The sequence below is a fragment of the Chromobacterium haemolyticum DSM 19808 genome (assembly GCF_000711885.1).
GTDB classification, from domain to species: Bacteria; Pseudomonadota; Gammaproteobacteria; order Burkholderiales; family Chromobacteriaceae; genus Chromobacterium; species Chromobacterium haemolyticum.
In genome coordinates this window covers 1-43,536 of sequence record NZ_KL543996.1, presented here as the reverse complement: position 1 = coordinate 43,536, position 43,536 = coordinate 1, and the positions used below count along the sequence as shown (strand labels likewise).

Annotated in this window: 42 protein-coding genes and 1 CRISPR repeat array; of the genes, 11 read left to right on the top strand and 31 right to left on the bottom strand. The window is 58.0% G+C overall.

From position 1 onward, the window contains the following. On the top strand, positions 1–189 hold a 189-nt coding region (locus BR71_RS24535), incomplete at its 5' end, for a hypothetical protein (protein WP_043642119.1). Positions 190–278: 89 nt separating this feature from the next. Beyond that, entirely contained in the window at positions 279–1,085 is an 807-nt protein-coding gene (locus BR71_RS21670; RefSeq protein ID WP_043642117.1) for a trypsin-like serine peptidase, read from the top strand. Positions 1,086–1,129: 44 nt separating this feature from the next. Here the strand turns inward: BR71_RS21670 and rph are convergent, their stop codons facing one another. The 3 genes from rph to BR71_RS21655 form a co-directional block, all read right to left on the bottom strand. Next, a complete protein-coding gene (rph, locus tag BR71_RS21665) occupies positions 1,130–1,846 on the bottom strand; it encodes a ribonuclease PH (RefSeq protein ID WP_043642296.1) in 717 nt (238 codons plus the stop codon). A gap of 64 nt (positions 1,847–1,910) precedes the next feature. Further along, positions 1,911–2,792 carry a PP2C family protein-serine/threonine phosphatase gene (locus BR71_RS21660; RefSeq protein ID WP_043642115.1) on the bottom strand — a complete coding sequence of 294 codons (882 nt, stop codon included), beginning with the start codon at positions 2,790–2,792 and terminating at the stop codon, positions 1,911–1,913. Positions 2,793–2,805: 13 nt separating this feature from the next. Beyond that, positions 2,806–3,756, bottom strand: a complete 951-nt coding sequence (locus BR71_RS21655; protein WP_043642113.1) for a serine/threonine protein kinase — start codon at positions 3,754–3,756, stop codon at positions 2,806–2,808. Between the two features lie 107 nt (positions 3,757–3,863). Here BR71_RS21655 and BR71_RS21650 point away from each other — a divergent pair, with 107 nt between their 5' ends. Then, positions 3,864–4,730: a YicC/YloC family endoribonuclease gene (locus BR71_RS21650; protein WP_039756321.1), complete on the top strand. Its 867-nt coding sequence runs from the start codon at positions 3,864–3,866 to the stop codon at positions 4,728–4,730. Positions 4,731–4,794: 64 nt separating this feature from the next. After that, positions 4,795–5,064, top strand: a complete 270-nt coding sequence (locus BR71_RS21645) for an HU family DNA-binding protein (protein ID WP_019103810.1) — start codon at positions 4,795–4,797, stop codon at positions 5,062–5,064. Positions 5,065–5,274: 210 nt separating this feature from the next. Here BR71_RS21645 and BR71_RS21640 read toward each other — a convergent pair whose 3' ends face one another. The 24 genes from BR71_RS21640 to BR71_RS21520 form a co-directional block, all read right to left on the bottom strand. Next, positions 5,275–6,141 carry an NAD(P)-dependent oxidoreductase gene (locus BR71_RS21640; protein WP_043642111.1) on the bottom strand — a complete coding sequence of 289 codons (867 nt, stop codon included), beginning with the start codon at positions 6,139–6,141 and terminating at the stop codon, positions 5,275–5,277. An 82-nt stretch (positions 6,142–6,223) separates the two neighbouring features. Continuing rightward, entirely contained in the window at positions 6,224–6,565 is a 342-nt protein-coding gene (locus tag BR71_RS21635; protein WP_019103813.1) for an EscU/YscU/HrcU family type III secretion system export apparatus switch protein, read from the bottom strand. Next, positions 6,546–7,559, bottom strand: a complete 1,014-nt coding sequence (gene fliK, locus BR71_RS21630; RefSeq protein ID WP_043642108.1) for a flagellar hook-length control protein FliK — start codon at positions 7,557–7,559, stop codon at positions 6,546–6,548. The genes BR71_RS21635 and fliK overlap by 20 nt, the downstream gene beginning before the upstream one ends. After that, a complete protein-coding gene (locus BR71_RS21625) occupies positions 7,556–7,909 on the bottom strand; it encodes a DUF2802 domain-containing protein (RefSeq protein WP_039756323.1) in 354 nt (117 codons plus the stop codon). The genes fliK and BR71_RS21625 overlap by 4 nt, the downstream gene beginning before the upstream one ends. A 125-nt stretch (positions 7,910–8,034) precedes the next feature. Next, complete coding sequence (gene fliT / locus BR71_RS21620) at positions 8,035–8,364, bottom strand: flagellar protein FliT (protein WP_043642106.1); 330 nt, start codon at positions 8,362–8,364, stop codon at positions 8,035–8,037. Next, positions 8,361–8,771 (bottom strand): flagellar export chaperone FliS, encoded by a 411-nt coding sequence (gene fliS, locus BR71_RS21615; protein WP_043642104.1) that lies wholly within the window; start codon positions 8,769–8,771, stop codon positions 8,361–8,363. The genes fliT and fliS overlap by 4 nt, the downstream gene beginning before the upstream one ends. A 97-nt stretch (positions 8,772–8,868) precedes the next feature. Beyond that, the gene (fliD, locus tag BR71_RS21610; RefSeq protein WP_043642294.1) at positions 8,869–10,242 is read right to left on the bottom strand and encodes a flagellar filament capping protein FliD; all 1,374 of its coding nucleotides are present in this window, start codon (positions 10,240–10,242) and stop codon (positions 8,869–8,871) included. Between the two features lie 43 nt (positions 10,243–10,285). Continuing rightward, on the bottom strand, positions 10,286–10,714 hold the full coding sequence (locus tag BR71_RS21605) for a flagellar protein FlaG (protein WP_043642102.1): 429 nt from the start codon (positions 10,712–10,714) through the stop codon (positions 10,286–10,288). Between the two features lie 77 nt (positions 10,715–10,791). Continuing rightward, the gene (locus BR71_RS21600) at positions 10,792–11,640 is read right to left on the bottom strand and encodes a flagellin N-terminal helical domain-containing protein (RefSeq protein ID WP_043591108.1); all 849 of its coding nucleotides are present in this window, start codon (positions 11,638–11,640) and stop codon (positions 10,792–10,794) included. 185 nt (positions 11,641–11,825) lie between these two features. Then, positions 11,826–12,674: a flagellin N-terminal helical domain-containing protein gene (locus BR71_RS21595; protein ID WP_043642098.1), complete on the bottom strand. Its 849-nt coding sequence runs from the start codon at positions 12,672–12,674 to the stop codon at positions 11,826–11,828. Positions 12,675–12,920: 246 nt separating this feature from the next. Further along, positions 12,921–16,769, bottom strand: coding sequence for a glycosyltransferase (locus BR71_RS21590; RefSeq protein WP_244269682.1), 3,849 nt, complete (start codon positions 16,767–16,769; stop codon positions 12,921–12,923). A gap of 84 nt (positions 16,770–16,853) precedes the next feature. Then, positions 16,854–18,857 carry a methyltransferase domain-containing protein gene (locus tag BR71_RS23215; RefSeq protein ID WP_052371004.1) on the bottom strand — a complete coding sequence of 668 codons (2,004 nt, stop codon included), beginning with the start codon at positions 18,855–18,857 and terminating at the stop codon, positions 16,854–16,856. Beyond that, positions 18,854–20,110, bottom strand: coding sequence for a class I SAM-dependent methyltransferase (locus BR71_RS23210; RefSeq protein ID WP_081554794.1), 1,257 nt, complete (start codon positions 20,108–20,110; stop codon positions 18,854–18,856). The genes BR71_RS23215 and BR71_RS23210 overlap by 4 nt, the downstream gene beginning before the upstream one ends. Positions 20,111–20,129: 19 nt before the next feature. Then, positions 20,130–20,798 (bottom strand): PIG-L deacetylase family protein, encoded by a 669-nt coding sequence (locus BR71_RS21575; RefSeq protein WP_043642096.1) that lies wholly within the window; start codon positions 20,796–20,798, stop codon positions 20,130–20,132. Then, a complete protein-coding gene (locus BR71_RS23205; protein WP_162179247.1) occupies positions 20,795–21,457 on the bottom strand; it encodes a class I SAM-dependent methyltransferase in 663 nt (220 codons plus the stop codon). Before BR71_RS23205 ends, BR71_RS21575 begins: the two co-directional genes overlap by 4 nt. Next, the gene (locus BR71_RS21560; RefSeq protein ID WP_052370999.1) at positions 21,441–22,151 is read right to left on the bottom strand and encodes a WbqC family protein; all 711 of its coding nucleotides are present in this window, start codon (positions 22,149–22,151) and stop codon (positions 21,441–21,443) included. Before BR71_RS21560 ends, BR71_RS23205 begins: the two co-directional genes overlap by 17 nt. After that, a complete protein-coding gene (locus BR71_RS21555; RefSeq protein WP_043642094.1) occupies positions 22,148–22,639 on the bottom strand; it encodes an acyltransferase in 492 nt (163 codons plus the stop codon). Before BR71_RS21555 ends, BR71_RS21560 begins: the two co-directional genes overlap by 4 nt. Beyond that, on the bottom strand, positions 22,636–23,730 hold the full coding sequence (locus BR71_RS21550; RefSeq protein ID WP_081554792.1) for an N-acetylneuraminate synthase family protein: 1,095 nt from the start codon (positions 23,728–23,730) through the stop codon (positions 22,636–22,638). The genes BR71_RS21555 and BR71_RS21550 overlap by 4 nt, the downstream gene beginning before the upstream one ends. Then, positions 23,700–24,737, bottom strand: a complete 1,038-nt coding sequence (gene pseG / locus BR71_RS21545) for a UDP-2,4-diacetamido-2,4,6-trideoxy-beta-L-altropyranose hydrolase (protein ID WP_052370996.1) — start codon at positions 24,735–24,737, stop codon at positions 23,700–23,702. Before pseG ends, BR71_RS21550 begins: the two co-directional genes overlap by 31 nt. Continuing rightward, a complete protein-coding gene (locus BR71_RS21540) occupies positions 24,734–25,423 on the bottom strand; it encodes an acylneuraminate cytidylyltransferase family protein (RefSeq protein ID WP_043642092.1) in 690 nt (229 codons plus the stop codon). The genes pseG and BR71_RS21540 overlap by 4 nt, the downstream gene beginning before the upstream one ends. Then, entirely contained in the window at positions 25,416–26,486 is a 1,071-nt protein-coding gene (locus tag BR71_RS21535; protein ID WP_043642089.1) for an N-acetylneuraminate synthase family protein, read from the bottom strand. Before BR71_RS21535 ends, BR71_RS21540 begins: the two co-directional genes overlap by 8 nt. Beyond that, the gene (gene pseC / locus BR71_RS21530) at positions 26,483–27,649 is read right to left on the bottom strand and encodes a UDP-4-amino-4,6-dideoxy-N-acetyl-beta-L-altrosamine transaminase (RefSeq protein WP_043642087.1); all 1,167 of its coding nucleotides are present in this window, start codon (positions 27,647–27,649) and stop codon (positions 26,483–26,485) included. The genes BR71_RS21535 and pseC overlap by 4 nt, the downstream gene beginning before the upstream one ends. Then, positions 27,642–28,640 (bottom strand): UDP-N-acetylglucosamine 4,6-dehydratase (inverting), encoded by a 999-nt coding sequence (pseB, locus tag BR71_RS21525; RefSeq protein ID WP_043642085.1) that lies wholly within the window; start codon positions 28,638–28,640, stop codon positions 27,642–27,644. The genes pseC and pseB overlap by 8 nt, the downstream gene beginning before the upstream one ends. Before the next feature lie 160 nt (positions 28,641–28,800). Further along, the gene (locus tag BR71_RS21520) at positions 28,801–29,535 is read right to left on the bottom strand and encodes an S-methyl-5'-thioinosine phosphorylase (RefSeq protein ID WP_043642083.1); all 735 of its coding nucleotides are present in this window, start codon (positions 29,533–29,535) and stop codon (positions 28,801–28,803) included. Positions 29,536–29,829: 294 nt separating this feature from the next. Between BR71_RS21520 and BR71_RS24415 the strand changes: the two genes are divergently transcribed. Both BR71_RS24415 and BR71_RS21515 read left to right on the top strand, forming a co-directional pair. Beyond that, complete coding sequence (locus BR71_RS24415; RefSeq protein ID WP_156039083.1) at positions 29,830–29,997, top strand: hypothetical protein; 168 nt, start codon at positions 29,830–29,832, stop codon at positions 29,995–29,997. Between the two features lie 87 nt (positions 29,998–30,084). Then, a complete protein-coding gene (locus tag BR71_RS21515) occupies positions 30,085–31,365 on the top strand; it encodes a ferredoxin reductase family protein (RefSeq protein ID WP_043642080.1) in 1,281 nt (426 codons plus the stop codon). 83 nt (positions 31,366–31,448) lie between these two features. On the opposite strand, the gene BR71_RS21510 is transcribed toward BR71_RS21515, so the two are convergent. Further along, complete coding sequence (locus BR71_RS21510) at positions 31,449–31,883, bottom strand: DUF411 domain-containing protein (protein WP_052370994.1); 435 nt, start codon at positions 31,881–31,883, stop codon at positions 31,449–31,451. Positions 31,884–31,961: 78 nt separating this feature from the next. Further along, on the bottom strand, positions 31,962–32,273 hold the full coding sequence (locus BR71_RS21505) for a hypothetical protein (protein WP_043642077.1): 312 nt from the start codon (positions 32,271–32,273) through the stop codon (positions 31,962–31,964). A gap of 325 nt (positions 32,274–32,598) precedes the next feature. Here BR71_RS21505 and BR71_RS21500 point away from each other — a divergent pair, with 325 nt between their 5' ends. The 5 genes from BR71_RS21500 to BR71_RS21480 all read left to right on the top strand — a co-directional run bounded on the left by BR71_RS21500 (position 32,599) and on the right by BR71_RS21480 (position 38,248). Beyond that, positions 32,599–34,722: a TonB-dependent receptor domain-containing protein gene (locus BR71_RS21500; RefSeq protein WP_052370992.1), complete on the top strand. Its 2,124-nt coding sequence runs from the start codon at positions 32,599–32,601 to the stop codon at positions 34,720–34,722. A 139-nt stretch (positions 34,723–34,861) separates the two neighbouring features. Then, positions 34,862–35,152, top strand: a complete 291-nt coding sequence (locus BR71_RS21495; RefSeq protein WP_227104831.1) for a DUF2218 domain-containing protein — start codon at positions 34,862–34,864, stop codon at positions 35,150–35,152. Between the two features lie 155 nt (positions 35,153–35,307). Continuing rightward, on the top strand, positions 35,308–36,417 hold the full coding sequence (locus BR71_RS21490) for an ABC transporter substrate-binding protein (RefSeq protein ID WP_043642071.1): 1,110 nt from the start codon (positions 35,308–35,310) through the stop codon (positions 36,415–36,417). After that, the gene (locus tag BR71_RS21485) at positions 36,414–37,478 is read left to right on the top strand and encodes a FecCD family ABC transporter permease (RefSeq protein ID WP_043642069.1); all 1,065 of its coding nucleotides are present in this window, start codon (positions 36,414–36,416) and stop codon (positions 37,476–37,478) included. Before BR71_RS21490 ends, BR71_RS21485 begins: the two co-directional genes overlap by 4 nt. Next, positions 37,475–38,248, top strand: a complete 774-nt coding sequence (locus tag BR71_RS21480; protein WP_043642067.1) for an ABC transporter ATP-binding protein — start codon at positions 37,475–37,477, stop codon at positions 38,246–38,248. The genes BR71_RS21485 and BR71_RS21480 overlap by 4 nt, the downstream gene beginning before the upstream one ends. A 229-nt stretch (positions 38,249–38,477) precedes the next feature. On the opposite strand, the gene cas3f is transcribed toward BR71_RS21480, so the two are convergent. Then, entirely contained in the window at positions 38,478–41,822 is a 3,345-nt protein-coding gene (gene cas3f, locus BR71_RS21475) for a type I-F CRISPR-associated helicase Cas3f (RefSeq protein WP_043642064.1), read from the bottom strand. Beyond that, positions 41,819–42,793: a type I-F CRISPR-associated endonuclease Cas1f gene (gene cas1f, locus BR71_RS21470; RefSeq protein ID WP_043642268.1), complete on the bottom strand. Its 975-nt coding sequence runs from the start codon at positions 42,791–42,793 to the stop codon at positions 41,819–41,821. The genes cas3f and cas1f overlap by 4 nt, the downstream gene beginning before the upstream one ends. A 207-nt stretch (positions 42,794–43,000) precedes the next feature. Then, positions 43,001–43,388: direct repeats of the CRISPR family, unit length 28 nt; unit sequence GTTCACTGCCGGATAGGCAGCTTAGAAA. Positions 43,389–43,536 lie beyond the last annotated feature (148 nt).

Here is a 43,536-nt window from a genome sequence, read left to right as displayed (position 1 = left end):
AAAGAAGCTTCCGCTGCTCAGAAAGCCCAAGCTGCTAAGAAAGAAGCTTCCGCCCCGGCCAAGAAAGCCGAGAAGAAAGATTCCAAAAAAGCCGCTCAGAAAGCCCAAGCCGCTAAGAAAGAAGCTTCCGCTCCGGCCAAGAAAGCCGAGAAGAAAGCTTCCAAAAAAGCTGCTTCCGCTGCCAAGTAATCAGGCGGCAAGCATTGCCGGCACCTCCGGCAATCGCACATAATTCGGGGCGCTTCGGCGCCCCGTTTTCATTTGCAAGGCCACACTCGATGAAACTCCCCCTGCTTGTCCTCAGCCTGCTGCTGGCTCCGCTGGCTTCCGCCGCCCCCAAGATCTCCGCGGAACACAAAATCCTGTTCTTCGGCCAGGACGACCGCGTTCGCACCCGCCCCGACCATCAACCCTGGCTTGCAGTAGGGCAATTGCAAACTCGTTCACGCACCATTTGCACCGGCGCGCTGGTGGCCCGCGACGTGGTGCTGACCGCAGGGCATTGCTTTGTTGACGAGAAAGGCCGGTTCGACCCAGCCGTCAGCTTCACCGTCGGCCTGTGGGGCGACGAATACACCGCCCGCAGCAAAATCCTGGAAGTTCAGGTGGACAAGAGCTTCCTCAAAGGCCTGGACCGCCGGGCGGACGGGCTCTACATCCCCCCGCGCATCGCGCCGCGCGACTTCGCCTTCGTGCGCCTGGCCACCCCGCTGGGCGATACCCAGGGCGTATTGCCGGTCTTCAGCGGCAACGCCAAACAGTTGCGCGAACTGCTGAATCAGCAAAGTTGGACGCTGACCCAAGGCGGCTACCCCATCGACGATCAAAAGCACCTGCTGGTGCATAACGCCTGCAAAGCCACCAAACTGCGCCCCGACGGCCGGCTGACGCACCGCTGCGACACCCTGGAGGGCAATAGCGGCTCGCCTGTGTTCGTGATGGGGCCGGGACAGCCCGTGATCGTCGCGGTGCAAAGCTCCGCCCCCGTCGCCGCGCGACGCAAACAAGAAGACAATATGAGCGTCAGCGCGCCGATGTTCTACGATGCGCTGCAGCAGTTCATTCGCAAGAGCGCCAAGCCATGAAAAAAGCCCCGTTTCCGGGGCTTTTTTATTGAACTGGGCTCGACTCACTCCGCCAGCGCCTGGCGCTGCAGCGCCACCAGCTCGCGGATACCGGAACGGGCCAGGCCCAACATCGCCTGCAGCTCTTGATCGCCAAACGGCTCGCCTTCAGCCGTGCCCTGCACTTCAACAAAACGGCCGTCGCCAGTCATCACCACATTCATATCGGTGTCGCAGTTGGAGTCTTCCGCGTAATCCAGATCCAAGACCGGCACGCCCTGATACAAGCCGACCGAAATCGCGGCCACCTGGTCGCGCAGCGGATTCTCGCTCAACTTGCCCTCGCGCAGCAGCAGGCCGATCGCATCGGCCAAAGCCACATAAGCGCCGGTAATGCTGGCGGTGCGGGTGCCGCCGTCGGCCTGGATCACATCGCAATCAATCTGGATCTGGCGCTCGCCCAGCTTCTCCAGATCCACCACCGCGCGCAGCGAACGGCCGATCAGGCGCTGGATCTCCTGAGTGCGGCCGGACTGCTTGCCGGCGGAAGACTCTCGCCGCATGCGGGAGCCCGTGGAACGCGGCAGCATGCCGTACTCGGCCGTTACCCAGCCGCGGCCCTTGCCCTTCAGGAAGCCCGGCACGCCGTCGTCCACGCTGGCGGTGCAAATCACCTTGGTATCGCCAAACTCAATCAACACCGAGCCTTCGGCATGCTTGAGGTAATGGCGGCTGATCCGCACCGTGCGCAAAGCATCGGCGGAGCGTTGGGAAGGTCGCATCATGTCATCGTCCAGAACGGGAAATGCCGACGATTATAACAGTCGTCGCAGCCGGCGCAGGCGCTCAGTCGTGCTTGCCCGCTACCCGGCTGGCCAGAATCTCCTGATGCATGGTTTCCAGGTTGGAATCCAGAATCATCCGTCCCAGCTGACGCGGCGTCGCCTTCTCGGTGTCCAGCACGTCCTCGCGCTCGCCGTAGTCCTGCGCCTCGTCCAGCAAGGTCACCGCCGCCGCGGACAAATTGTCTCCTCCCGCGCCGGCGCGGCGTTCCGCCACGTTCATCAACGCCGGCAACACTTGGCTGACGTTGCGGCGGACAAACACCTTTTCCAGTTCGGGGTCCATGACTTGCGACCACAGGCCATCTGAACACAGCAGGATGGAGCACCCCGCGCCCACGCTCTGTTTCTCGCCGACATCGATGTCCGGATCGCTGGCCGCCCCCAGACAGTTGTAGATCTTGTGGCGTTCCGGATGCACCTTGGCGGCATCCTCGCTCAACTGGCCCTGATCGATCAGGCGTTGCACCTGAGAATGGTCGCGTGAACGCAGCCGCAGCCCCTTGTCATCCAGCAGATAGAGCCGGGAATCGCCTACATGACACCAATACAACTGACCCTGCTGGATGATGGCGGCCACCACCGTGGTACTTGGCACCTCAGGCAGCCTATGATCTGCGGCATAGTCGAGGATGACCTGGTGCGCGGTGCTCACCGCGTTGACCAGAAAACGGTTGGGATGCGTCAAAAGCGGCGTGGCTTGCTGATAGAACAACTCGCTGAGCAGGTCCACCGTGATCTGCGCCGCCACCTCTCCACGCAAATGCCCGCCCATGCCGTCCGCCACCACCAGCATCACGGCGTCGCGAGAATGCGCAATCACCAACCGGTCCTGGTTATACGCCCTCCCGCCGATTCGGCTTTCCTGATAAATGGATAGTTTCATGCCGATCCCCTCATCATGAGCGTCCGCCAGTCAGATTTTTTATCCATCCCACCCACTTGCTGCCCGCCAACTCTTCCGGCTGACTGTACTCCTCAGCCATCAGACGCTTTTGCAGCTCCGGCACCGTGGCCGGCCTCTCTTCCGGAGACAGCGCCAGGCACTGGTCGGTCAACTCCAGCAACTCGCGGGAATACAAATGACGAAACGCCTTGCTCGCCGGCGTCAGCCTGTCGCTTTCCTTGCGTTCCTTGGAAATCTGCGGCGTACCGCCGCCCATGCAGGCGTAAAGACAGGCCCCCAAGGCGTAGATGTCGGTCCAGGGCCCAAGCGGCGCGTCTTTCTCATACTGCTCGGGCGCGGCGAAACCGGGGGTGTACATCGAGGCGAAATGTTTGTCGCGGCGAGACAGCGTCTGCCTGGCCGCGCCGAAATCCAGCAATAGCGGCGCGCCGTTGCGGCGCACATAGATATTGGCCGGCTTGATGTCCAGGTGCAGCAAACGCTGCAGATGAACTTCGCGCAGCCCGGACAACAGCGCGGCGAACCATTTGCGCAAGCGTCGTTCCTCCAGCCGGCCACCAGCGAGTTCCAGCTCGCGCACCAGCGAACGGCCGTCCGCGTATTCCATCACCATATAAACCGTCTGATTAGCGCGGAAGAAATTAATCACGCGCACCACGGTGGGGTGGGAAATGCCGGAGAGAATCCGCCCTTCCTCAAAGAAACACTTCAAGCCCAGGTTGAAAGCCTCCCGATCCAGTTCGTGCGGCACCGTCACGTGGCCATCCTCGTCCCGCAGCGCCAAATTGCGCGGCAGGTACTCTTTGATCGCGAACTTATTGTCCTGATCGTCCAAGGCCAGATAGACCACGCTGAAGCCGCCCACTGAGAGTTGGCGAACAATCGTGTACTCCCCCAGCCGGGAGCCGGCCGGCAGGGCTGTCTGCTGGTTCGATTGAGTCATGGGATGTCAGTTGTTATAGTGTCCACAGGCCTTGGATTGAGCTTAGCAAAGCAATTCGGGCCCAGCCTTGAGAATGTAAACAATCCGCTCATCTAAGGGGGTGTCTGATGATTTTAAGTATGACAGGCTTTGCCGCAACCAGCAGGGAATTTCCCGGCGGCTTGCTTAGCCTAGAAATTCGCTCGGTCAACCACCGCTACCTTGATCTGCAAATGCGTTTGCCGGAAGAGCTGCGCGTGATCGAACCGCAACTGCGCGAACTGATTTCCGCCAAAGTCAGCCGCGGCAAGCTGGAATGCCGCGTCGGCATCAATCAGGTGGACAGCGCCGTGCCGACGCTGGAACTGAATCAGAGCGTTCTGCAGCGCCTGATCGAAGTCTCCCAGCAGGTGCGTGAGCAGGCAGGGGAAAACCGCGGCCTGTCCGTGGGCGAACTGATGCGCTGGCCCGGCGTGATGAAAACCAACGAACTGGCGCCGGAAGTGCTGCAACAACTGTGCACGGAAAGCCTGACCGTGGCCTTGAAGGACTTCAACGCCTCGCGTAGCCGCGAAGGCGAAAAGCTCAAGGTGGTGCTGGAGGAGCGCATCGCCGGCATGGAAGCCATCGTCGTCGCCATCAAACCCAAGCTGCCGGCCATTCTGGACGCCCATATGTCCAAACTGTCCAGCCGCCTGCAAGAAGCGCTGGGCAATATCGACGAAGACCGGCTGAAGCAGGAATTCGCGCTGTTCGCGCAGAAGATAGACGTCGACGAAGAACTGGCCCGCCTCAGCACCCATCTGAGCGAAGTGCGCCGCATCCTGAAGGCCGGCGGCCAATCCGGCAAGCGCCTGGACTTCCTGATGCAGGAACTGAACCGCGAAGCCAACACCCTTGGGTCCAAATCGGTATCCACCGAAACCACCCAAGCCTCGGTAGAGCTGAAAGTCCTGATCGAACAGATGCGCGAGCAGATCCAGAATATCGAGTAAGCACGGAACCGGCGGCCAAAGCCGCCGCGGCAAGCGTTCCTAGACCTTAGGGAAAGACCAAGACATGACCAAAGCAGAACTGATCGCGGCATTGGCGGAAACATCCGGCCTGAGCAAGGCCGACGTGCTCCGCGTATTGGGCGCTTTTGACGAAGTGCTGCAAAACGCGTTGGCCAAGGGCGATGAAATCACCACCGTGGTGGGTAAGTACAAAGTCAAGGAAAGCGCCGCGCGAACCGGCCGCAACCCCAAGACCGGCGAAACCATCGAGATCGCCGCCAAGCGTAAAGTGGTGTTTCTGCCCAGCAAGCAGTTGAAGGACAAAGTCGCCTGAAGCGTTCTCAGCTCTCACCGCTGTTCGAAAACGGCGAGGCTGAGCCTTGCCGTTTTCTTAAGCACCTGTTCCCGATCTGCTGCGCTGCGTCGATACGGCGAAAACAAGCTCAAAACGCTCATGTCCCCCTCGACCATTCCGCTTTTTTGCTTGTTTTCGCCTTGTCTCGCTCGTGCTCGCTAGATCGGGAACAGACTCTTTTCCGCCGGCTCAGTTCTGCCGCCAGATCAACCTGGCGATCGCCGACGAATCCAACTCGCCCTCGCCCTCGGCCACTAGCTGATCGATCAGGCCCGATACCCGTTCGGCTTCCGGCAAACGGATGCCCTGCTCGCGCGCCGTCTCCAGCACGATGCGCATGTCCTTGGCGTGCAACTTAGCCTTGAAGCCTGGCGCGTAATTGTCATCTATCATCCGCTGGCCGTGGATATCTAGCACTTTGCTCTGCGCAAAACCGCCCAGCAAGGCCGCTCGTACCGGCGCGGGATCGACATTGCAGGCCTGGGCCAGCTTCATGATTTCCGCCACCGCGGCAACCCCGACGCCGACCGCGATCTGATTGCAGGCCTTGGCCACCTGACCGGCGCCGCTGGCGCCGATATGGGTAATGGTTTGCCCCATGGCCTGCAAGGCCGGCCGCGCCCGCTCCAAGGCTTCCGCCTTGCCGCCAACCATGATGGTCAGCGTGCCGTTGACAGCGCCCACCTCGCCTCCGGAAACCGGGCAGTCCAGGAAGTCCACGCCGAAAGACGCCAACTTTTCCGCAATGCGGCGCGCGCCATTGGGTGCGATGGTGCTCATATCGGCGCATACCAGGCCCGCGCCGGCTCCGTGAACCGCGCCTTCCTCGCCCAGCAACACCTGCTCAACATCCGCGGTATCCGACACATTGGTGATCAACAGCTCAACCTGGCCTGCCAGCGCGGCCGGGCTGGCCGCCCAACTGGCGCCGGCCTGCAACACATCCTCCGCCCGTTCGCGGCTGCGCGCCCACACCGCCACCTGATGGCCCGCCTTCAGCAGATTCAATACGCAGGGACGGCCCATGATGCCCAGACCGATATAACCGACTTTCATTTGCGACTCCACGATGAAAACGACGACATTCATCGAGGATAAGGGGAAGCGCGCCGCAACGCCAGCGCGCGGCGGAGGGAAATCAGGGCTCGGGCAAGGGTGCCGGCTTCCGCCCGCCCAACCAGGCCTCGAACTCATAATCCTTGCCGGAGGCGTGATGCTCCAGAAAATAGACGAAGGCCAGCACCTCGGCTACCGCGCGGTAGAGTTCCGGCGGGATGTTCTTATCCAGGTCCACCTGCATCAGCAAGGACACCAGCTCCGGGGAATCATGGACGAACACGCCGGCTTCCCGGGCGCGGTCGATGATGCGCTCGGCCAGCTCGCCGTAGCCCTTGGCGACAACCTTGGGAGAGCGGTGGCCCTCCTGGTAAGACAAAGCCACCGCCGAGCGGCGCTTGTCCTCACTCGGCGGCCGCGCCATCGTCCTTCACCACCAAGCTAGCCAAGGCCAGGCCGGCCGAGGCCAAGCCCGCCTCCAGCCGGCTGGCGTTTTGAGTGATCAGCTGTCCCGCCTGCTCGTCTTCGGCGGCAAAAGACACCTGCACCGTCTGGCCCACCAGACGGATGCGCGCCGCCATGCCGCCCAAGGCCGGCAGGTTCAAGGATAGATTGGTGGACCAGGCCTGCATCTCCTGCTGGCCATTACCCTCCCGGTCGGCCTCGGCCTTTTCCTGCTCAATCACCATTTGCATCGGCTGGCCGGGCCAAGCCATGCCTTGAAACTGCAGCTGCTGGTTTTCCAAGCCATTGAGCTGTCTTTGCACCAGATTGCCCAGTTCCTGAGCCTGCGGCCGCGCGCTAGCCGCGGCGTGCTCGGCGCTTGCCAGCGTCTGGCTCATTTTGGCTTGCGGTTCCTGCTTGATTTCGGCCAGACTGGTGCGGCCGTCGGCGAAGTCCTTCAGATGAGACTCATAAAACAAGCCGCTCTTGGCCACACCCTGCTGCAAATCCTCCGCCACCTTGGGCGGCGGCTGCTGTGCCGCATTGACCAGCACCGGCTTGCCGGCGTCGCTGGTCTGGGTGGACAACAGATGCGTCAGATAGCGGGAAGCCGGGCTCAAGGCCACTTGCACCGAGCTGCTCTTGCTTTGCTCCGCGCTTTCCTTGCTGCCATCCTGCAATAAGAAGGTCAGCGCCGGCTGCAACGACGCAACCTTCAGCTGCAGGGTATCCCCGCTGACCGTCGCTCCCTGAGGCAGATTCAGAGTAAACAGCGCATTCTTGATCAATACCGCCAGCTGGTTATTGTCCAGCCGATCCGCTACGCGCGCGGTCACCTGCTCGCCCAACAACAGCGTCGGCAAGCGGCTGGGCAGCGTCGCGGTTTCCAGCAACAGCTTGGCTCCCTCGCCCAACAACTGCGAGGAGTTGATCTGCTGCGCCGGCAAGACGCCGGTATTGATTGACGGAATCATGAGGTGGGACTATTTCGGTACAGGGAAACGATCAACTCGGCCTCGCTGCGGGAAATGCCGCAGCGGGAGGCCACTTCGGAAGCCGTCAGGCCCTGGCGAATCATCTCGATAGCCTGGTTGTAAGGACTGAGCCCGACATCCCCGTGCGCCTGCTGTTCCATGCGGGACAATAGGCGCGACATATCCCGCTGCATAGCGCTGATCTGCTGTTGCTGCTGGTCGAGATACATGGTGGTCAAGCTGTCGCGTTTGGTTTCCAGGCGCAGCACGCGCCAGTAAACATAGGCCACCGCCATGGCCAGCATCAGCCAGAGCACAACCATCAGGTATGGGAAGAAGGTGCCGGACATCTTGGTTCCCCATGGAAGAGTTTCCGCCGTGACTTAATTTTATGGCGAAACCTCCAACAACCCAAGGCCAACCCGCCATCAAATCATCCCCGCCGTCCCGGCTGGGCGATCCCGGCGGCTTGCGGTCAACGATAGTGTTTGAGCACCCGAGAATTCTGATTGATCAGCACCAGTTCCGAGCGAAGCGCCTCTGACCATTGCGCCAGATCGGCCTGGATGGCCTCGCGCCGCCGCACCAGTTCGCGCAGCCTGTCGCGCTGAGTGCCCTCCAGGCCGGACAGCGCCTCCTGGGTGAGCGAAGTCAGCAGCCGGGACATCAGCTTTTCCTGCTGCGCCTGCAAGGCGCTGAAACGCTCATAGTCCTTGGCGGACACCGCAGCGGACACCTGGGGCGTCAAGGCCTCCAGTTCCTCCACCAGTTGAACCAAGGCAGTCGCGCGCGTCGTCACCTTCATGCGCCCGCCGCCGCGCTGGCCGCGGGCTGGCTGCGATCCACCTGCTGCCAGGCGGGAAGAATGGTTTCCAACAACCCACGTACCTCAGCCAGGATTTCCAGATCGTTCTTAAGGCTAGCCCGCCCCAAACGCGTCTTCATATAGAGGTAGAGCTCGTTCAGATTGACGGCTGCCTCGCTGCCTGCCTCGACATCCAAAGCGATGCGCAGGCCTTCGATGATGTCCATTGCCTTCGAAATCATGCGTGCCTTTTCGTCAAAGCGCTGAGCTTCGATCGCAATACTAGCGGACATGATCGCCTTGATCGCGCCTTCGTACAGCATGACCACGATCCCGATCGGGCTGGCGCCGTATACCGCGGCCTTCAAGGCGTCGTTTTCATAAGCCTTGTTGAATTGCTTCAACATTCTGGAGTTCAGCATAGTGTTACCACCGGCAATGCCAAGTCGGCGGGCGGTTCAGCCCTATCCGACCTCAGCGTAAAGTCATGACGAGAGACCAAATTCATACTTGAGACATCAAACCGCTAAGATTATTGGTGGCGGCGGTCATTTTAGATAATGTCGAGTTCAGTGCGGTGTATTGCTGGATATATTGTTTCTGCCGCGCAGCCAGCCGGGCAGTCAACGCGTCTTGTGAAGCTTTCTCGGTACTAATGCGCGTATTGATAGAAGTCTTGCTGCTTTCCACGACTCCGGTGGGACCTAGCAGGCTATTGATTTCTCTATTCAACAACTGCGCAATCCCGGTAGTGCTGGTATTTCCGAATAGATTTTTGACCGCGGTCGGATCTTTTTTCAGAGCATCATTGAACTTGGTCTGATCCAGCTTGAGAGTACCGTCCTTTTGAATGGCAATCCCAACCTGGGACAGGTATGCATAGGAGTTCACCGGATCGACTCCGGGGATAGACTTGGTCAACACATCCTGTAGTTTTTGCTGAATCGACAAAACCGAAGCATTGCCCTTCATGCTGCCGCCACGCGCGTCTTTGATCGAGCTCAGCACTTGATTATACGCGTCGACAAAACTTTGTAGATTCTTACCGATCCCCGCGGTGTCCTGATTCAGCGTCACCGTAGTGGAAACGCCTGCCCCGCCTTTGTACAGATCCAGGTCAACCCCTGGAATCGCATTGCTGACTTTATTACTACCGGAAGACACCTGAACGCCGTTCACGGTCAAGTCAGCATTGCCTGCGTCCTTGGACTCATTAGCGGCTGTCGAACTTTGCGTCAAACCCGCCAGCGTCGAACCGCTGGTTGAACCCGAATCGGTACCCCCAGCGCTAATGGTGAATTTATTGTCGGTGCCGGACGCGGTCGACGCCACCACCAGCTTATAGTTATCGCCGTTTTTAACCACAGAGGCGTTAACCCCCATGCCCTCGGCGTTGATCTTGTCTGAAATGGACTGCAAGGTGACTTTATCGCCCGGATTATCCTTGAGCTTGACCGTCTGTTCCTTGCCATTGATGGTGAACTTCAGTTCACTGGGCGCGCCGGTGATTTCCGTTTTCGCATCTTTGATATCGGCGCCGTTGAACTGGTCAAACACCAATTGCCGAGAGGTCGCCAGTTTGGCTACGTTGACGACATAAGTGCCATTCACGCCACCGGAGGTGGTGCTGACTCCCGCTACCGAGGTGTCGCTGGAGGACACCTTGAACGCTTGCAAGAACGATCCCGACGACAAGCTGGTGATTGCGCTTTGCAGCGCAGACAGTGCGGAACCGATCTTGCCAAGATCGCTCAGCTGGGTGTTATAGCCCTCCAGTTTCTTCTGACTGGCGACCAATGGCCGGGAATCGATCGCCATCAGTTGGCTTACGATGGTTTGGACGTCGAGCGAGCCGACCGATGTTGTTATCCCTGCCATGTTCATCACCCTTTATGTGTATTCGTTGAGCCGCTCCCGGAACTCAAGCCTTGTCCTTCAGCAACATGCCCTTGAAGTCGCCGATCGCCTTGGCAATCCGGATTGCATCCTCGGAAGGTATCTGCCGGATTACCTTCTGAGTTTCCTTGTCCACGACTTTCACCACCTGAAGATCAGTGTCCTTGTCCACCGAAAACTCCAGTTGGTTATTGTACAGCGAGGCCACACTATTCAACTGCTTCAACGACGACTGCAGCTGCTCGGTAACCGATGGTTTTTCCTTGGCCGCGGTGTTCTGCGCTTGCTGCTGCTGCGCCTGCCCAGCGGCGGCGACAGCCTGAGCATTATCCGGCAAGGCGGAAGCAGCCTTATCGGCCCCTTGCCCACTCTGCGCCAGTTCCACCGTTTGCTGCCGCGGCGCAGAAGCGCCCGCGTTGGCAATCGGCAGTGATTGTAAAGAAGGTATTTGCATGGCAACTCTCCTGACGCGCGCAGCTCCGGTTGCCCAACCAACCGGAGCCGCCGCTGGCTCATACCATCATTCTAGACTTATTGCAGCAGGGTCAGTGCCGACTGCGGCAGCGAGTTGGCGTTCTTCAGAATCGAAGTGCCAGCCTGTTGCAAAATCTGGTTCTTGGTCAGGTTAGCAGTTTCCGCCGCGAAGTCCACATCCACAATGCGGCTGTTGGCCGCTGTCAGGTTTTCCACGTAGTTCTGCAAGTTGGCCACTACCGCGTCGAAACGGTTCTGTACCGCACCAAAGGTCGACCGGATGTTCGAGATCGAAGCAATATCGGCATCCAGCGACGACAGCGCGCCGGATGCTGCACCTTGAGTGGTCACACTCACAGTGCCGGTGTTGGTCAAGCTCGAGTTGTAGCTATTCAAAACGCCGGCGGAAGTCAGGTCAGTCGACGAAATGGAAACTTGGTTGTTGGTCGCGCCGGACGAGCCCACCTGGAAGGTCAGTACCGAGCCACCGGACAACAGGCTAGTGCCGTTGAACTGAGTGGTTTGCACGATACGCGAGATTTCCTGGGTCAGCTGGTCCACTTCGCTTTGCAGCTGCGAACGGTTGGTGTTGCTCACAGAGCCGTTAGCGGCCTGCACCGCGATTTCGCGGATACGCTGTAGGTTGTTGGCAATCTGGCCCAACGCGCCTTCAGCAGTCTGGCCGACAGAGATGCCGTCGTTGGCGTTCTTGATCGACTGGTTGTTACCACGGATGGCGGCAGTCAGGGTCTGGGAAATAGCCAAGCCAGCGGCGTCATCCTTGGCGCTGTTAACGCGCAGACCGGAAGACAAGCGCTGCAAAGAGACCTGCAACGCGTTGTTCGAGTTGCCAAGGTTGCGCTGCGCATTCAGCGAAGCAATGTTGGTGTTGACGGTAATAGCCATGTTAGTTCTCCTGAGATACAGTTGGGCAAAGCGACTTGCTTACTCACCATATCGTCAACGCTGCAATAAACTTTACAGCCAGAACGTGAATTTTACCGACACCTCTGCATCGCCCCCCGCCTAGGACCCAGCTCCTCGGTGAACGAGCCCTAGCCCAAATCAGCCAGAGCCCGTTTATCCAAAGCTTACTGCAGCAGGGTCAGAGCCGATTGCGGCAGCGAGTTGGCGTTTTTCAGAATTGAAGTGCCAGCCTGTTGCAGAATCTGGTTCTTGGTCAGGTTGGCGGTTTCCGCCGCAAAATCCACATCGATGATACGGCTGTTAGCCGCAGTCAGATTTTCAGTGTAGTTCTGCAGATTGTTGACTACCGCGTCAAAACGGTTCTGTACCGCGCCAAAAGTCGAGCGGATATTCGATATCTGCGCAATATCCGTATCTAGTGCCGACAAAGCAGCGGAAGCAGCGCCCTGAGTTGTTACATTAATAGTACCTGTATTGCTCAAGCTGGAACTATAGGTGTTCAGCGTGCCGGCAGAGGTCAAGTCAGTGGAGGAGATCGACACCTGGTTTGTTGCCGCGCCGGAAGAACCAACCTGGAAAGTCAGCACCGAACCACCGGACAACAGGCTAGTGCCGTTGAACTGAGTGGTTTGCACGATACGCGAGATTTCCTGAGTCAGTTGGTCCACTTCGCTTTGCAGCTGCGAACGGTTGGTGTTGCTGACTGAGCCGTTGGATGCCTGTACCGCAATTTCACGGATACGCTGCATATTGTTGGCCAGTTGGCCCAAGGCACCTTCAGCCGTCTGACCAACCGAGATGCCGTCGTTGGCGTTCTTGATCGCCTGGTTGTTACCGCGAATGGCGGAAGTCAGGGTCTGGGAGATGGCCAGACCAGCGGCATCGTCTTTAGCGCTGTTGACGCGCAAGCCGGAAGAAAGCCTTTGCAAGGATACCTGCAAAGAGTTGCTGGAATGATTGAGGTTGCGCTGCGCATTCAGCGACGCGATGTTGGTGTTTACTGTAATAGCCATGTTATTCCCCTTGAAATCGATCTGCGGCAGCGGGATTCCGTGAGTTGCGCAGCGTACTAAGTAGATCGTCTAAAGGTTAATAAACTTGACCAAAATGGTATTTTTACCAAACAAAGCCGTTCAACAAACGCGCCATCCATTGCAACGCCATTTCGGGCATGACCCCTCCCCCTCAGTCCGGCGACCAAAATCAAAAGCCCCGCAGATTAAGCTGCGGGGCTGTTCTATGACCTCCTAAATCAGCGCTCAACCATGGAGCACTTGGAACCAATCTTCATGATAGTCCTCCAGCCAGTAATGCTGATCCACCCAGGCCCGCAACTGCGCCCCCTCACGCTCCATCGCCGCCAAATCGTGTACCCGGCCACGGATGGCCTCCACCCAAGCGGCAACCTCATTGGGAACCCGGCAAACCGGCGCCCCATTGGTCTGGTAAGGATAAATATCCGTGCACACCACAGGCCAGCCAAGAGCCCCGTACTCAAGTAAACGCAGATTGCTCTTTGCCTCATTGAAAGCATTCAACTCCAATGGGGCCACGGCCAGATCCAGATTCAGCCTGGCAATGGCCTCCGGATACTGATCGAATGGCACCGAATGATGCACTTCGGCGACAAAAGGACGAAACTGAGGCAGGCACATGCCCATAAACACCCAGTCAACTTCGGCTGCGGTTTTCTTGATCACCTCCAACAGCAGTTCAAGATCACCGCGGTGCTGCGAGGCGCCCACCCAGCCAACCCGTGGCTTGGGGCTTGTGCCCCGCTGCGACCGCAGCTTGCCCCATGTGCTTTTGCGCAAACGATTGGGAATCACCACGATCTCATCAATCATGCCTTTGGCGAATTCAGCCAACGGCTCCGTGGACACAACCAGCGCATCGCTCAACTTCAGCGCCTTGCGCAAACGCTGCTTGGCATCCGGATACAAACGCTTCCAATGATCGTACAAATTACTTTTCACCGGCGTGCCGCCAATCAAGTCGTCAATACCGAAAACCACCCTCATGTCCGGAATGAACTCCCGGTAGGCCGCCAGCGCGTCATAGATGCCGTCATTAATGCCGGTATGCAGCAACAAGGTATCAGGCGCATGCCGCGCCATTTCGATGATCGATAAAACGCCCTGCGTAGGTTGATGGATCTCTCCATCCAAGCGGCCTTTCTCTTGGAGCACCGACAGCGGCATGCTCAATCGGTACTCACCGCTCCCCCCAGGAACCGGCATTCCCAACACACGCTTTCTTCCTGGGAGATCCGGATCCCACGACACGCTGCGCTGCCACTCCACCTCCATCCGGCGTCCACGCAGCGACAAATGGCGGTTGAAAGCTGGATCCCTACGCAACACCGGCATCCATGTCCGCAGCACCGACTCCATTTCATTGTACTCTCTGACGGCGGCCTCCAACGCAATACGCGGATCAGAAGTATTGCGCCCAATGCTTTTTGCATGGTGATGATAGAGCACAACGAAAGGGTTGTAGATATTTCTGAAACCTGCCGCTTGGATCTTCAGACAAAAATCGACATCGTTGAAGCAGACTTTGAAACGTTCTTCATCCAAACCACCCACGGCCTGATAAATCTGTTTATTCACCAGCAAACATGCCCCAGTGACCGCAGAATAATTCTGCATAGTCAAAATTCGGTTCATATAGCCAGGGTCAGAAATATCGTTTGGCTCAAACACATGGTCCGCAACTGATCTCATCCCGCCAGGCAAACCTAAAACAATGCCGGCATGCTGAATTTGCCCAACCTCTGGATACAGCAAGCGAGCGCCAACAGCGCCCACTCCCTCTTGCAGAGCAGAGGCAAGCAGCCGTTCCAGCCAAGAGCCCAAAATAACTTCGGTGTCATTATTAAGTAACAATATGTAATCACCGGCGGCATGTGCCACACCCAAATTACATTGGGCGGAAAAATTAAAGGGCGCATTATATTCAACAATTTTGACCCGCCCAGGATATTTTTCAGCCAACAACTGATAATACTCAGCCGTTTCAGGCTGTTCCGACCGATTATCAACAATCAGTAGTTCAAAGTTTTGATATACCGTTTTTTCAAACAAACTTTCAACGCATGGCTCCAAAAACTCCAGTTTGTCACGAGTGGGAATCACCACCGACACCAAGGGAGACTCTTGCAAGCGAATATTAAAGTGATGCGTGCCGTGGACATACCCATCATCCACATCAACGAGTAGATCTAGCCTGCGAGCGTGATTTTCCAAGGCGACTTTACGAGAGGCAATCGCTACCGGGCTATTATTAGCTTTGGTGTAAGGGAACGAGACCAACATATCGTCAATATGGCCTATGCTGCGAGCTCCTTTTTGCTCAAACACTCTCAATAAGGCATCATATTGATAGGCGGAGGGATAGGCCTCAAACCCATTAATGGCAACCAAAGCCGAATGAGAAAACGCTACTGCGGATCCAATATAATCCATTGACCGTAAATACTCGGGCGAAAAATCAGGCCGGAAATTGGGCAAAAAGTACTCGCCAATTGGTGAAACCACATCACTATCAGTATAAATTGCCGACCATTCCGGGTGAGAAAAAGCAGCATCACCCATGCGAACCAAAGCATTAGGCGCCAGCCGGAAACCAGCCGGAAGCACCATCATCCAGTCCGCAAACACCTCCGCTACTATATCATTTAACGTCTTTGCAAGGGTTTCGGCATCATCCAGATCTTTTAAACGAATCCAACCTAGCTGAGGGCTAGACTCAAATACGGGATCAGGCATATCCCAGTCGGCGACAACCAATAAACGCCAATGGGGATACAACTGCTTTTCCATTGCCGCTAAGGATTCCACCAGTCTCTTCTTATCACGCTCGGGAGACAATACGATCAAATTAAATACCGGTCGCCGATCCCAGACCATCATCATACGCTCGGCCAGAAGCTCAGCATGTACCTCACGAAGCTGATGCCTATCTTTCCATCGCTTGTAATACAGGCTTTCACTCGTATCTTCTACACAAGATGCCTCCAAGATCGGCTTGCCCAAGACCTTGGGTAGCTTAATTTGTAGCTCACTTGGCAAAAACCGATTCCAGACCTCGATAAACTTCGGCAACAAAACCTCTAGTGTCCGTTCGGACAATACATGTTGCCTTGCATTAGAAGCCAAGCTTTTACGTAACGCTTCATCTTCAATCAGCGTCACAATCGCGTCGTACCAGGCCTCCGTGCTGTTTTTCACTACCAAGGCAAGCTTGCTGTCTTTTAATTCTTGGTAAGGAGGAGAGTCAGAAACAATGCAAGCCCCTCCCGTAACCGAATAGTCCAGCCACTTAATATCCGATTTGCAATTATTAAAATCCTCATCTTCCAGTGGCGCAAGACAAATATCTAACTTCAGGCTAGCCAAGGTCTTGAAATAATCATGGTACATCACACCACCCGGGCCTTGACGTACACCTTTTAAACCGACCATGCCACGAGGTACATTGCCCCAAAACACAAACTTCACTGAATCGGCGTACTCATGATAAACCCGCAGCAATGCCGGGGCGATCATATCAACATCGCGGCTATGCGTACTGGTACCGGCAAAGCCAATAACGACCTGAGGCTCTCTCGGCACAACCTCCAATATGCGGTGCTGGCTAATCGCATTTGGAACCACCACCACGTTTGGATTAAGCGGCCTTACTTTTTCCGCCAGGCTCTCTGTGCTTGTAGTCACCAGCTGGCAATAAGGCAACAACCATAGAATAAATTCATTCAGCTTGGCAAAGTCGTCAAACATCGGATTACTGCGAGGCATACCCCACAACCAATCATCGATGTCGAATATAATTGGCTTCCCAGCATCCACAATGGCAAGTATCAGTGCCTTGTAGCTTTCATCGACAAATCCGCGCTGAACCAGAAAAATATCCATGGCTCGCACAAAGTCATCATCATTTTCAAACGCATAATCCCCAAGCAAGCGATGGGACTCGATATTTTTGTAAAAAAAAGTATCGACGACCCCTGCCAATAAGGATAAGGGATCCCCCAATCTTAGCTTAAAGCAAGCATGATCGAAGTGATCTCGAGACAAAACGCCTACTCTAGGATTACGTTTTTGCATAATGGCGAGCTTAACTTTGTTAAAATGACTAATTCAATCATTGATCCGAGTCATTACCAATGGGGAGCCGGACCATGCCCAAGATCATGCCTTTTCAAGCAACAAATAAAATTGCAAAGCGCACATCTCTTCCATCTCATCCAATGAGACATTTTTGATAATCATACGATCAGTCTCAATATTGCATGGCAGCGAGTCACGAGCCTTTTCAAAAAGTGGCAACAAACGGCCATCCATTGCTCGCAATTTTTGTACAACCTTATATCCGGTCTCTCGGCAAAACCTCAAAATTTCTTTTTCTGTAAAAAACCGGATATGAGTAATATCCAATAAACCTTCTCGGGCATAAGTCCAGTTCCCCTTCACCTGGTCATCTATTAATACCAGATTACGCACATTGGGAATGCTGATCAAAACCTGGGCGTGCGCCGACAAATAGTCCCTCAAGGAAGTCATCACTTTCCAAGGGTTGTACATATGTTCAAGCACATCGGCCAAAATCACCCCATCCAGGCTGCCTTTAGCCATCCCCTCAGCCTCGAGGTCAAAATCCTCAAACATGCCCACCAAGACTTTATCCAATCTCTGACTTGCCAAGTTCGCTGCCGCTTTATTGGTTTCGATGCCCCACACCTGACACAGGGGAAAACGCTCTTTGACCAGAGCGCCATTGCCTCCACCTGCACAACCGATATCCAGCAGCAATTTGGGACGATTCCTAAACATATTGACCAGGTCCCGTCGCCCAGTGGTATGGTAACCAGCCGTGACGTCCATGGACTCCACATCCAGATATTGTTGCCATACATAGACATCAGGACGGTCTGTAAATTTTTTAGACAACTGCTCAATTAATTCAGCGACTCGGTTGGCCGCCTTATCATCATTGCCGAAGTTAAAAAATCCTTTTCGAGTTGCCGCCACAGCGGCCACCTCGCTCCGGAAGCCCTCATCGCGGCACAATGCTCCTAAAACCTGTCCCAGCTCCGAAGGTTCCAGCACAATAACCCCATCGCTCGCTCCGTAGCCACCACCGGCAATGCAGCCAAAATCGCTCGTCAGATTAATCGCAGGCACATCAACTAACAGCGCTTCAATCGCCATATTAGAGTCATAGGATACGACGGTGTCGCCACATGCCGCCCAATGCCGAGCATCATCCACCGCATACCTGACAAGATCCTCAACCCCCAGCGCTTTGGCAATCGCCTGAAAACCATCCCTCATCTGCTCAATAGGGATATCTGGCGTCGGCCGATCTTTATAAATCAAACGAACCTGGCTAAGCCCCTGCTGACTCAAAGCCTGGATCGACTGGCAAGCCTGCAGCATTTGCTCGATATAATCACGGTTATCCAGCGCGCTAAGCTGTGCATTCCATGTCGATCCCCAGACAAGCCAAAATCCATCCAACGGCAGGTCATAAGCATCAGCCAGTCGCTGTCGAATCGCATGCCGGCTCATTTTCATCGCGGGAAGAATATCCCAGCAAGGATTACCCACCACATGGATCTGCTGCGGAGCAATGCCCTGATCAATGAAGTACTCCGCACTTCGCTGACTAGATACCGCGATAAAGTCGGAGGAGTTGACTTCACCAATATAATTACGACCGATACCCGTTCCATGCGCCAATTGCAGCACGGGAATTTCACGGTGCCGAGACCATAAGGCCAGCACCTTGCCATCACGCAAGGCATCTTCGTTGATCAGTGTTATTTCGATATCATGCTCTTCTGCCAAGGCCTCCAAAGTACTAAAAAGGCCATGTGCAATTGGCAGCTCTTCACGAATCTCGCTGGCAAGCAAATTCATCACCGCAACCGAATGTCCAGTCGATTCATCGGCGCTATCAACAGACTCTGCTTGCAAGGCCTTGAGTAACGGGGACACCAAAGCATCGCGGCTGCTTGCACCTCCGATAACAAACGGCCTCAGCTCACAACCGGAGGCTTCCACCACCTTCCTGACCGCCTCGGTAGCAAAGTACTCAGGAACAAGCACCGTTCGCTTTTTACCTTGCAGATAATGCTGCAAAACAGCCAGGTTCTTTTCCCACAACGCATATATAAGAGCAACCGTTTTCATTCTTGGGCTCCATTCCCTGCCGAAACCAACTCAGTCACCAAGCGGCGCTGTAAGCGATATTCAAGAGCACTCGCAAGATCTACCTCATTCACTTGGCACAAGTGCTGCGTCTTGACGTCTTGATGCCAGGAGCGAACAAAACCCTGCAAATCGCGATCAATGGTTTCCGCATCGCTCCATCGCTGCAAGATCGCGCCATTACGCGGAGCCAGATCTGTCCAGTCCACCGCATTCGTCCTTCCAAGGAAGCTGGAAAGCAGGAAATAAGCTACGGTTCGATTCCGAGCCCTATCCAAATGCAAATCGAACGCGGTTCTCCACTCATCAGGAGCCATACCAAGCCAAGGAGCCAAATCATCCAACCGTACTTGTTCTCCCACCAAGTAATTGTTCAATTGCCCATCTTGTTCAAGCCACTGTTGATTGGCTGCCACATCCACGCTGTTTTCCAACACCACCATGAAACGACCGGTTGTAATCCCGCTTAAGCAGCCAAACCACTCCCGCTCCAAAAACACGGACATTTCAAGCAAGTGCGAATCTGCCGCCAACCAAGACAACTGACGGCGCCACCAATTCGTTTGCTGTAATGGCATGGGAAAGGCGGGATGATGATACTCTCCGCTGAATAAGCTGCCATACGGCACTGTTCCCAAAACTTTCAAGCCAATTTCATTCGCCGCCAGACATAAACGTTCGGCAGAAAGGTGCATGTTGAACGCACTAGCCCCCTGCGCCATCAGTTCATCGACAGTCACGTCGGCTTGACGCGCAAAGCTCAGATGATCTAGTGAGTAGATATCGAAGATCAACCGTCCCCCGGGGCGCACCACACGCTTCCATTCATGCAAGACTTTCTCAACATGAGGAAAGTGAGTCATGACATTCAAGGAGATCAAACTGTCAAAACATTGATCAGGAAAAGGCAAGGCCTGCACATCTCCTTGCACCAGTTCGATGGGGGCGCCGCCGGCTAGCCTTCTACACTCATCCAACATGGCTTGCGAGCTATCAGTGCCAGACAAATTGAAACCTTTGGCAATCAGAGGCAGCGAAGCACGCCCCGTGCCGATGCCTACATCCAACACATCGCTGCCCGCAAGAAAACGCTCACATAGCTCGGTCTCTATGATGTTTTTCAGTCGATTGGTGTCGGTGTTTTCATCCATGCGCCCCGAATACCACCTGACCATATCCCGGTCTTTCCAGGCCTCTGTCTTCCAATGAATCAAGTCTTGTTCAGAGTTTTTCATTTAATAGCCCTCGTAAGGCTCAAATCACGCATCGTTTTCTAGCCAGAACAAAGGCTTCCGCCGCCGTAAAGCCCGCAGTTGCCCCACGCCAAGCGGCAAGGTGTTTCGCTCCCTCAATAGAGCGGGGGTGCGGAAAGGCTCTCATTTCACCCGCATACGCCTCCAAGGCCCGCACCTTCTGTTCTAGCGTACCAGAGATATCCACAAACCAGTTTGGTGTAAAGGGGCAGTTCGACCACTCGGTCGATGAAGGCACTTCAAAACACAGCAAGGATTCGACACTACTTCCTCCAATAGGTCGGCAGGCCGTCATCACTGCCTGGTAGGTGCGACGATGGTCGATATTGAGATCATCAGCAAAGTGGGTATACACAATGCTTGGTCGATACCTGGCGAGCAGTACTTCCACTACCTTGACCAAGTCCAGCAAATCAATGCTGTCCAAGCGGTTGTCTGGGAAATCAAATAAGGACAGCGAGGCTGCGCCCAAAATGGTCTGCGCATCGCGTGCCGCCTGATGCAAACGCGCACGCTCGGCTTCATCGACCTCTCCTCGACTGGCCAGCCCTTGAGCAAGAATAGCCACATGAACCTGATCGCCTTTTAAACGATGCGCAGCAATCGTCCCTCCGCAGCCAAGCACCTCGTCATCTGGGTGTGCCGCCACAACCAACACCGCCTTGCTCATGGTTTCCTCGCCACGAAATTCCAAGTTGCCAAGGTATCCGCAACCGGGATTTCACGTATAATTTTTTTTTCTTCCAATGCGAGCCAATCCCAGCCGGCAAACAGAGTCTTCAAGTGCTCACGATCGCTGAAATGCACTTTGCCCACTCCGGCAAAAGGACCGTCCTCATAGCCCTGTCTTGTCCAGACATCCTCGGCCGGAAGCCCTGAACCATAGCCTGCATGGGAAGTTGAAAACCAGTCAACGCCAAGATAAATGCCCCCAGGCTTCAGGATGCTGGCCAACTTTTGAACCGCCCGTAAAATAGAATCCGTACTATTGTGGGTCATGGCGGCACGATCTACGATCAGATCAAACTCACCTTTAAATGGAAGGTGATGGATAAAGTCACCATGTACCAGCTGCGGCGCTAGATGAGGAAAGCGCTCACATAGCCGCCTCACAGCAGCAGCGCTCCCCTCAATGGCAAAGTACTCTGCCTCCTCAGCCAAAAAAAAGGGGATATTAGCACCCACTCCACAACCCAACTCCAACACTCTAGGCCTTGATGGCCAATAACGAGCATACCTTTTGTATAGACTGATTAGATCTGACCATGGCCAAATGCTGTGATGCCCTCCACTTTGAAACGCCAGTTCCCACTCATTTGAAAAGCTCACAGGGCCCTCTCTGTTTGAAAAATTGAAACAATGGTTCAGAACTGTTCATCCAAATATCGACCACAGCCAAGCCTGGCACGAACTCCCCATGCAATTGCGGATAGGGTTGCGGCTTAAAATCCTGATACGACACTTTAATAGCATGCTTTGTAAAATCGGCCTCTTTAAGATACGCGCGCCCCAACTTGCCAGACAAATACTCATCCGCAGAAAAATGCCGGCACAAATTCAAGACCAGGTCCGATTTCTTTCCCATCTCCGGCAATTGACTGGAGCGTATAACAGGCGTATCAATCCCGAACTCTTGCAGCCAAAACTGCAGCTGATGCCAACAAATCTCTGAGAAACTTGAAATCTTGGGGTAATAGAGCGACTCCAAGCGGGAAAACTTCGTCTGAAAGTCCGGGGCCTTGGCATAGCTGGCCGCAATCGACTTCAAATGTTTTTCACGCCACGATTGGCTCTCATCCACCTCCAGCACCGCCATAGTTGACAATAGATGATCTTTGGAGCGTACCGGCACAGTCAGCCAATGTACGCCATTGGCGCTTTTAATGCGATTGCGGTTGGTAAAGCTGTTTTTTTCAAACTGGACCGAATCCAAGTAAATAAACACATCCGCCCTGGCGATTTTTTCAAGATAACCTAACCATGGCAGATAAGCGGGTTGATGTGCGGACAGGCAAAAGCTCATAATGACCCAAGCACGCCCGCTTGCAGCAGCTTTTCCAGATAATAGCCTGCACGCACAACCATGGGATTACCTGACACCAAGGAGTAGGGAGGAATTTCCACACCATCAACCATGGTTCCAGCCGCAATCACACAATAGTCGCCAATCGTTGCCCCCCCCTTGACCAAACAGTGTGAGCCGATAAAAACATGGTGTCCGATACGAATTGACTTGCGCTCAATTTCCTCACTCAGGCCAAGACAACGCTGATGGGAGTCTGCGCAATTGATGGAAACAAATGAGGCAATATCGCAATGCGGGCCGATAAATACATCGCAACCTTTCGCATTGACTTCGGAGAAGGCTCCAATAAACGTTCCCTCCCCGATCACGGGCTCGCCGTTAACCCAGACCAGCGGATGAAAGCGGTTCTCCCGGAAAGACGTCAGCCTTGTAAACGCCTGCTGAAGATCCAGTTCCACTTCCGAAATCAGAGAATTCTTGCTCATGCTTGCCGCGCTTTCACCATATCACCCCATTCCAAACGCTGTCCTTGCTGCAAGGCAACACTCGCATTCAAACCAAGAACCCTATCCAAGCACTCTGGAGGCAGCCCGCCGCCGGGGCGCCTCAAGCCAATATTTTCCAGCGTCAGCGTTTCCCCCGGAGCAATACGCCTCAAAGCCACCACGCTACGCCTAGCCAACTCCCTCATCTCCCTCTCGGCCTCAGTGGGACGCACCCAAGGCGAGCCCAACATTTTGTCCGCGGCGTGAATATGGGCAACCCACTCCCCCAGGTCTGCCGGCTCTTCCGAGAACCAATGATCCGGTCCTGGGAAATCATGGGACAAGGTGAAGTGCTTTTCAAACACGCAAGCGCCGAGACCACGCGCCAGACTGCTGGCCAGCGGACCCTGAGTATGATCGGAGAATCCCAGTAACAGCCCATCAAACGCCTGCCGCAAGGTCATCAGTTTCCGAAGATGAACGTCTTCCGGCGGGGTGGGATATTGCGAAGTGCACAACAGCACTACCACCGGATGCCCATTGAACCAGCCCGCGGCCTCCAGCGCCTGATGCACCTCCGACAGATCACTCATGCCGCACGACATGATCAAGGGCACTCCCGCCTGGCGATAATGACGGATCAGCGGCAAGTTGCTGAAATCATCGGAGCCGATCTTGATCGCCGGCACCCCAACCTCCATTAGCAGATCGAGATCGCCTCGATTCTGCGGGGTCGATAAAAATAGAATGCCCAACTCATCACACTTGGCCTTCAGTCGAAACCAAGCCGCTCGCGGCAACTCATGGCGTTGGAACATCGCCAACATCGACTCGGTCACCTCGCGCCCCTGCGAGCGATAGGTGTATTGCTGCTCAGGGTCTCCGCAGAACTCCACGGCCTTGAATGTCTGAAACTTGACCGCATCGGCTCCCGCTTTCGCCGCGGTCTCAATCATCTGCAAAGCCAGATCTACATCACCATTATGATTGATGCCAACCTCTGCAATCGTGAAGGGTGCCTGCCCATCCCCGATCAAACGGCCGCCTATCCCAATCTGCCTCATCGCCGCCACAGCCTTTTCATTATCCATTCGGCCACTCTCGTCACACCCTTCCCATCAACCAATTCAAACGCCGCTTGCGACATCGCGGCTAGCTTCTGCGGTCCAAAGGCACCCAAAGCCTGGGCGTAATGGCTGGCTTGCACGCGCTCCGCGGCGCCCAGGCTCAACGCCGCCCCATGCCGCAGCAAGCAGCGCATGACTTCTGCTTGATTATCAGCCAGCTGCACCAAAATCGCCGGCAAACCCATTGCGCATCGTTCCCAGCTGGCGGATCCCGCGCTGCCCAGGCAGAGGTCCGCCTCGGCCATCAAGGCCGCCATGTATTCCACCTGGTGGTGATGCGCCCATCCTTGTTCCCGACAGGTTCTGGCAATCCCGGCTACATCAGGGTGGCTGGCTCCGGTGACGACATCAACCTGCCATGCCCGCTGGCACTGCGCGATCCCAGCAAGCGCCTTCGCCGTTTCATTTTTTTCATCGCTGGCGCTGAAAAAAACCAGAAGCCGCTTCAATTCACCCCTAGGGGCGCACCGCTCCCTCAATACGGCAAATTCGCAACGCAATAAGGCAAATTTCGGCCCCAGGAAAAATTCGCTATCCGCAGGCAACAGCTCGTCATAACGCGACGTTGTCGACGCACAATCGTTCTGGTCCAGCAGCGCATCGCATACATGCGGACGATTGGCCAAATCATCAATCACCAGCAGGATCCGGCCACTGCCGCGCAACCGGCTCTCCCACGCCTGATCCAAGCCATAGTGATCCACCACCACGCCATCAAACTGATGCAAATCGGCATAATCGGCGCATAGCTGCGCGTCCCGCGCCAATGTCAGGCCATCATCCAGCAATAATCGCCCACAGCCTGCTTCGCGCATCAGCCGTTCATACTCGGCTTCCAAAGCCGCGCAAGCCACGACGACTTCGTAACTAGCCTCCGTCAGATAGCGCGCCAAGGCCAAACAACGCATCAAGTGTCCGGCACCGACTGAACCGCCGGCATCCACCCTGAACAGGACTTTCTTACGCATCATGGTCCGATTGCGCCGCGGGCCAGACATAGCGCCAAGTCGAAATCATCCGCCGTGTCGATATCGATGGAACGCGAAAACGGCATCATATGCGCGCGCATCCCCGGACCATAAAACGCCTTGTGCTCAAGAAAAGCCGGCACATTGACCGCATAAGTGCTGCCATTGCCGGCAACCAGACTGCCAATCTCGGCGCTGGATTTATCACACAGTTCCGGCCACATCGGGCTAAGCTCGCCACCTTCCCCGCACCTCAATGCCTGGTACGGGTAATGAGTATATTGGGTGGCGGCAATTCCAAAGTCGCACACTCCGGGCTCAAGCAAGGCCATCACCTCGCGGATATCATTTGCGTTACGCAATGGGGCCGTCGCATATAACACGCACATCTGCTCGACATCCGTCCATGGAAGCGGCTTGCGCGTCAGGAGCTCAACGCACACATCAGCCACCGTTGCCTGGTCCTCCGCCAAAGACGGCGGGCGCAGATCCACTTCGGCGCCAAAATGGCGCGCAAGCTCGGCAATCTCCGCATCTTCGGTCGACACCACAACTGCATCGAAGATACCGGCCTCTACAGCAGCCTCTATCGTGTATGCCAGAATGGGTTTCCCAAGAAACGGCAGGATGTTCTTGCGCGGCAAGCGTTTGGAGCCGCCGCGCGCTGGAATGACGGCCAGCTTAGCCATTGGATAGATCACCCATCAGCAGCATGTGGCCGCTGTCCAGATCCCGCACCAACACGCAATCCAACAATGCTTCATATTCATTCGGCGCCATCCCAAACCCCGGCCTTCTGAACTCGACTTGAAGCTCGGACAATTTCTGTCCCGCTTTGCCAGCCTGCTTCAGATAGGCGCTGCGCCGAATACGCTGCCGCTTCAAGAGTTCTTCCGGATGCATGATTCTGCGGTTGCACCCCAAAGCCACTTCCACGTCGCGAATCGCCTGAACAAAACGGGACATCTCCTGCGGCTCCAGCGAGAAGACGTGCTCAACGCTACGAGTGGTCCTATCCATGGTGATGGTTTTTTCCAGCAGATTGGCGCCAAGCGCCAGCGCTGCCACATCCATATCCCAGCCCGGCGTATGATCGGAAAATGCGACCGGATACGGGAACATGCGTTTCAACGTCGGGATGATATTCAGATTGATACTTGCCAAACGCGCAGGGTAACCAGATGGGCACTGGTGAATAATGATATTTTCATTGCCCTCGCTGCGAATGACATCAACCGCGGCCTCAATTTCTCCTAAGGAAGCATTACCCGTGTCCAACTGCAAACACAGCCCAGTACGCGCGGCCTGTCGCAGCAGGGGAAAATGATTAACGTCTGCGGAAGCAATCTTGATCGAGTCGCAATGCAAAGACTCCAATAGCTGAATATCTTCCTCAAAAGAGACAGTTGAGAAGAAGGCCAGATTCAAGCTATCGCAGTAAGCCTTCAACTCGCGCCACTCGCTTTCCAGCAAGCAACGTCGCTTCAAAATTTCATATAGTGGTTCTTCAACCGTCTCCATTTTGCCGGAATCTTTATCAACCAGCACATCATAGCTGAACAGCTGCTTCTTATCCGCGCACAGCCGGTCCGGGTCGAAGATCTGAAACTTGATCGCATCCGCCCCGGCTTCCGCCGCCAACTTCACCAACTCTTTGGCGGATGCCAGGCTGGTATGAGTTGGTCCTGCCTCATAAGTAATAAAACATGGCTGACCATCACCCACAATACGCTGACCAAAGTGCACAGTCATAATGCTATCTCGCTTAGAATATTTCGAAATGAAGATACAATAAAATCAAAATCCTGATCTGACATTCCCGGATAAAGCGGCAAAGTCAAAGCTCCGTGATAATAGCGTTCGGCCTCAGGACAAAGGCCAGGAGAGAAGCCAAGCTGCCGGTAATACGGCTGCAAATAGACGGGTTGATAATGCACATTGACCTGGATGCCAATAGCCCTTAAGGCATCGAACACCGGCTTTCGCCAAGCGGGGTCATCCAGGCTCACCACTTGCAAATGCCAGGCCGGCTCAACGCCCATCAAAGACTCTGGTAGTCTCAACGGCAAATCAGCCAAGGCGAGTCGATATGCATCGACGCGTCGGCGGCGGATAGCCACGAACTCGTCCAGACGCTGCATTTGGCTTAGCCCCAAAGCCGCTTGCATATCAGTCATTCGATAGTTATACCCAAGGTCCAGTTGCTGGTAGCACCAGGGACCGTCGGACTCTCCCTGTAAAAATCGAGGATCTCGGGTAATGCCATGCGAGCGCAAACGCAACAAGGCTTGATAGAGCTGTTCATCATTGGTCAGCACCATCCCACCTTCACCACTAGTGATGATTTTTACCGGGTGAAAACTGAAAACCGTTACATCGGAATACTCGCATGCTCCAACTTTGCTCCCCTGATAACTACCACCGATAGCATGAGAAGCGTCTTCCAATAGATAAAACCCATACTGCTGCGACAGCTTTCTGAGCTCAGACATTTCACAAGACTGCCCGGCAAAATGGACAGGAACCAGCACTTTTGGCAAGGTCCCTGTTCGCTCAGCTTGTTCGAGTTTAGCCGACAGCGCCGCTACTGAAATATTGAATGTCTGGACATCGATATCCACAAAATCTACTTCAGCACCACAGTACAAGGCACAGTTAGCCGAGGCTACAAAAGTATTGGGCGACGTCCACAGATAATCCCCAGGACCCAATTTAAAGGCTAGACAAGCCAGGTGGAGCGCAGCCGTGGCATTGCTAACCGCAACTGCGTATTTCGCGCCGCAATACTTCGCTACGCTTTGCTCAAAATTAGCGATTACCGGTCCTTGAGTCAGCCAATCAGATATCAGCACAGATTGAACAGCTTCAATATCCGCTTGGCTTATCTCCTGGCGACCGTAAGGAATATTAATCATGTAACTGTCGATCCAAGTCTCGCAACTCGTCAACCGTCAAAAACCAGCTATTGTTGTCCGAGGTATATTTGAAGCCTTCTGCTACGGGGTGGCCATGCTCGGCCAAGCCATTGACGGAGTATTCATTCTGGACAATAAAACGTATCGAAGGGGTAATGACATAGTGGTCATCAAATTCGAAGGTATGCAAGCTATCATCCCGGGCGATCATCATCTCGTGCAACTTTTCCCCCGGACGAATGCCAATAATGCTTTGTTGCAACGCAGGTGCCATTGCCGTGGCTAGATCACCAATTCTGATGGAAGGAATTTTGGGCACAAAAAGCTCCCCGCCCTGCATCCGCTCAAAGTTGCTGAGCACAAAGTCCACTCCTTGCTGCAGGGTGATCCAGAAGCGGGTCATGCGCACATCGGTAATGGGCAGGCTGTCAGCCCCGCTGGCAATCAACTTTCGAAAGAACGGCACCACAGAACCCCGCGAGCCGACGACGTTGCCATAGCGCACAACCGCGAAACGGGTCTTGTGGCCGCCAACGATATTATTTGCCGCGACAAACAATTTATCCGACAACAGCTTGGTTGCCCCGTACAAATTGATCGGGCTAGCCGCTTTATCGGTAGACAGCGCAATGACCTTCTCGACCCCGCACTCTATAGCGGCATTGATTACGTTTTCCGCGCCATTTACATTGGTGCGAATACACTCGGTAGGGTTGTACTCAGCGGCAGGCACTTGTTTGAGAGCGGCGGCATGCACCACCAGATCAATGCCGCGCATGGCTTGCCGCAAGCGCTCGCCATCTCGTACGTCACCCAGAAAAAAGCGCATGCTGGGGTCGGAAAACTCTTGCTGCATCTCAAACTGTTTCAACTCATCGCGAGAAAACACCACTACTCTCGCTGGTTTGAAACGCTCCAATAGCGTAGTAATAAATTTACGGCCAAAGGATCCCGTACCGCCGGTAATTAAGATGGACTTGTTGTCAAACATCGCCAATATGCCTTGATTTCTTTGAAAAAGACGGATGTGCCGTCCGCCATGAGCGCTAAACTTCCAATCCCAGGCCGCCAAAACAATGCTTGCCGATAATCTGCAAGCCCATCTTCCAATAGCATGCCTTAAACAATGCAGGCCGATTGATCAAATAATCCTACTGCTTGCTTGACAATAGCTTAGCTAGCACCGACATCACCACCTCCACCCCCATCGCGCCGGTGGTGGCGTCAAACTCCACCGTCGCCGCGCCGCCCTTGCCGGCCGCCCAGTTGCTGACCAGGCACAGGTGCGCGTAAGGCAGGTTCATCTCCCGCGCCAATGCCGCTTCCGGCATGCCGGTCATGCCGACTATATCGGCACCATCCCGCTCCAACTTCAATATTTCCGCGGCGCTTTCCAAACGCGGCCCCTGGGTGCAGGCATAAACGCCACCCACCACTCCGCTATGGCCGCTGTCCGCCATCGCGCGGATCAGGCGCTCTCGCAACGCCTCGTCATAAGGCGAAGAGAATTCGGCGTGCACCACCGGACGGTCCAGGCCTTCAAAGAAGGTATGCTTGCGGCCCCAGCTATAGTCGATGATGTTGTCCGGCACCACCAGGCGGCCAGGCGGCATGTCGGGACGGATGCCGCCCACCGTGCCGATGGCGATCACGCCCTTCACGCCCTGATCGTGCAGCGCCCAGATATTGGCGCGGTAATTGATTTCATGCGGCGCCAGCGAATGGCCGTAGCCATGGCGGGCGATGAATACCACGTTCTGTCCATTCAGCAGGCCGAAGGTCAGTGCGCAGGAAGGGTCGCCATACGGCGTGCGAACGACTTGACGATGGGTGACTTCCAATACGGGCAGCTGGGCCAGGCCGCTGCCGCCGATGATGGCCAACATGATATGTCCCCTTTGTAATAGTGCGACGGATCGCTGTTTTTGCCGCGGCCTGAGCTGGATACGCCCGGCGCGGCTGCGGGATTCTTGCTTGCGGCGGAGCGCCGACGCTCCAATTATGGCCGATTATTTTCCGCCGGCACATGCCACCGCGCGGTGAATTTGCCCGCGGCGACAGCGCCGGCAATCACCACTTTGTAAAACAAGCACTTGGGGTTTCCCTCCGGATTGCGCAAAATTTATACAATCGTACAAATTCGGCTCAATGCGCTTATACATCCGTATAAACATACAAACATGAAATCGACCAACGCCACTCGACAGCAGCTGCTGGACTGCGGACTAATAATGGCCAAAGAAGCCGGCCGGCGGCGGCTAACCGCGCGGCAAACCCTGTCCGCCGACCTGATCGCCTTGTATAAGGCGCTTGGCGGCGACACACAGCCCGGCATCCCGCCACGCTAAACCGGTCCCCCGCGCCGCGTTTAAGCTGCGCTTAAGTTTACGGTGTTCCAATCGTCTCAATCCCCTATCGCAAGAAAGGACATGGCGATGAACCGTAGACTTCCCCTGCTTAGCCTGCTGCTGCTCGTCAGCGGCGCCTTATACGCCGCCGCCAGCCTGTGGCAAAACGGTTTGCCCGCCAACTACTGGCAATGGCGGCACGAACTGGTCATGCTCAGCGGCGTGCAATTAATGACGGTGATGAGCGCAGCCATGCTGCTGGCCACACGCCCGCGTTGGCTGGAACCGTTGCTGGGCGGCCTGGACCGCCTATACGCGCTGCACAAGCGCCTCGGCATCGCCGCCGGCCTGCTGCTGGCCGCTCACTGGCTGATCAAGCTCTCGCCCAAGCTGATGCTGGCGCTGGCCTGGGTCGCACCGCGGATCAAGAGCGGCGGCGGCAAAGACCCGTTGGTTTCGCTGGCCAAGGACATAGGCGAATGGGCCGCCTGGGCGGTGCTGGCCATGGTGATTCTGGCGCTGCTGCGCGCCGTGCCCTATCGCTTCTGGCGCAAGCTGCACAAGCTATTCGCCCCGCTCTACCTGATGGGCGCCTTCCACGGACTGATCCTGATGCCGGCCGAGATGTGGACACAACCGGTGGGCTGGCTGCTGGCCACGCTGATGCTGATCGGTTCCGGCTGCGCGCTCTACGCGCTGGCCGGCCGCATCGGCAAACAAGGGCAATACGCCGGCCGGGTGGACCGCATAGAAGCCCTGCCGGCCGGGCAACTGGAAGTGATCTGCCAGATGGACGGCTGGCCCGGCCACCGCGCCGGACAATTCGCTCTGGTCAACTTCACCGCCGCCGAAGGCGCCCACCCTTTCACCATCGCCAGCGCCGACCACGGCGACGGCCGGCTGCGCTTCATCATCAAGGCGTTGGGCGATTACACCCGCCGCCTGCCGGACGAACTAGAGATCGGCCAGGCCGTCACAGTGGAAGGCCCCTATGGCGGTTTCCAGTCGCGTGGCGGTACACGCCAGGCCTGGGTGGCGGGCGGCATCGGCGTCACGCCTTTCCTGGCCTGGTTGCAAAGCAGGGCGCTGGCGGAGACGCCACTGGATGTGGATTTCTACTACTGCGTGCGCCATCGCGACGAAGCGGCGCGGCTGGAAGAAGTGCGGCAAGCTTGTCGTCAACGCGGCGTGCGGCTGCATCTGATCGAAAGCGAAACCGGCGCACGGTTGAACGCCGATATGCTGCCGGAAGTGGACGAGGTCTGGTTCTGCGGCCCGCAGGGCCTGGGCAAAGCGCTACAGCACGGTCTGAGCCAGCGTGGCGCGCAAGCGCCGGCTTTCCACCACGAGGCGTTCTCAATGCGCTGACGCAAAACGGGCATTCCAACATGCCGGAACGCCCGTCATACCCTCAAGCAAGCCGCTGCAACGCGGCTTGCGCCTCGCCGGCTTTAGCGCGTGGCGTAGACGCTGCGCCTTCCCTGCTCGTCAAAACTCAACACCTGATACGGCTGCTTGCTCGGCCCTTCCATACCCGGGCTACCCATGGGCATGCCCGGCACCGCCAGGCCCACGATCTTGGGTTTGTCCTTCAGCACCTTCTTCACCAAATCCGCCGGCACATGGCCTTCGAACACATAGCCGCCCACCTCGGCGGTATGGCAGGAGCGCAGATCCGCCGGCACTTTCAACCGGCTCTTGACTGCGGACATGTCGGCCTCGTTGCGGCTTTGCATCGCCACGCCGTTTTTCTGCATATGCTCGGCCCAGGCGGTGCAGCAACCGCAATACGGGTCCTTGTGCATCACGCCGTCGGCGGCGGCGGCAAGCGGAGAAATCAGGGAAACGGCCAGCGCGGCGGCGGCCCAGTACAAAGGTTTAGTCATGGCAAGAACTCCAATGCTTTTTGAATGAAAACGCGCGCCAGCCCGCAAACACACGGTTGGCGCAAAAAAACGGCTCATTCATAAAGATTGGGGAGGCCGCTCCGGCGGCGCGGGGATAAAACCGGACCACACTACTTCGGCCTTGGCCTGCAATACCGGGCGAATCGTCTGCAGCGGCAAGCAGGGCGCCGCCGGCCACGGAGCGGCCGGCAACTGGCAACAGGCCGCGGCCTGGGCGGCGCTGGCCGGCTGGGTATGGCAGGCCGCGCCGTCATCCGCCATCCACACGCAGGGCGCGCTGGCGGCCACGCGCCCGCCCATGCTCCAGCCCGCCTGCGGCAAGAGCAGCAGACAGGTTAGCAACAGCAGCAGGGGTAGGCGGATAAGCATCGATTCAGTTACGCGCTCAGCTTGGAACAGGCTTGGGACTGACAGCTAGCGCCTTGGTTCCCAAGCTGTTTCTCAATTTTTGTCGCCCCGAACAAAGTTTGAGCCATGTCATGTTAGCGTCAGATTGCTTGCAATCAAGCCCAAGCCGAGCATCAATCAATAACGATTCGCATTTGCGTTCGCATTAATTCGGTGGGATACTTACGGTCCCATTTGACATTCCTTGCGCAAACTAAACGCCAACGGCATGCAAACAGCGCCGGCCATGCCGTGACGCGGATCAAATGGGCTTCGTTCATGTGATGATTTCCAGGTATCCACGATAATGAAAACCTTTGACTCCGCCGCCCGTCACGGCGTGCGCCTCGCCCTGTTGTCCGCGGCGGTTTCCGCCCTCTACCTGCCCGCCGCCCACGCGGCGGAAGCCGAAGCCACCCTGCCCTCGGTAGTGGTCACCGCCTCCGGCTACGAGCAAAAAATCAAACAAGCCCCGGCTAGTATTTCGGTGATTACTCGCGAAGATCTGGCGAAAAAGCCGTTCACCAACCTGGCCGACGCGCTGACCGATCTGGAAGGCGTCAGCATCAATGGCTCCGGCCCTGGCGATAAGGACATTGCCATCCGCGGCATGCCCGGCGAATACTCGCTGATCCTGGTGGACGGCCGCCGCCAAGGCACCCGCGAAGTGCGCAGTCGCGGCACCGGCGGCTTCCAGCAATACCAGATCCCTCCGATGGAGGCGATTGAGCGCATCGAAGTGGTCCGCGGCCCGATGTCCTCGCTGTACGGCTCCGACGCCATGGGCGGCGTGGTCAACATCATCACCCGCAAAGCGCCCAAGGAATGGCATGGCTCGATGACCCTGGGCGGCACCATCACCGAACATTCGAACGAAGGCAATACCGGCCAGAGCAGCTTCTGGCTGGGCGGCCCGCTGATGAAGGACCTGCTGTCGCTGCAAGTCTACGGCTCGCTGAACAACCAGGCGGAAGATAATATCTTCTACTCCAAGAGCGGCGATGGCGGCAAAGACGCCAACCACATGTCCGACATCAACGCCAAGCTCAGCTTCACCCCGAACCAGGACCACGAGATCACCTTCGAGGCCGGTCATAACGAGCTGCGTAAAACCACCACCGGCGGCAAGAGCATTTCTCCGACTCTCGGAAAATACGATCAATACGATACCCGTGATCACTGGAGCCTGAGCCACAACGGCAAGTACGGCAATATCCGTTCCAATGTCGCGCTGTATCAGGAACTGGCCAAGTCTAGCTCGGACGAAAATAACGTCAGCGACGGCAAAGGCGTGAAGTTGGCCAATACCACGCTGGACGGCCAACTCACCTTCCTGCTGGATCGTCACACCGTGAAAGTCGGCACCCAGCTTGGCCGACAGGTTGGCTCTGATCTGCAGGCTCAAGAAGCCTTCGATCCAAATCGTTTCAAATACACTGGCGCGCCCAACCCGGACAAGGTCACCGTCAACACCTGGTCTCTGTTTGCCGAAGACAGCTTCGAAGCCACAGACAGCCTGACCATCACCGCCGGCGGTCGTGTCGACCACCACAGCGTGTTTGGCACCCACTTCACTCCGCGTGCTTACCTGGTTCAGCACCTGAACTCTCAGTGGACCCTGAAAGGCGGCATCGGCAAGGGTTTCAAGGCGCCCACCATTCGCCAGAGCACCGACGGCTACTGCATGCGTACCGGCAGCCGCGTGGAAACCGGCTTACTGTGCGGCAACTCCAAGTTGAAGCCGGAGGAAAGCACCTCTTACGAAGTGAGTCTGCACTTCGACAATGAACAGGGCTTGAGCGCTAACGCCACGCTGTTCAACAACGACTTCAAGAACAAGGTGGTCAGCTACGGTACCGATCAATTCACCAATGCATTGATCTCTAAGGGCAAGCCGGCCCGCGTCTACATATACGACAATGTGGACTCGGTCAACATCCGCGGCCTGGAATTGTCCAGCAGCTGGACTTTCATGCCGAAGTGGACACTGTCCGGCAACTACACCTACACCAAGTCCAAGCGCGAGGGCGGTAGGGAAACCTCGCTATCCGGTCAATCTCTGAACGGCCTGCCGCTGGACAAAACACCGGAACACGCCGGCAACGTGAAGCTGGCCTGGGCGCCGATGGAAAAGCTGGACCTGTACACCCGCCTGAACTTTGAAGGCAAGCAGTACTACACCGGCTTCCGCAACGGCGCTTACGATGCGCGCACCCGCGGCGGTTCCAGCACCTGGGACTTCGGCGGCAGCTACAAGCTGAGCAAGAACTTCGACGTCAACTTCGCCGTCTTCAATCTGGCCGACCGCAAGGTAGCGATTGATGACCGTGTGGGCAACGCCGAACCGGATCGCACTAAAGCGCCGCTTAACGGCAACTGGATGGTCGATGAGGGCCGCCGCTATTGGCTGACCTTGACCGGCAAGTTCTAAGAAAAGGTTCACGGGCTAGCAAGCATCGTGAACCGCTTCTGACGGCCCGTCTCCGGACGGGCCGGAAACACCGCACGGCAGTTGCCGAATCCGCCGGATTCGCCAACTGCCTGTTCCCGTTTTTACGATTGGAGAATTGATGATGTTGAGCAGCCGCGCCCAATTGACCACGCCCAATGCCGACAAGGTGCTGTACAAGCTGTGCAAGCACTACGCGCTGAAAGTGCCGGTGGAGTTCGACAGCCACCAGGCCCACGTGCACTTCCCCATAGGCGAATGCCGGATCCAGCGCCAGGACGACACCCTGGACATGATCTGTGCCGCCGACGCCGCCGACAAGCTGGCCAAGATCGAATTCATCATGGACGAGCATCTGGGCCTGATGGCCAAAACGCCGGACTTGAAGCTGGACTGGGCCAAGACCGAGTAAGAACCCCAGCCTATCGGCGTTTTCCGAGTACGCCGGGCCTGCCCGGCCGCTCTCGTTTCGGTATGATGCTTGCCCACCCGCTCCACTGCCAAAGCCCGTCCACCCACCCCTACGGCGGGCTTTGACAGCGGAGCCGTATCGCTCAAGGAATCACAATGAAAACACTGTTCTCCCGTCTGCTGCTGGCCGGCGCGCTGGCCGCGGCCACGCTGGCGGCCCAAGCCGCCACCGTCACCGATATCGCCGGCCGTAAAGTGGAAGTGCCGGCCAAGGTCAACCGCATCCTCTTGGGCGAAGGCCGGCTGTTCTACGCGCTGGCCTTGCTGGAAGGCAAGCAGCCCATCGCCCGCATCGCCGGCTGGCAGGGCGACTTCCGCCAGCTGGACCCGCAAACCTACGCCCAGTACAAGCAGCGCTTCCCCGCCATCGACCGGATTCCGCTGATCGGCAAAACCAGCGAGAACTCCGTCAGCGCCGAGAAAGTGCTGACCTTGCGCCCGGACATCGCCGTGTTCAGCATCTCCGGCCACGGCCCGGGCCTGAACAACCCCATCGTGCAGCAGCTGCAAGCGGCGAAGGTGCCGGTGGTCTTCGTCGATTTCCGCAACGCCCCGCTGGAACACACCGTGCCCAGCCTGCGCATCATGGGCAAGGCGCTGCAGCGCGAGGCCGAAGCCGAGCGCTTCATCCGCTTCTACCAGGGCAAGATGGACGCCATCCGCAAGGTGGTGGCCACCATCCCGGCGCAGCAAAAGCCCAAGGCCTTCCTGGACCTCCGCGCCGGCGCCTTCAGCAATGTCACCAGCGCCGGCCGCGGCAGCCTGGGCGAGCTGGTGGACGCCGCCGGCGGCGTCAATATCGCCGACAAGCTGATCCCCGGCGCGGTGGGCGAAGTGAATATGGAGCATGTGCTGGCCAGCAATCCGGACCTGTACATCGGTACCGGCACCGCGGACGCCGCCGAGAAAACCGGCATCCAGTTCGGCGCCAACATCAGCGCGGCGCAGGCGCAGGCCTCGCTCAAGCGCACCGCCGCGCGCAGTCCGGTGGGCGCCTTGCGCGCGGTGCGCGAAGGCCGCACCTTCGGCGCCTGGCATCACTTCTACAACACGCCTTACCACATCGTGCTGCTGGAAGCCTTCGCCAAGGAATTGCAACCGGCGCGCTTCGCCAAACTGGACCCGGACGCCAGTTGGAAGCAGCTGCACCGCGACTTCCTGGCCATCGAGCCGCAAGGCACTTACTGGGTCAAGGGCGCTAAATGAGCAGCGAAACCATGACGCTTTCCGCCGCCTCGGTGGCGGCGGATTACCGCCGCACCCTGCTGCGCCGGCTGCTGCTGGTGGCCGTGCTGCTGAGCCTGCTCGCCGTCTCGCTGACGCTGGACGTCACCACCGGCGCCAGCGGCATGCCGCTGGCCGAATTCTGGCAGACGCTGTGGCACCCCGCCGCCGCAGATCCCGCCACGGAAGTCATCGTCTGGCAGATCCGCCTGCCCTACGCGCTGATCGCCATCGCCGCCGGCCTGGCGCTGGGCCTCGCCGGCGCGGAGATGCAGACCGTGCTGCACAACCCGCTGGCGGACCCGTTCACCCTGGGCCTGCAGCCCGCGGCCGCCTTTGGCGCAGCGCTGGCCATCCTGCTGGATGTCAGCATCCCCGGCGTCCCCGGCCCGTGGATGCTTCCGGTCAACGCCTTCGTGTTCGCGCTCGGTTCCGCGCTCTTGCTGGACGTGGTGGCGCGCTGGAGCAATATGCCCACCAGCGGCGTGGTGCTGTTCGGCATCGCGCTGTTCTTCAGCTTCAACGCCCTGGTGTCCCTGCTGCAATTCGTCTCCACCGCGGACTCGCTGCAAGACCTGGTGTTCTGGCTGATGGGCAGCCTGTCGCGCGCGGACTGGCCCAAGATCGCCCTGCTGTTCGGCGCTTTCGCGCTGATCCTCCCCTGGTCGCTGAGCCAGTCCTGGCGGCTGACCGCGCTGCGGCTGGGCGAAGACCGCGCCGCCAGCTTCGGCATCAATGTGCGCCGGCTGCGCCTCAGCTCGCTGCTGCGCGCCAGCCTGCTCACCGCGCTGGCGGTGGCCTTCGTCGGCACCATAGGCTTCATCGGCCTGATCGCGCCGCATATCTCGCGCCGGCTGGTGGGCGAGGACCACCGCTTCTACCTGCCGGTGAGCGCGCTGACCGGCGCCGCCATCCTGTCCATGGCCTCGGTGGTGACCAAGAACCTGGTGCCCGGCGTCATCGTGCCGGTGGGCATCGTCACCTCGCTGGTGGGCATCCCCTTCTTCATCGCCATCGTGCTGCGCAACGGAGGCCGCCAATGAGCTCCGCCCTGTCCATCCATCAACTCTCGGTCAGCTACGGCAAGCGCCAGGTGATACGCGCGCTGGACGTGCCCTGTCTGCGGGCGGGCGACATCACGGCCTTGCTGGGCCCCAACGGCAGCGGCAAATCCACCTTGCTGCGCGCTTTGGCCGGCCTGCAGCACAGCCGCGGCGACGTCCGCCTGGACCAGCGCGCGCTCAGCCGCCAGCGCGGCGAAGTGGCCTACCTGCCGCAAACCCTGCCGCCCAGCGTGCATCTGTCGGTGTTCGAATCGCTGATGGTGGCCGGCCAGGCCACCGCCGCCGGTTTGTCTCGCCGTCATGACGACCAGCAAGTGTTCGCGCTGCTGCAATCGCTGGGCATCGAGCAACTGGCGCTGCGCTACCTGGACCAGTTGTCCGGCGGACAGCGCCAACTGGTGGGCATCGCCCAGGCGCTGATCCGCGAACCGGCGGTGCTGCTGCTGGACGAACCGCTGTCGGCGCTGGACCTCAACTACCAGTTCCACGTGATGGACCTGCTGCGCCGCGAAACCCGCCGCCGCGGCATGGTCACCATCATCGTGCTGCACGACCTCAACGTGGCGCTGCGCCACTGCGACCGGGTGCTGATGCTGAAGGACGGCGCGCTGCAAGCCAACGGCGCGCCGGACGAGGTGATAGACAGCCAAAGCCTGCGCCGCGTCTACGGCGTCAGCGGCCGGGTGGAGCGCTGCTCGCAGGGCGTGGCGCATGTGCTGGTGGACGGGCTGCACAGCGGTTTGCGCTGAGAACCTGTTCATAATCTGCTGCGCTGCGGCGATACGGCGTTGAAAACAGCTTCGAAATGCTCATGTACCACTTGTACATTCCGCTTTCTCAGCTGTTTCCGCCTTGTCTCGCTCTTGCTCGCGAGATTTTGAACAGGCTCTGAGAGTCTGTCAGATGTCTACTGCGAACGGCCGAGGCCGCCGGCGATACCACGCCGCAGCCTCGGCCGTTTTCATGGCCAGCCCGGCCTCAAGCCTTGCAAAACCCCAGTGCCGGATGGAAGCGCCAGCCATTGTCCGACTGCGGCAAGCTCAACCCGCCAAAGCGCCGCGCGCAAGTCTCCAGTTCCATGCCCAGCTCCGCCGCCAGCTCGGCCAAAGCCGTTGGATAATCGCTGACGCCCCAGGGTCGGATATTCGGCTGCGTCAACGCCGCCTCCGGCACTCGCTGGTTCAAGCTGACCTCCACCGGCGTGAAATGCGGCGGCTCCGGCCACGGCCGGCTTTCCACACGGTGCAGCGCGTAATCGTCCCCGTCCTCGGTGGGCAATAACAGCAAATCCACCTCCGGCTCGCCGCCAGCGCGGAAAGGCTGCTGCTGTGCCAGCACGCCGCTGAGCAGCGCCTGAGGCTGTTGCCAACAGCTATAGGCCCCCATCGGAGCGATGGCCGGCCCCTCTCGCCCCGGCCGGCTGCTGGCGGCTTTAGCCTGGCCCGCCGGCGACATCAACTGCGCCAGCCGCGCATGCTCCAGGTGCGACAAGCGCCGCTGCGCCTGCAACGGCTCCGGTTGCACGATGCGTGGCCGTGCGTCCAGGTGCCGGTACTCGTCTTCCTCCAGCAACTCGCTCAGCAGATGGCTGCCCAAGGGGAACGCCTCATCCTCAAAACCCGGCCAGCGGAAGGCCGGCTGCGCCGGCTGCTCCACGCTGCGCAGATTGCGCTCGCCAATCAGCACATTCACCTTGTCCCAAGGCTCCGGGCGGTGGCGGCGCAGCCGCCCGGCCAGCTGAATCAGCGAACGCATGGACGAAGGCTCGACAATCGCCCAATCGTAATCATGATCCCGTCCCACCTCGGTCACCGGCGAACCCAGCACGATGAACACATGCTCGCGCTCCGGCTCCGCGTCCAGCTCGCGGCGAATGGCCGGCAGCGTGAACACCGCTTGCGGATCGGAACGATTCAGCGCCTGGTCCAGCTGGCGCTCAATGGCGGAACGCAGCAACAAGGGGTATTGCGAGTGATAAACGCATAAATGCAGCTGCCAATGCGCCGGCCACGGCAGCGCGTACAGGGCCAGCGCCACCTCGAACAAAGGCTGGATATTGGCCATGCGCACCAGGCCGAAGCTGACCGCCTGACCGCTGAGCGGATCCCGCTGCTGATTGAGCCGGTGCAAACGCTCGATGGCCGGCTGTAGCTGAGCGGCGAACTCCCGACGCAACGCCGGCGCCTGTCCCTGGCCAAAACTCAGCGGCAATAGTTCAGCGTTGCGCCGCGCCGGCTGCGTGACCAGCCAATCGGCGCGCCGGCCGGCAAACTGACGTTGCCTCTGGCGGAAAGCATCGACATCGGCACAGTCTTGCTGCGCCAGGGCATTCTCATCCACCCAGGCGCAGCAGACCGCCAGCGGCCTCCCCGGCTGGCCGCGATTGGCCTGAAACTGACGACGGCCGGCCAGATAGGCCTCGAACAAGCCCTCGATCAGCGCTGGCGGCAAGGTGGCCGACGACAGCAGCAGCCGGCTGCCCAACAGGCCGGCCCAATGCGCCAGCCGGGTCAGCGCCGGCAAGTCCGCCAAGTCGAAATCGTCCGGTTCATCCAGCACCAAATCCCCGCTCATCAGCCTCAGCATGGGCGCGATCTGCCGCCCGCCGCGCTGGCTTTCCGTCGCCGGCGTCAGATGATCTATGGTGCACACCAGCAACGGCGCCTGCAGCAACTTGGCCGTTTGCGGATCGCGCAGCGCGCGCGACAGCAAGGGATGCTCGCCGCCGGCCTCGTAACGCACCTCGCCGCCCTCGTCCCACAAGGCCTGGCGCGACGCCGAGCCGCTGGCCTCCGCCTGCTCTTGATAGTGCTCGAACAACTGGGTGTTGGCGCTGCCGCCCACGCAGATGGCCAGATCATCCTCGTTCAGGCCCAGCCGCTGGCGGAAAGCCTGGCCGGTTTGCAGCGTCAGCGCGCGCAAGCCCAGCGCAAACGCGCAACGCAAACCCAAGGCCGGGTCCGCCAAGGCATACATGATCCGCGCATTGCCCAGCGTCTTGCCGCAGCCGGTGGACGCCATATTGACGATGAAAGCGCCCTGCTCCGCCGCCCGCGCCCGCATCCCCGCGGCCAGGTCCGCGGCGCGGTCCTGCCAGCGGAAGCGCCCGTCGGCGCTGCGTTGCTGCAAGCGCTTGCGCCGCAACAGCCGCGGCAACTCCCGCTCAAAACCGGGCAAGGCGCGGCATACCAAGGCGCTATGCTCCGCCACGCCCAGCAAATGCTCGTCCAGCGGCTGGTTGAAATCGCCGGACCGGCCATGGGTGTTGGCCCATAGCGGATAGCCGGCCTGGCCGCGCTTGTGCCGCAGTTGGGCGTAATCCAGGCTAGAAAAATGATGATCCGCCAGCATCAGGCTCAACCGCGCCACATGCATCGCGTAAAGATTGTCCAGCCAACGCGTCTCGCCGCGCACGGCCAAACGCGCCGCCAGCTTGTCCGCCAGCCGCGCGGCGCGGCGGCTCCAGGCCGGCGTGTTCACCGGCAGCCCCTGCGGGAAGCGCCAGTACGGCGCCAGCTGCGCCGGCTCGGCCTCCGCCTCCCGCCATTCATTCCAGCGCGCGTCGATATGTGCCGGAATATTCAACAGCATGCGGCTTTGAAAGCCCTGTAGCTTGCCGCCCAGGCGGCATTGCTTGCCCTGCGCGAAATCCGGCATCAGCGGCAGCCGGTGATGCGTCAACACCAGCCAACCCACCGCGGCGGCCAGCGGCGGCAAACGGGCAAACGGCGTTTCGCACGCCGCGCCCATGCCGTCCGCCTGCAAACGATCCAGCCAGCTGGCGTGATCCCGCTCCGTCGGCTGCCGCAAGCGCGCCAGCCAGCCTGCGTCGTCGTCGTCGCCGACAAAAGCCTGGAACAAGCGCAAGGACACCCACTCGTGGCGGTAGAGATTACGCTCGCTCCGCTTGCCGCGCAGCCTCTCCTGAAACGCCTGGCTGGCCTTGCCCAGGTCATGCAGCAAAGCCGCCAGGCCGGCCAGCAGTTGAATGTCCTCCCCGCTGTGCCAGTCGTTTTCGTCCGCGCTGCGCAGCACATTGCGGCGGGTACTGTGCGTGGGCGTGGCGCCGTCGGCGTTGAAGCGGCTGGCGTCGCCGACTATCCACAGCAGCTCGCTATGGTCCTGGCCTCGTATCCAGTGGCAGGCCACCGCGGTGTTCTTGCGCGCGCTCTGGCGCAGCAAGCGCCGCAGCGTGTCCAGCCCGGCCTGGGTGATGGGCGTTTGCCAGACCCGGTCGCCGCGGCGCTCGGCGAACTGGTCCAGAATCTGCCGGCTGCGCGTCAGCGCTTTCTTGTCGCATTGCGAAATCAGCAGGATATTCATGCCGCCCGCCCCCGCCGCTCGGCAATATCCTTCAAGGTGTCGATGATGAAGTCCAGCGCCTCACCGCGGGTCAGCGCCTCGATACAAGCCTGGCGGAAGGTCTGCTCGTCGTCGCCGCGCATCGCGGAGATAAAGGCCTGCGGCAGGATCAGCGCGTCCTTGACCAGGTCCGCCGCGTCGAACACCAGCCCGCCGCGCCGGGTCTTGCCGTGCAGCACCGCCAGGCCGTGCGGCAAGCCCAGCACCCAGGCCGCGGTGGCGCCCAGGCCGTAAGCCAAGTAATTGCCGTGATCCAGAAAGGCGTTGGCCGGGTCCGTGCCGGCGCCGCGCTTGGCGCGGCTGAAATCGCCATAACGGGTGGCCTGCGCGGCCAAGCGGAACAGCAGCTTGGTCAGCCGCGCCTCCTCTGTCAGCAAATGCGCGTGGTCCGGCGCCTGGGCAATCGCCTGGCGCGAGGCTTGCAAGGCGGCTTCCAAGCCGGCCGCCTCCACCTCGAAACCGGACTCGCGCAAGGCGCGGCTGCCCAGCCAATGCCGCTGCAAGCAACCCAGCCGCGCCAGTTGCACATCCTTGGCGGCGGCCAGCCGCTGCGCGTCGTCAAACCAAAAGCGCACCCAGTACTGCAGATATTCCGTGGGCCGGTACTCGCTTTGCGGCGCGAACCACGCCGCCTCCTGCTCCAGCTCATTGGTGCTGAACAAGGGCGTGCCGCCCCCGCCGCAAAAACCCACCATCACCCCGGCCTTGGCCAGCTCCCGCATTGCAGCCTGCGTCACTGAAGTGCCGGTGCCTAGCAAGATGCAAGTGGTGTTGGCGATGGGGATATTCCAGTACAGCGAAGCCTTGCCGGCATCGGTGACGTACTCCACCCGCCCGCCGTTGACCAGCACGCGGCAGTGCTGCAGATAGTAAAGATTGGCGCGCTTGGAATGCAGAATGGTCTTGAGATCGGACGGGGAAAAATCGGACATGACCATACCTATGGGATGTGACGCGATAACGCATCTTGCCATGAGCATGAACGGAGGAACAGGAAGCGCGGTAAAACCCTTTTTTTCAGGCCCCTCATCAGCCCCAGTAAAAACAAGCACTTAGCCTTTATCTGAAAATTTGGGTCAAACCCGGAAAAATCACCGAAGATGCCTACGCCATAAGGCGAGGGGGCGGTGTAAACTCTAGTTCACTGCCGGATAGGCAGCTTAGAAAATGCCAGAAACAACAGAGGAAAAAGCGGATTTGTTCACTGCCGGATAGGCAGCTTAGAAAATAAACGACATCGTCGGAGCCATGGAAAAAAGGTTCACTGCCGGATAGGCAGCTTAGAAACAAGAAAACGCTGACCATCGTTAGACCAAGGGGTTCACTGCCGGATAGGCAGCTTAGAAAGTTAGCGTAACGTATAATAAATTATGTTCAAAGTTCACTGCCGGATAGGCAGCTTAGAAAATGAGAAACCTCCAGATCGGCGAGGTGGCCACGTTCACTGCCGGATAGGCAGCTTAGAAATCTCAAATTAAGTGTGACCCTGTTTATCAATTGTTCACTGCCGGATAGGCAGCTTAGACCCGCTAACAAAACCTCTTGATGTCAGATGCGTATGCCCGCATTTGGCGAAGATGAAACGGAAAGTCGTCAGTCAGAAGCTCTGGAAGTCATTGCAACCACTACTTCCTCCACCACCGCGTTCCCGCCGGGGTGGGCGGCCGCGGTTGGA

Coding starts and splice junctions, on each gene's coding strand:
- BR71_RS21670 (WP_043642117.1), top strand. CDS start 279: ATGAAACTCCCCCTGCTTGTCCTCAGCCTGCTGCTGGCTCCGCTGGCT.
- rph (WP_043642296.1), bottom strand. CDS start 1,846: ATGCGACCTTCCCAACGCTCCGCCGATGCTTTGCGCACGGTGCGGATC.
- BR71_RS21660 (WP_043642115.1), bottom strand. CDS start 2,792: ATGAAACTATCCATTTATCAGGAAAGCCGAATCGGCGGGAGGGCGTAT.
- BR71_RS21655 (WP_043642113.1), bottom strand. CDS start 3,756: ATGACTCAATCGAACCAGCAGACAGCCCTGCCGGCCGGCTCCCGGCTG.
- BR71_RS21650 (WP_039756321.1), top strand. CDS start 3,864: ATGATTTTAAGTATGACAGGCTTTGCCGCAACCAGCAGGGAATTTCCC.
- BR71_RS21645 (WP_019103810.1), top strand. CDS start 4,795: ATGACCAAAGCAGAACTGATCGCGGCATTGGCGGAAACATCCGGCCTG.
- BR71_RS21640 (WP_043642111.1), bottom strand. CDS start 6,141: ATGAAAGTCGGTTATATCGGTCTGGGCATCATGGGCCGTCCCTGCGTA.
- BR71_RS21635 (WP_019103813.1), bottom strand. CDS start 6,565: ATGGCGCGGCCGCCGAGTGAGGACAAGCGCCGCTCGGCGGTGGCTTTG.
- fliK (WP_043642108.1), bottom strand. CDS start 7,559: ATGATTCCGTCAATCAATACCGGCGTCTTGCCGGCGCAGCAGATCAAC.
- BR71_RS21625 (WP_039756323.1), bottom strand. CDS start 7,909: ATGTCCGGCACCTTCTTCCCATACCTGATGGTTGTGCTCTGGCTGATG.
- fliT (WP_043642106.1), bottom strand. CDS start 8,364: ATGAAGGTGACGACGCGCGCGACTGCCTTGGTTCAACTGGTGGAGGAA.
- fliS (WP_043642104.1), bottom strand. CDS start 8,771: ATGTTGAAGCAATTCAACAAGGCTTATGAAAACGACGCCTTGAAGGCC.
- fliD (WP_043642294.1), bottom strand. CDS start 10,242: ATGGCAGGGATAACAACATCGGTCGGCTCGCTCGACGTCCAAACCATC.
- BR71_RS21605 (WP_043642102.1), bottom strand. CDS start 10,714: ATGCAAATACCTTCTTTACAATCACTGCCGATTGCCAACGCGGGCGCT.
- BR71_RS21600 (WP_043591108.1), bottom strand. CDS start 11,640: ATGGCTATTACCGTCAACACCAACATTGCTTCGCTGAATGCGCAGCGC.
- BR71_RS21595 (WP_043642098.1), bottom strand. CDS start 12,674: ATGGCTATTACAGTAAACACCAACATCGCGTCGCTGAATGCGCAGCGC.
- BR71_RS21590 (WP_244269682.1), bottom strand. CDS start 16,769: ATGCAAAAACGTAATCCTAGAGTAGGCGTTTTGTCTCGAGATCACTTC.
- BR71_RS23215 (WP_052371004.1), bottom strand. CDS start 18,857: ATGAAAACGGTTGCTCTTATATATGCGTTGTGGGAAAAGAACCTGGCT.
- BR71_RS23210 (WP_081554794.1), bottom strand. CDS start 20,110: ATGAAAAACTCTGAACAAGACTTGATTCATTGGAAGACAGAGGCCTGG.
- BR71_RS21575 (WP_043642096.1), bottom strand. CDS start 20,798: ATGAGCAAGGCGGTGTTGGTTGTGGCGGCACACCCAGATGACGAGGTG.
- BR71_RS21560 (WP_052370999.1), bottom strand. CDS start 22,151: ATGAGCTTTTGCCTGTCCGCACATCAACCCGCTTATCTGCCATGGTTA.
- BR71_RS21555 (WP_043642094.1), bottom strand. CDS start 22,639: ATGAGCAAGAATTCTCTGATTTCGGAAGTGGAACTGGATCTTCAGCAG.
- BR71_RS21550 (WP_081554792.1), bottom strand. CDS start 23,730: ATGGATAATGAAAAGGCTGTGGCGGCGATGAGGCAGATTGGGATAGGC.
- pseG (WP_052370996.1), bottom strand. CDS start 24,737: ATGATGCGTAAGAAAGTCCTGTTCAGGGTGGATGCCGGCGGTTCAGTC.
- BR71_RS21540 (WP_043642092.1), bottom strand. CDS start 25,423: ATGGCTAAGCTGGCCGTCATTCCAGCGCGCGGCGGCTCCAAACGCTTG.
- BR71_RS21535 (WP_043642089.1), bottom strand. CDS start 26,486: ATGACTGTGCACTTTGGTCAGCGTATTGTGGGTGATGGTCAGCCATGT.
- pseC (WP_043642087.1), bottom strand. CDS start 27,649: ATGATTAATATTCCTTACGGTCGCCAGGAGATAAGCCAAGCGGATATT.
- pseB (WP_043642085.1), bottom strand. CDS start 28,640: ATGTTTGACAACAAGTCCATCTTAATTACCGGCGGTACGGGATCCTTT.
- BR71_RS21520 (WP_043642083.1), bottom strand. CDS start 29,535: ATGTTGGCCATCATCGGCGGCAGCGGCCTGGCCCAGCTGCCCGTATTG.
- BR71_RS24415 (WP_156039083.1), top strand. CDS start 29,830: ATGAAATCGACCAACGCCACTCGACAGCAGCTGCTGGACTGCGGACTA.
- BR71_RS21515 (WP_043642080.1), top strand. CDS start 30,085: ATGAACCGTAGACTTCCCCTGCTTAGCCTGCTGCTGCTCGTCAGCGGC.
- BR71_RS21510 (WP_052370994.1), bottom strand. CDS start 31,883: ATGACTAAACCTTTGTACTGGGCCGCCGCCGCGCTGGCCGTTTCCCTG.
- BR71_RS21505 (WP_043642077.1), bottom strand. CDS start 32,273: ATGCTTATCCGCCTACCCCTGCTGCTGTTGCTAACCTGTCTGCTGCTC.
- BR71_RS21500 (WP_052370992.1), top strand. CDS start 32,599: ATGAAAACCTTTGACTCCGCCGCCCGTCACGGCGTGCGCCTCGCCCTG.
- BR71_RS21495 (WP_227104831.1), top strand. CDS start 34,862: ATGATGTTGAGCAGCCGCGCCCAATTGACCACGCCCAATGCCGACAAG.
- BR71_RS21490 (WP_043642071.1), top strand. CDS start 35,308: ATGAAAACACTGTTCTCCCGTCTGCTGCTGGCCGGCGCGCTGGCCGCG.
- BR71_RS21485 (WP_043642069.1), top strand. CDS start 36,414: ATGAGCAGCGAAACCATGACGCTTTCCGCCGCCTCGGTGGCGGCGGAT.
- BR71_RS21480 (WP_043642067.1), top strand. CDS start 37,475: ATGAGCTCCGCCCTGTCCATCCATCAACTCTCGGTCAGCTACGGCAAG.
- cas3f (WP_043642064.1), bottom strand. CDS start 41,822: ATGAATATCCTGCTGATTTCGCAATGCGACAAGAAAGCGCTGACGCGC.
- cas1f (WP_043642268.1), bottom strand. CDS start 42,793: ATGTCCGATTTTTCCCCGTCCGATCTCAAGACCATTCTGCATTCCAAG.